The sequence below is a fragment of the Salipiger pentaromativorans genome, assembly GCF_024721115.1.
Lineage (GTDB): Bacteria > Pseudomonadota > Alphaproteobacteria > Rhodobacterales > Rhodobacteraceae > Salipiger > Salipiger pentaromativorans.
The window spans coordinates 299,842-352,405 of the sequence record NZ_JAMDHK010000003.1; the positions used below are offsets into that span (position 1 = coordinate 299,842).

General features: G+C 66.1%; 47 protein-coding genes and 2 pseudogenes. 27 read left to right on the forward strand and 22 right to left on the reverse strand.

From position 1 onward, the window contains the following. The coding region (locus M4578_RS07315) for a SulP family inorganic anion transporter (RefSeq protein WP_258092806.1) at positions 1 to 1,578 on the reverse strand (1,578 nt) is incomplete at its 3' end. A 274-nt stretch (positions 1,579 to 1,852) separates the two neighbouring features. Here M4578_RS07315 and M4578_RS07320 point away from each other — a divergent pair. Next, positions 1,853 to 2,734, forward strand: a complete 882-nt coding sequence (locus M4578_RS07320) for an S-methyl-5'-thioadenosine phosphorylase (RefSeq protein ID WP_258092807.1) — start codon at positions 1,853 to 1,855, stop codon at positions 2,732 to 2,734. Here the strand turns inward: M4578_RS07320 and M4578_RS07325 are convergent. Further along, entirely contained in the window at positions 2,731 to 3,477 is a 747-nt protein-coding gene (locus M4578_RS07325) for a hypothetical protein (RefSeq protein WP_258092808.1), read from the reverse strand. The two genes, M4578_RS07320 and M4578_RS07325, sit on opposite strands and share 4 nt — an antisense overlap. Positions 3,478 to 3,829: 352 nt before the next feature. Between M4578_RS07325 and M4578_RS07330 the strand changes: the two genes are divergently transcribed. After that, positions 3,830 to 4,453 (forward strand): LysE family translocator, encoded by a 624-nt coding sequence (locus M4578_RS07330; RefSeq protein ID WP_258092809.1) that lies wholly within the window; start codon positions 3,830 to 3,832, stop codon positions 4,451 to 4,453. A 12-nt stretch (positions 4,454 to 4,465) separates the two neighbouring features. Further along, entirely contained in the window at positions 4,466 to 5,002 is a 537-nt protein-coding gene (locus M4578_RS07335) for an adenine phosphoribosyltransferase (RefSeq protein WP_258092971.1), read from the forward strand. Between the two features lie 227 nt (positions 5,003 to 5,229). Here M4578_RS07335 and phaZ read toward each other — a convergent pair whose 3' ends face one another. Further along, positions 5,230 to 6,489 (reverse strand): polyhydroxyalkanoate depolymerase, encoded by a 1,260-nt coding sequence (gene phaZ, locus M4578_RS07340; RefSeq protein ID WP_258092810.1) that lies wholly within the window; start codon positions 6,487 to 6,489, stop codon positions 5,230 to 5,232. Between the two features lie 163 nt (positions 6,490 to 6,652). On the opposite strand from phaZ, the gene M4578_RS07345 reads away from it, so the two are divergent. From M4578_RS07345 to M4578_RS07355, 3 genes are all read left to right on the forward strand, one after another. Next, positions 6,653 to 8,446: a PHA/PHB synthase family protein gene (locus tag M4578_RS07345; protein ID WP_258092811.1), complete on the forward strand. Its 1,794-nt coding sequence runs from the start codon at positions 6,653 to 6,655 to the stop codon at positions 8,444 to 8,446. A 131-nt stretch (positions 8,447 to 8,577) separates the two neighbouring features. Beyond that, on the forward strand, positions 8,578 to 9,024 hold the full coding sequence (locus tag M4578_RS07350) for a phasin family protein (RefSeq protein ID WP_258092812.1): 447 nt from the start codon (positions 8,578 to 8,580) through the stop codon (positions 9,022 to 9,024). 286 nt (positions 9,025 to 9,310) lie between these two features. Beyond that, positions 9,311 to 9,844: a phasin gene (locus M4578_RS07355; RefSeq protein WP_258092813.1), complete on the forward strand. Its 534-nt coding sequence runs from the start codon at positions 9,311 to 9,313 to the stop codon at positions 9,842 to 9,844. Between the two features lie 75 nt (positions 9,845 to 9,919). Here M4578_RS07355 and M4578_RS07360 read toward each other — a convergent pair whose 3' ends face one another. The 6 genes from M4578_RS07360 to tldD form a co-directional block, all read right to left on the reverse strand. After that, positions 9,920 to 10,546 (reverse strand): 3-oxoacid CoA-transferase subunit B, encoded by a 627-nt coding sequence (locus tag M4578_RS07360; RefSeq protein ID WP_258092814.1) that lies wholly within the window; start codon positions 10,544 to 10,546, stop codon positions 9,920 to 9,922. Beyond that, positions 10,546 to 11,250, reverse strand: a complete 705-nt coding sequence (locus M4578_RS07365) for a CoA transferase subunit A (protein WP_258092815.1) — start codon at positions 11,248 to 11,250, stop codon at positions 10,546 to 10,548. The genes M4578_RS07360 and M4578_RS07365 overlap by 1 nt, the downstream gene beginning before the upstream one ends. A gap of 113 nt (positions 11,251 to 11,363) precedes the next feature. Beyond that, positions 11,364 to 11,924 carry a L,D-transpeptidase gene (locus M4578_RS07370; protein ID WP_258092816.1) on the reverse strand — a complete coding sequence of 187 codons (561 nt, stop codon included), beginning with the start codon at positions 11,922 to 11,924 and terminating at the stop codon, positions 11,364 to 11,366. 204 nt (positions 11,925 to 12,128) lie between these two features. Continuing rightward, entirely contained in the window at positions 12,129 to 14,825 is a 2,697-nt protein-coding gene (topA, locus tag M4578_RS07375) for a type I DNA topoisomerase (RefSeq protein WP_258092817.1), read from the reverse strand. 156 nt (positions 14,826 to 14,981) lie between these two features. Then, positions 14,982 to 16,151, reverse strand: coding sequence for a DNA-processing protein DprA (gene dprA / locus M4578_RS07380; protein WP_258092818.1), 1,170 nt, complete (start codon positions 16,149 to 16,151; stop codon positions 14,982 to 14,984). Positions 16,152 to 16,264: 113 nt separating this feature from the next. Next, entirely contained in the window at positions 16,265 to 17,686 is a 1,422-nt protein-coding gene (gene tldD / locus M4578_RS07385) for a metalloprotease TldD (protein WP_258092819.1), read from the reverse strand. 191 nt (positions 17,687 to 17,877) lie between these two features. Between tldD and coxB the strand changes: the two genes are divergently transcribed. From coxB to M4578_RS07410, 5 genes are all read left to right on the forward strand, one after another. Beyond that, positions 17,878 to 18,783 carry a cytochrome c oxidase subunit II gene (gene coxB, locus M4578_RS07390; protein ID WP_258092820.1) on the forward strand — a complete coding sequence of 302 codons (906 nt, stop codon included), beginning with the start codon at positions 17,878 to 17,880 and terminating at the stop codon, positions 18,781 to 18,783. 64 nt (positions 18,784 to 18,847) lie between these two features. Continuing rightward, complete coding sequence (gene cyoE / locus M4578_RS07395; protein WP_258092821.1) at positions 18,848 to 19,798, forward strand: heme o synthase; 951 nt, start codon at positions 18,848 to 18,850, stop codon at positions 19,796 to 19,798. Then, entirely contained in the window at positions 19,795 to 19,971 is a 177-nt protein-coding gene (locus tag M4578_RS07400) for a hypothetical protein (protein WP_258092822.1), read from the forward strand. Before cyoE ends, M4578_RS07400 begins: the two co-directional genes overlap by 4 nt. Continuing rightward, positions 19,961 to 20,545: a cytochrome c oxidase assembly protein gene (locus M4578_RS07405; RefSeq protein ID WP_258092823.1), complete on the forward strand. Its 585-nt coding sequence runs from the start codon at positions 19,961 to 19,963 to the stop codon at positions 20,543 to 20,545. Before M4578_RS07400 ends, M4578_RS07405 begins: the two co-directional genes overlap by 11 nt. 25 nt (positions 20,546 to 20,570) lie before the next feature. After that, positions 20,571 to 21,371: a cytochrome c oxidase subunit 3 gene (locus M4578_RS07410; RefSeq protein ID WP_258092824.1), complete on the forward strand. Its 801-nt coding sequence runs from the start codon at positions 20,571 to 20,573 to the stop codon at positions 21,369 to 21,371. 544 nt (positions 21,372 to 21,915) lie between these two features. Here the strand turns inward: M4578_RS07410 and M4578_RS07415 are convergent. From M4578_RS07415 to ubiA, 6 genes are all read right to left on the reverse strand, one after another. After that, positions 21,916 to 23,040, reverse strand: coding sequence for a saccharopine dehydrogenase C-terminal domain-containing protein (locus M4578_RS07415; RefSeq protein ID WP_258092825.1), 1,125 nt, complete (start codon positions 23,038 to 23,040; stop codon positions 21,916 to 21,918). After that, positions 23,037 to 24,101 carry a saccharopine dehydrogenase gene (locus M4578_RS07420; protein WP_258092826.1) on the reverse strand — a complete coding sequence of 355 codons (1,065 nt, stop codon included), beginning with the start codon at positions 24,099 to 24,101 and terminating at the stop codon, positions 23,037 to 23,039. The genes M4578_RS07415 and M4578_RS07420 overlap by 4 nt, the downstream gene beginning before the upstream one ends. Positions 24,102 to 24,163: 62 nt before the next feature. After that, the gene (locus M4578_RS07425) at positions 24,164 to 24,817 is read right to left on the reverse strand and encodes a histidine phosphatase family protein (protein ID WP_258092827.1); all 654 of its coding nucleotides are present in this window, start codon (positions 24,815 to 24,817) and stop codon (positions 24,164 to 24,166) included. A gap of 214 nt (positions 24,818 to 25,031) precedes the next feature. Continuing rightward, entirely contained in the window at positions 25,032 to 25,364 is a 333-nt protein-coding gene (locus M4578_RS07430) for a hypothetical protein (RefSeq protein WP_258092828.1), read from the reverse strand. After that, on the reverse strand, positions 25,361 to 27,271 hold the full coding sequence (locus tag M4578_RS07435; protein WP_258092829.1) for an OmpA family protein: 1,911 nt from the start codon (positions 27,269 to 27,271) through the stop codon (positions 25,361 to 25,363). Before M4578_RS07435 ends, M4578_RS07430 begins: the two co-directional genes overlap by 4 nt. A 60-nt stretch (positions 27,272 to 27,331) precedes the next feature. Next, on the reverse strand, positions 27,332 to 28,300 hold the full coding sequence (ubiA, locus tag M4578_RS07440) for a 4-hydroxybenzoate octaprenyltransferase (protein ID WP_258092830.1): 969 nt from the start codon (positions 28,298 to 28,300) through the stop codon (positions 27,332 to 27,334). A gap of 12 nt (positions 28,301 to 28,312) precedes the next feature. Here ubiA and M4578_RS07445 point away from each other — a divergent pair, with 12 nt between their 5' ends. The 4 genes from M4578_RS07445 to M4578_RS07460 all read left to right on the forward strand — a co-directional run bounded on the left by M4578_RS07445 (position 28,313) and on the right by M4578_RS07460 (position 31,850). Then, complete coding sequence (locus M4578_RS07445; RefSeq protein WP_258092831.1) at positions 28,313 to 29,035, forward strand: 16S rRNA (uracil(1498)-N(3))-methyltransferase; 723 nt, start codon at positions 28,313 to 28,315, stop codon at positions 29,033 to 29,035. Next, positions 29,032 to 29,892, forward strand: a complete 861-nt coding sequence (locus tag M4578_RS07450; RefSeq protein WP_258092832.1) for a GNAT family N-acetyltransferase — start codon at positions 29,032 to 29,034, stop codon at positions 29,890 to 29,892. Before M4578_RS07445 ends, M4578_RS07450 begins: the two co-directional genes overlap by 4 nt. Continuing rightward, a complete protein-coding gene (locus M4578_RS07455) occupies positions 29,889 to 30,413 on the forward strand; it encodes a hypothetical protein (RefSeq protein WP_258092833.1) in 525 nt (174 codons plus the stop codon). The genes M4578_RS07450 and M4578_RS07455 overlap by 4 nt, the downstream gene beginning before the upstream one ends. A 66-nt stretch (positions 30,414 to 30,479) precedes the next feature. Beyond that, a complete protein-coding gene (locus M4578_RS07460) occupies positions 30,480 to 31,850 on the forward strand; it encodes a glutamate--cysteine ligase (protein ID WP_258092834.1) in 1,371 nt (456 codons plus the stop codon). Positions 31,851 to 31,937: 87 nt separating this feature from the next. Here the strand turns inward: M4578_RS07460 and M4578_RS07465 are convergent, their stop codons facing one another. The 3 genes from M4578_RS07465 to M4578_RS07475 form a co-directional block, all read right to left on the reverse strand. Further along, on the reverse strand, positions 31,938 to 32,543 hold the full coding sequence (locus M4578_RS07465) for a DUF805 domain-containing protein (protein WP_258092835.1): 606 nt from the start codon (positions 32,541 to 32,543) through the stop codon (positions 31,938 to 31,940). 543 nt (positions 32,544 to 33,086) lie between these two features. Further along, positions 33,087 to 33,566, reverse strand: a complete 480-nt coding sequence (locus M4578_RS07470) for an ATP-binding protein (RefSeq protein ID WP_258092836.1) — start codon at positions 33,564 to 33,566, stop codon at positions 33,087 to 33,089. A gap of 29 nt (positions 33,567 to 33,595) precedes the next feature. Next, positions 33,596 to 33,934 (reverse strand): STAS domain-containing protein, encoded by a 339-nt coding sequence (locus M4578_RS07475; RefSeq protein WP_258092837.1) that lies wholly within the window; start codon positions 33,932 to 33,934, stop codon positions 33,596 to 33,598. A gap of 93 nt (positions 33,935 to 34,027) precedes the next feature. Here M4578_RS07475 and M4578_RS07480 point away from each other — a divergent pair. The 4 genes and pseudogenes from M4578_RS07480 (at position 34,028) to M4578_RS07495 (ending at position 37,053) form a co-directional block, all read left to right on the forward strand. Next, positions 34,028 to 35,208: pseudogene (locus tag M4578_RS07480) on the forward strand (thiolase family protein). Positions 35,209 to 35,307: 99 nt separating this feature from the next. Next, positions 35,308 to 35,757, forward strand: a complete 450-nt coding sequence (locus tag M4578_RS07485; RefSeq protein WP_258092838.1) for a GAF domain-containing protein — start codon at positions 35,308 to 35,310, stop codon at positions 35,755 to 35,757. Further along, positions 35,754 to 36,366 (forward strand): annotated as a pseudogene (locus M4578_RS07490) (LysE family translocator). Before M4578_RS07485 ends, M4578_RS07490 begins: the two are co-directional and overlap by 4 nt. Positions 36,367 to 36,405: 39 nt before the next feature. Next, positions 36,406 to 37,053 (forward strand): RluA family pseudouridine synthase, encoded by a 648-nt coding sequence (locus M4578_RS07495; RefSeq protein ID WP_258092839.1) that lies wholly within the window; start codon positions 36,406 to 36,408, stop codon positions 37,051 to 37,053. 434 nt (positions 37,054 to 37,487) lie between these two features. Here M4578_RS07495 and M4578_RS07500 read toward each other — a convergent pair whose 3' ends face one another. Beyond that, positions 37,488 to 38,927, reverse strand: coding sequence for an aldehyde dehydrogenase family protein (locus M4578_RS07500; RefSeq protein ID WP_258092840.1), 1,440 nt, complete (start codon positions 38,925 to 38,927; stop codon positions 37,488 to 37,490). Positions 38,928 to 39,087: 160 nt separating this feature from the next. Here M4578_RS07500 and M4578_RS07505 point away from each other — a divergent pair, with 160 nt between their 5' ends. Further along, positions 39,088 to 39,741 carry a peroxiredoxin gene (locus M4578_RS07505; RefSeq protein ID WP_258092841.1) on the forward strand — a complete coding sequence of 218 codons (654 nt, stop codon included), beginning with the start codon at positions 39,088 to 39,090 and terminating at the stop codon, positions 39,739 to 39,741. A gap of 138 nt (positions 39,742 to 39,879) precedes the next feature. Here the strand turns inward: M4578_RS07505 and M4578_RS07510 are convergent, their stop codons facing one another. Then, positions 39,880 to 41,502, reverse strand: a complete 1,623-nt coding sequence (locus tag M4578_RS07510; protein WP_258092842.1) for an MFS transporter — start codon at positions 41,500 to 41,502, stop codon at positions 39,880 to 39,882. 280 nt (positions 41,503 to 41,782) lie between these two features. Between M4578_RS07510 and M4578_RS07515 the strand changes: the two genes are divergently transcribed. Together M4578_RS07515 and M4578_RS07520 are read left to right on the forward strand one after the other, a co-directional pair. After that, entirely contained in the window at positions 41,783 to 43,663 is a 1,881-nt protein-coding gene (locus M4578_RS07515; RefSeq protein WP_258092843.1) for a PhoX family protein, read from the forward strand. Between the two features lie 230 nt (positions 43,664 to 43,893). After that, a complete protein-coding gene (locus M4578_RS07520; RefSeq protein ID WP_258092844.1) occupies positions 43,894 to 44,298 on the forward strand; it encodes a hypothetical protein in 405 nt (134 codons plus the stop codon). 215 nt (positions 44,299 to 44,513) lie between these two features. On the opposite strand, the gene glyA is transcribed toward M4578_RS07520, so the two are convergent. Continuing rightward, the gene (gene glyA, locus M4578_RS07525; protein WP_258092845.1) at positions 44,514 to 45,809 is read right to left on the reverse strand and encodes a serine hydroxymethyltransferase; all 1,296 of its coding nucleotides are present in this window, start codon (positions 45,807 to 45,809) and stop codon (positions 44,514 to 44,516) included. Between the two features lie 179 nt (positions 45,810 to 45,988). Here glyA and M4578_RS07530 point away from each other — a divergent pair, with 179 nt between their 5' ends. The 4 genes from M4578_RS07530 to M4578_RS07545 all read left to right on the forward strand — a co-directional run bounded on the left by M4578_RS07530 (position 45,989) and on the right by M4578_RS07545 (position 48,486). Further along, positions 45,989 to 46,750 (forward strand): NAD kinase, encoded by a 762-nt coding sequence (locus M4578_RS07530; RefSeq protein ID WP_258092846.1) that lies wholly within the window; start codon positions 45,989 to 45,991, stop codon positions 46,748 to 46,750. A gap of 86 nt (positions 46,751 to 46,836) precedes the next feature. Next, positions 46,837 to 47,040 carry a CsbD family protein gene (locus tag M4578_RS07535; protein ID WP_258092847.1) on the forward strand — a complete coding sequence of 68 codons (204 nt, stop codon included), beginning with the start codon at positions 46,837 to 46,839 and terminating at the stop codon, positions 47,038 to 47,040. Between the two features lie 146 nt (positions 47,041 to 47,186). Continuing rightward, positions 47,187 to 47,573 carry an SMU1112c/YaeR family gloxylase I-like metalloprotein gene (gene gloA2, locus M4578_RS07540; protein WP_258092848.1) on the forward strand — a complete coding sequence of 129 codons (387 nt, stop codon included), beginning with the start codon at positions 47,187 to 47,189 and terminating at the stop codon, positions 47,571 to 47,573. A 64-nt stretch (positions 47,574 to 47,637) separates the two neighbouring features. Continuing rightward, a complete protein-coding gene (locus M4578_RS07545; protein WP_258092849.1) occupies positions 47,638 to 48,486 on the forward strand; it encodes a 2-keto-4-pentenoate hydratase in 849 nt (282 codons plus the stop codon). A gap of 85 nt (positions 48,487 to 48,571) precedes the next feature. Here the strand turns inward: M4578_RS07545 and M4578_RS07550 are convergent, their stop codons facing one another. Continuing rightward, complete coding sequence (locus tag M4578_RS07550) at positions 48,572 to 50,473, reverse strand: propionyl-CoA synthetase (RefSeq protein ID WP_258092850.1); 1,902 nt, start codon at positions 50,471 to 50,473, stop codon at positions 48,572 to 48,574. A gap of 727 nt (positions 50,474 to 51,200) precedes the next feature. Here M4578_RS07550 and M4578_RS07555 point away from each other — a divergent pair. Further along, positions 51,201 to 52,487, forward strand: a complete 1,287-nt coding sequence (locus tag M4578_RS07555; protein ID WP_258092851.1) for a Hint domain-containing protein — start codon at positions 51,201 to 51,203, stop codon at positions 52,485 to 52,487. The last annotated feature ends 77 nt before the right edge of the window (positions 52,488 to 52,564 follow it).

A 52,564-nucleotide genomic window follows, 5' to 3' on the forward strand; every position in this document is an offset into this window, starting at 1 on the left:
CACATGGTAGTCGACCGCCAGCGCGTAATCGGGGTCGTCATCGCTATCGACCATCAGATGCCCGGCCTTGGTGAGCAGCTTGTGGCAGTCGCGCGACAGGTGCCGCAGTTGCAGGCGCTTGCCCGCCGCGGCGTATTTCGCCGCCACCGCCTCGATCGCCTGAAGCGCAGACTGATCGACAACGCGGCTGTCGGCGAAATCGACGATCACCGACGACGGGTCGCCCGCGACGTCGAAGAGCTCAGTGAACCCGTCCGACGACCCGAAGAACAGCGGCCCCTGCACCTGATAGACCTTGGCCCCTTCCGGCGTCACATAGCTGCGCGCATGGATGCGGCGGGCGTTGTTCCAGGCATAGGCCAGTGCCGAGACGATCACGCCCACGACCACAGCCACCGCCAGATCCTCATAGACCGTCACCACGGTCACCAGCACGATCACGAAGGCATCGGTCAGCGGCACCCGGAAGAGGATGCGCAGCGAGTTCCAGGCGAAAGTGCCGATCACCACCATGAACATCACCCCCACCAGCGCCGCCAGCGGGATCATCTCGATCAGCGGCGAGGCGAAGAGGATGAAGCTCAGCAGGAACAGCGCCGCGACGATCCCGGCGATGCGGGTCCGGCCACCGGATTTCACGTTGATCATCGACTGGCCGATCATGGCGCAGCCGCCCATGCCGCCGAAGAAGCCGGTCACCGTATTGGCGGCGCCCTGGGCGATGCATTCCTGGCTGGCGCCGCCGCGCTGGCCGGTCATCTCGCCCACAAGGTTCAGCGTCAGCAGGCTTTCGATCAGCCCGATAGCTGCGAGGATCACCGCGTAAGGGGCGATAATCTCGAAGGTTTCCCAGCTCAGCGGCACCGCGGGAATATGGAAGGTCGGGAACCCGCCCTCGATCGAGGCCATGTCGCCGACGCGCGGCGTGTCCAGCCCCAGCGCGATCACCAGAACGGCGGTGACCACGATGCCCGCCAGCGGCGCGGGCACCACGCGGGTCAGCTTGGGCAGGCCCCAGATCACCGCCATGGTCAGCCCCACCAGCCCCAGCATCAGGAAAAGCGGCATGCCGCTCAGCCATTCGCTGCCGCCCGATCCGGGCACCTTGAACTGCGTGAGCTGCGCGAGGAAGATCACGATGGCAAGCCCGTTGACGAAGCCGAGCATCACCGGATGCGGCACCAGCCGGATGAACTTGCCCCAATGCAGCGCACCGGCGATCATCTGAAGGATCCCCATCAGCACCACCGTGGCAAAGAGATACTCCACCCCGTGTTCGGCCACCAGCGCCACCATGACCACCGCCAGCGCCCCCGTCGCCCCCGAGATCATCCCGGGCCTTCCGCCGAAGACCGCCGTGATCAGCCCCACCATAAAGGCCGCATACAGCCCCACCAGCGGGTGCACCCCTGCGACGAAGGCAAAGGCCACCGCCTCGGGCACCAGCGCCAGCGCCACGGTCAGGCCCGACAGCACATCGGTCTTGATCTGGCCGGGGGTCAGGCGGCCGGTCGGGTGAATGCTCAGGTCGGGCATGGAAATGCGGCTGGCGTAGCGAGCCAGTAGGGCCTTGGCCATCGGGTCTGTCCTGTTCGTTGCTTGCGCGCGGGGCCGGGGTACTGCACCACGGTGAAAAACACCACCCGCTTGCTCGAAATTCCCGTTCGGCCGGGCCTCCGCCGGGCCCTGCGGGCGATCCGGCCTCTCGTTCCCGGCGCGTGCCGGCCGGTGTGCCCCCCTCCGCCGCATCCCTGCGCCCGGGCGCAAGGTTTTTCCCTCTTTGCGGGTGCGGCCCCTTTCCTTCTCCCGCCGGCCATTGCAGGCTGCCGCCGAACCGCACGGAGCAGCTCGCATGACAGAGACCATGATCGGCGTGATCGGAGGATCGGGCGTCTACGACCTCGATACGCTGGAGGACAAGCGCTGGACGGCGGTTGCCTCGCCCTGGGGCACGCCTTCGGACGAGATCCTGACGGGCACGCTCGACGGGGTGAAGATGGCCTTCCTGCCGCGCCACGGGCGCGGCCATGTGCATTCCCCCTCCTCCGTCCCCTACCGCGCCAATATCGACGCGCTGAAACGGCTGGGCGTCACCGACGTGATCTCGGTCTCCGCCTGCGGCTCGTTCCGCGAAGAGATGGCGCCGGGCGATTTCGTCATCGTCGATCAGTTCATCGACCGCACCTTCGCCCGCGAAAAGAGCTTTTTCGGCACCGGCTGCGTCGCGCATGTCTCGGTGGCCCATCCCACCTGTCCCCGGCTCGGCGCCGCCTGCCTGACGGCGGCGCGGGACGCGGGCATCACGGTGCATGACGGCGGCACCTATCTGGCCATGGAGGGCCCGCAGTTCTCCACCCTGGCGGAATCGCGGATGTACCGCGAAAGCTGGGGCGCGGATGTGATCGGCATGACCAATATGCCCGAGGCCAAGCTCGCCCGCGAGGCCGAGCTCTGCTACGCCTCCGTCGCCATGGTCACCGATTACGACAGTTGGCACCCCGATCACGGCGCGGTGGACATTTCGGACATCGTCAAGGTGCTGCTGGGCAATGCCGACAAGGCGCGCAGCATGGTGCGCCGGCTGCCCGCCCTGCTCGGCACCGAGCGCGCGCCCTGCCCGCATGGCTGCGACCGCGCGCTCGATCACGCCCTGCTCACCGCGCCCGACAAGCGCGACCCGGCGTTGCTGGCCCGGCTCGATGCGGTCGCCGGGCGGGTGCTCGACGGCGCCTAATTGCCCGGGATCGGCGCCTCGCGGATCAGCCCCACCTTGGCGCGCGCGACCACATCGAAGGTGAATCCGCTGGTGCCGCCGCAATCCTGATCTTTCGGCGCCACCGCCCGGGTGTTCAGCGTCGGGCACATCGCGGCCAGCGCGCTCGGATCGCTGACGAGGATCGGTTCCGGACGGAAGCTGATCCCCACGGTGGTGCGCAGCCTGTGGCCGTCCCCACCCGCTTCCAGCGTGGTTTCCACCAGCGATTTCTCGACGACGCAGGCCTTGTTCTTGCGCTCCACCACCGCCCGGGCGACGTTGCACCAGCAGTCCACGGGCATGCGCTCCTCGATCTGGCCGACCACCCGGCTGACCTCGCCGGTAAAGGTCAGGCCACGCCCGAAGAGCGCATTGTCGGCGGGCGCCCCGTCTTCGGCGGGCAGACCGAACAGCGCCTTCGCCGCGCGCACGTAGCGGAAAAACCGCTCCTGCGTGTCATCGACCATATTGTAATAGCGTGCGCGGATTTCGCTGTCGCGCCGTGCCGGCGAGCGCAGATCCAGCGAACAGAGCAGCCCCTCGAGCCGCTGCCCGTCGGGCGAGAGCGCCACGATATCGCCGGCCTCGAACGGCTCGGCCACCACATGGCGCTGCATCTCGTGCTTGATGGAGACATCCATCTTGCTGATCCCCATGAGGAAGGAGAACCCCACCAGCATCGCCGTCGTCAGCCCGACGGCGGAAAGAACGATCCGGAACATCGGTGCCTCCTATTTCGGGCAGCAGATGCCGGGGCCGCATTGGTAATGCGTCTCCGGACAGGTCGGGACCGGGGGCGTTTGCGGCTGCGCCTGAGCGACCGTGGCGAGCACCACGGCACAGACGGCCGCTGAAAACAAAACTTGGGTCATCTCAATCTCCGAAAAAGGTCAAATGAATCTGCTCGAATGGCGGGATCATGCCGGAAAAGACGACCAAAAACAATCTATGGGTGTTTTCCACACCAAAAACACCCGCAGCAAGGCCCGGTTTTTCATCGCCGGCTCGCGCGACGGATTGCACCGCCGGCACGCGGGCGCCACAGTACCGGAAACGATTTCAGGACTCCCGCCCATGCCCCTCGATCTCTGGCTGACCTTCGTCGCCGCCTCCACCGCGCTGCTGCTGATCCCCGGCCCCACCGTGCTTCTGGTGCTGTCCTATGCGCTCTCCAAGGGCCGCTCGGTCGCCGTCGCCTCCGCCGCTGGCGTGGCACTCGGCGATCTCACCGCCATGTCGCTCTCGCTGGCCGGGCTCGGCGCGCTGGTGCTGACCTCGGCGCTGCTCTTCACCGTGCTGAAATGGGCCGGGGCCGCCTATCTCGTCTGGCTCGGCATCAGGTTGCTCCGCTCCGCGCCGAAAGAGGGGCTGGCCCTGCCCAGCACCGAGGTCACCCCCAGGGGCGTCTTCGCCCATGCCGCCGCGGTGACCGCGCTCAACCCCAAAAGCATCGCCTTCTTCATCGCCTTCGTGCCGCAGTTCCTCGACGCCAGCCGCCCGCTGCTGCCGCAATTCGCGATCCTGGTCGCCACCTTCGTGGGGCTCGCCGCGCTCAACGCGCTGGTCTATGCGCTGGCCGCCGACCGTCTGCGCAGCGCCATCGCGCGGCCCCGCGTCATCGCCTGGCTGACCCGCGCCGGCGGCACCGCGCTGATCGGCATGGGGCTGCTGACCGCCACCCTGCGCCGCGCCGCCTGAGCCCCGCCGATGATCCAGCAGAAACAGGTCCGCGACTATATTCGCGCCATCGTCGATTTCCCGCATGAGGGGATCGTCTTCCGCGACGTGACCACGCTTTTCGCCGATGCCCGCGGCTTCCGCATGGCCATCGACCAACTCCTGCACCCCTATGCCGGGGTGCATTTCGACAAGGTGTTGGGGCTCGAGGCGCGCGGCTTCATCCTCGGCGGCGCGGTGGCGCATCAGCTCTCGGCGGGCTTCGTGCCGATCCGCAAGAAGGGCAAGCTGCCCGGCGCGGTGATCTCGGAAAGCTATACGCTGGAATATGGCGAGGCGGTGGTCGAGGTCCACGACGACGCCATCGCACCCGGCGAACGTATCCTGCTGGTCGATGACCTGCTCGCCACCGGAGGCACCGCCGAGGCGGGCATCAAGCTGGTGGAACGGCTGGGCGGCGAGATCATCGGCTGCGCCTTCATCGTCGATCTGCCGGATCTGGGCGGGCGCCAGAAGCTCGAGGCGATGGGCATGGATGTGCACGCGCTCTGCGCCTTCGAGGGTCTCTGACCCACGCGCCTCGCGCCCGGCCCGACGCACCGATATTTGCGTATTTGGAAAGAGAAGAAGGGCAAAAGCACCGCCCCTGGCCTTCTTCTCTTTTTAAAATACGCAAAATCCAAACCCCGCCGGAATCGCAACGCCCCGGACAAGGCGTCACCCCCGCCAGAGCCCCCCGAGGCCCCCGGCAAGGACGGGGGCCGAGACACCCTGCGCGCCGCAGGCGCCCCACCGGATCAGGCGGCGTTGGCCGCCTTGCGGGTCTTGCCGGCATTTGCGTCGATGAACTCCAGCACCAGCGGCCGGATATTGTTGCGCCAGCTCTTACCCGCGAAGATGCCGTAATGGCCCGCGCCCGGCTCAAGATGGCTCGCCTTCTTGCTCTCGGGCAGCCCGGTGCACAGCTCCAGCGCCGCGATACATTGCCCGGGCGCCGAAATGTCGTCCTCGGCCCCTTCGACGGTCTTCACCGCGACATCGGTGATCTTGCCGATATCCACCTTGTGCCCCGCGACCACAAAGCTGTTCTTGGCGATCTCGCCGTTCTTGAAGATCCGTTCGACGGTCGAGAGGTAGAACTCGGCGGTCATGTCCATCACCGCCAGATATTCGTCGTAGAACCGGTTATGCGCATCGTGATCCGAGGCCTCGCCGCGCGTCACCCGCAGGATCTGCTCGGAAAACGCCTTGGAATGGCGGTCGGCGTTCATCGACACGAAGGAGGTGAGCTGCAACAGGCCCGGATAGACCAGCCGCCCCACGCCCTTGTACTTGAACCCCACGCGCTGGATCATCGATTCCTCGAGCTGCCCCATGGTCACGCGATTGCCGAAATCGGTCACGTCGGTGGGGGTGGCGTCGGGGTCGATGGGCCCGCCGATCAGGGTCAGCGTGCGCGGCTGCGCATCCGGGTCGAGCTCGGCCAGATAGGCGGTGGCCGCCAGCGTCAGCGGCGCCGGCTGGCAGACCGCGATCACATTGGTCTCGGGGCCCAGCTCGCGCATGAAATCCATGAGATAAAGCGTGTAATCCTCGACATCGAACTTGCCGCAGCTCACCGGGATGTCGCGGGCGTTCTTCCAGTCGGTCACATAGACCTCGGCATCGGGGATGAGCGAGATCACCGTCGAGCGCAGCAGCGTCGCGTAATGGCCCGACATCGGCGCCACCAGCAGGATCTTGCGCGGCTTGGTCTCGCGCCCGACCACGTTGAAATGGATGAGATCGGCAAAGGATTTCTCCACCACGGTCTCGATCTCGACCAGGTGGTCGCGGCCGTCGGCGCAGGTGATCGACCGGATCCCCCAGCTCGGCTTGACGACCATGCGCTGAAAGCTGCGCTCGGTCACCTCGCCCCAGGCGGCAAGCCAGCTGATCATCGGGTTCGGCATCACTGCCAGCGCCGGATAGGACGCCATCGACTTCGCCGTTGCACCGAGCCACTGGTTGGTGTTGCGCAGCGTCTCCATCAGATCGTAGGTCGCCATGTACCGCATGAGCGGGTCTCCTGTTCCGTGACATAGCCAGGCACCCGGCCCCGGTCTGCATTTCTCCCCTCTGCACCCAAGACTTGCCCGAACTCGAACCGATTCACCGCTTTGCCCGCGGCTTTGGCATCGTTATTCTAAGTATGGGAGAAGATAGGGGGGATTCGCGCTTATGACAACAAAAGGTGGCGTCATCAGCCCTGAACGCGAAAAATTGGACGACAATCTTGCCAAGGTAGAGGAATTGACCCAGCGGCTGATGGATGCGCTTGCGCATCGCAAGCCGTCCAATCCCGCCCTGCAAGGCCCCGAGCCGACGCTCTACTCCAAGGCCGCCCAGGCCTATTGGCAGGAATGGCTGAACAACCCGTCCAAGGTGTTCGAGCAGCAGGTGGAATACTGGGGCAAATCCCTGCACCATTTCATCGAGGCCCAGCAGGCGCTGGCCGAGGGCAAGCTCGCCCCGCCCGAGGATACCGGCCCGAAGGATCGCCGCTTCAAGAACCCGCTCTGGGACAGCAATCCCTATTTCAACTACATCAAGCAGCAATATCTCATCAGTTCCGAGGCGATCCGCGACGCGGTCGGCAAGATCGAGGATCTCGACGAGACCGAAAAGCGCCGCCTGCGCTATTTCGCGCAGCAGATCACCGACATGATGGCGCCGACGAATTTCTTCGCCACCAATCCCGACGCGCTGCAAAAGGCGCTGGAAACCGAGGGGGCGAGCCTCGTGCGGGGGCTGGAGAACCTTGTCGCGGATCTCGAGGCCAATAATGGCGAGCTGGTGGTCCGTCTGGTGGACGAGAACGCCTTCGAGGTCGGCGGCAACATCGCCACCGCCAAGGGCGAGGTGGTGTGGCGCAACCGCATGATGGAGCTGATCCAATATGCGCCGACCACCGACAAGGTCCGCGAAACGCCGCTGCTGATCTTCCCGCCCTGGATCAACAAATACTACATTCTCGACCTCAAACCCGAGAACAGCCTGATCCGCTGGATCACCGATCAGGGCTATACGCTCTTTGTGGTGAGCTGGGTCAATGCGGATGAGAGCTATCGCGATGTCGGGCTCGAGGATTACGTCGAGGACGGGTTCCTGACGGCAATGCGCATCGTCCGGGAAATCTGCGGCGTCGAGCAGCTCAATGTGATCGGCTACTGCATCGCCGGCACCACACTGGCGCTCACCCTGTCGCTGCTCAAGAAACGCGGCGACAAGCAGGTGAAATCCGCCACCTTCTTCACCGCGCTCACCGACTTCAGCGATCAGGGCGAGTTCACCCCCTTCCTGCAAAACGATTTCATCGACGGGATCGAACAGGAGGTGAAGGCGAGCGGCATCCTCAAGAGCTTCATCATGGCGCGCACCTTCTCCTTCCTGCGCTCCACCGATCTCATCTACACGCCGGCCATCCGCTCCTACATGATGGGCGAGACGCCGCCGGCCTTCGATCTGCTTTACTGGAACGGCGACGGCGCCAACCTGCCCGGGCGCATGGCGATGCAGTATCTGCGCGGGCTGTGCCAGGACAACAAGTTCTCGGAAGGCCGGTTCGAGCTGATGGGCGAGACGCTGGACCTGCACGATGTGGATGTGCCGCTGATGTCGGTCACCGCCGAGACCGACCACATTGCCGCGTGGAAGGATTGCTACCGCGGCGTACAGAAGATGGGATCGCGCTCCAAGAACTTCATCCTCGGGCAGTCCGGCCATATCGCCGGCATTGTCAACCCGCCGAGCAAGAAGAAATACGGCCACTACCTGAACCCCGACCTGAGCCTGAGCGCGGAGGAGTGGCTGGACACCGCCAGCTTCCACGAAGGCAGCTGGTGGCCGGTCTGGGAGGCCTGGCTGCGCAAGCGCTCGGGCAAGCTGGTGCCCGCACGTCAACCGGGTGATTCGGCCCATCCGCCGCTCTGCCCCGCCCCCGGCACCTATGTGCGCGTGAAAGCCAACCAGTAAAATCAACCATTTGCAGAATTATGCTGCGTTGCAGAAATTTCACTTGAAATGCTGCACCGCAGCATTCATATTCTTGTCAGCCGATGAATACGGGGGGTGGGCCCCCGGGGCAGACAGACAGGAATTTTGCAATGGCCGCCAAGACGCAAGACTTCACCGCCATGATGAAAGACATGATGGGCTCCTTCCCCGTGGACACCAAAGCCATGGACGAAGCCTTCAAGACCACCGCGACGCTGAACGAAAAGCTGTCGTCCGTTGCTCTGGAAGCCGCCGAGAAGTCGACCGAGATCTCCGCCAAGTGGACCAAGGACACCCTGGCCAAGCTCACGGATATGTCGAAGGTCAAGAAAGAGCCGGCCGATTACGCCAAGGCGATGACCGATTTCGCCTCCGCCCAGGCTGAAGTCGCCGCCGAGAACATGGCCGCCTTCGCCGAGATCGCGAAGAAGGTCCAGATGGACACCGTGGAACTGATGATGGCCGCCGGCAAGGACTTCACCGAAGACGCCACCGCCGCCGTTAAGAAGGCCACCGACGACATGACCGCCGCCGCCAAGAAAGCGACCGCGAAGTAATCGCATTCCCGGCCCCTCCTCCCTTGGGCCGGGCACAGACATTGCGCCCCTCTCCTCCCAATCCGGCGCAATGACGTGGGGCGGGTTCTATTTTGAGCCCGCCCTTTTTTATTTAAATTCATATAGTTAAGAAGACACCCCCATCTGGGCGGAGAGCCGCTCATTTCATGAAACTTTCCTGAAATTCACGCTCCGGGGCTTGCAATGCTGCACTGCGGCGTCAACATTACCCTAGCGTAAGCCAAGGCGGAGCATCCGCCGCAATTCCGCAAGGAGGAACCGACACATGGCACTGACGCAAGATTTCACCGACACCCTGAAAGACATGATGGGCAGCTGGCCGATGGACACCGCGGCGATGGAAGACGCCTGGAAGACCTCGGCCGGTTTCAGCGAGAAAGCCTCGGCCATCGCGCTCGACGCCGCCGGCAAGACCACCGAGATTTCGGTGGGCTGGACCATGGAGACGCTGGACCGCATGGGCGATCTGTCCAAGGCCAAGCCCGCGCCCGTGGATTATGCGCAGGCCATGGCCGATTTCGCGTCCTCGCAGGTGCAGAGCCTGTCCGACCATATGGCGGCCTATGGCGATGTCGCCAAGAGCGTCCAGACCTCGGCTTTCGAGCTGCTGATGGCCGTCGGCAAGGATATGGCCGATGATGTGACAGCCACCGCCGCCGCCAGCGTCAAGGCCACCGAGAAGGCCGCGGAAAAGGCGACGACGACCGCCACCACCGCCGCCAAGCGCCCCACCGCCGCCGCCAAGAAGGCCGCCGCAGAGCCCGCCACCCCGCCGGCCCCTGCCGCCCCCGAAAGCTGACCCCAAAGCACGGCTGAAAACGAAAAACGCGGCCCCAGGGCCGCGTTTTCTTTGTTCAGAGACGAACAGACAAGGTCAGTCGACGATCGTCGCCTGGGTTGCGGCGCGCAGCTCTTCCTCGCTGACGCCATCGGCCAGTTGGACGATCTTCAATCCGCCCTCGACCACATCCAGCACACCGAGATTGGTGATGATCCGGTCGACCACCCCCTTGCCGGTCAGCGGCAGGGTGCATTCCTTCAGCACCTTGCTGTCGCCATGCTTGTTGGTGTGATCCATCACCACGATAACCTTGCCGACACCGGCCACCAGATCCATCGCGCCGCCCATGCCCTTCACGAGCTTGCCGGGGATCATCCAGTTCGCCAGATCGCCCTTTTCATCGACCTCCATGGCGCCCAGGATCGCCGCCGCGATCTTGCCGCCCCGGATCATGCCGAAGCTGGTGGCGCTGTCGAAATAGGCGGTGCGCGGCAGTTCGGTGATGGTCTGCTTGCCGGCGTTGATCAGGTCGGGATCCTCGTCGCCCTCGAAGGGGAACGGGCCCATGCCCAGCATGCCGTTTTCCGATTGCAGCGTGATGTCCTTGTCGCCCACGTAGTTGGCGACCAGCGTCGGGATGCCGATCCCGAGATTCACATACATGCCGTCTTCGAGTTCCTCGGCCGCCCGCGCGGCCATCTGGTTGCGATCCCAGGGCATTACGCTTCCTCCCGCTTGCGCACGGTGCGCTGTTCGATCCGCTTCTCGTGCTCGCCCTTGATGATGCGGTGCACGTAGATGCCGGGAAGGTGGATGTGATCGGGGTCCAGTTCGCCGGGTTCGACGATCTCTTCCACTTCCATCACGCAGACCTTGCCGCACATGGCCGCCGGCGGGTTGAAGTTACGCGCGGTCTTGCGGAAGATGCAGTTGCCGGTGGTGTCCGCCTTCCACGCCTTGACGATGGAGAGATCGGCGAAGATGCCTTCTTCCAGAATGTAATCCTGGCCCCCCCAGTTCTTCACTTCCTTGCCCTCGGCGATCACAGTGCCCACACCCGTCTTGGTGTAGAAGCCCGGAATGCCGCAGCCGCCGGCGCGCATACGCTCGGCCAGCGTGCCTTGCGGGTTGAACTCGAGCTCCAGCTCGCCCGACAGGTACTGGCGCATGAACTCGGCGTTCTCGCCCACGTAAGACGACATCATCTTCTTGATCTGCTTGGTATCCAGCAGCTTGCCGAGGCCGAACCCATCGACCCCGCAGTTGTTGGACGCAATGGTCAGATCCTTCACACCGCTCTCGACGATGGCGTCGATCAGCAGTTCAGGAATGCCGCACAGGCCAAAGCCCCCCGCCGCAATCAAAATTCCGCCCTGCAAAAGCCCATCGAGCGCTTCCGCCGCCGAGCCGTAGACCTTCTTCATGGAAAACTCCCCTCCTGAAGCAATTGCAGGATGTTGTGCCGCGATGCCGTTGCAAAGTCAACGAATGCGGCGCCTTTCGCGCCACCTCTGCAAAGCTCTCGGGGAAGGGAGGGTCAGATGACCCGCACCTGCGTGCCGATCGGGCAGAGTTGATACAGCTCTGCGATCTTCTCGTTGTAAAGTCCGATACACCCATCCGAGCTGCGGCGCCCGATCTTGCGGGTGTCGTGGGTGCCGTGGATGATGTAGGCGGGCCAGCCCAGATACATCGCATGGGTGCCAAGCGGGTTGTCGGGCCCCGGAGGGATCGGTTTCCAGTCCGGATAACGTTCGAGCTGCGAGGGAGTCGGTGTCCAGGACGGGCCCACCACCTTGCGCACGATCTCGGTATAGCCGCGCTTGGTCAGCTCATCGGTCTTCGGCACCGAGGTCGGATAGACCCGATAGCCGGTGCCGTCGGCATTCCAGAAATGCAGCGCGCGCGAAGCGGTGTCGGCAACGATGCTCGCCACGCCCGGCGTCTCGAAATGGTCGCGCCAGTCCTGCATGGCAAAGCTCGAGATATTGTGGCGCACCAAACTCTTCGCCCGCGCTTGCGCCGGAACGACCGGGAGCAGCGCCGCCGCACCGGCGGCACCCATGAGAGCACGGCGGGAATACAGCTTGTCAGCCATGGCTTTGCCTTTGTTTCCTTCGTTTCAAGAAATATACGCTTAAAAATGGGGCTTCGACGCACCATTTTCCAATCACATCTTCTTGCAGACTCGCCACGATGCGAAAAAATCACGAAAAACCGGGAAAATTCGCGAATCAGGCGAATATCCCGTTACTTTTTCGCTCAAAAGCAGTGCAAATCCCCGTTCCGGAGCGCCGAAGCGTCAGGATTTCTTCGCCGCCGCCTTCTTCGGAGCCTTCTTCGCCGTGGCCGTCTTCTTGGCAGCGGGCTTTTTCTTACCGCCCTTTTTCGCCTGTTTCTCGGCGATCAGCGCAAGCGCCGCCTCAAGCGTCACGTCGCCCGGCTCGGTCTCCTTGGGAAGCGTCGCGTTGACCTTTTCCCATTTCACATACGGCCCGTAGCGCCCCTCGTAGACGGCGATCTTGCCACCGTCCGGATGCTCGCCCAGCTCCTTCAGCGCCTTGGCAGCCCCACCGCGTCCCCGACCCGGATTGGCCCGCTTCTCGGCCAGAAGCTCGACCGCATGGTTCATCCCGATCTCGAAAACCTCCTGGAACTCCTTGAGGTTCACATAGACCGGCTTCGCCTCGTCGGGCAGCTGGTGCATGATATAGGGGCCGAAGCGGCCGAGGTTGGCCTTGATCACCCCGCCATCGGGATGCATCCCGATCTCGCGCGGGAGCGTCAGCAGCGTCACCGCCTTTTCCAGCGTCATGTCGTCGGGCGACCAGCCGGGCAGGAAATTCGCGCCCTTCTTGGGCAGCGAGGCGCGCGGCGGCTTCTTGTTCTCGGGCGTCGGCTCGCCGCGCTGCACGTAGGGCCCGAAACGGCCCGCCTTGAGCCAGATCTCGTCCTCCTGGTCGATGCCCAGCAGACGCTCCTCGCCATCGGCGCCCTCGCCCGCGATGGGGCGGGTGTAGGTGCATTCGGGATAATTGCCGCAGCCGACGAACCCGCCGGTGCGCGAGGTCTTGAGATGCAGCCGCCCCTGCCCGCATTTCGGACAGATGCGCGGATCGGAGCCGTCGTCGCGCGGCGGGTAAAGCTGCGGCGCCAGCGCCTCGTCCAGCACGTCGAGCACTTCGGAGATGCGCAACTCCGAGGTCTCGGCGATGGCCGCCGAGAAATCGCGCCAGAACTTGGCGAGCAGCTGCTTGTAATCCATCTCGCCCGCCGAGACCTCGTCGAGCTCGTTTTCCAGCTCGGCGGTGAACTCGTAGCCCACATAGGTGCGGAAGAAGTTCAGCAGGAAGATCGTGACGATCCGGCCCTTGTCCTCGGGGATCAGGCGGTTCTGTTCCTTGCGGACGTATTCGCGGTCCTGGATGGTGCCGATCACGCTGGCATAGGTCGAAGGGCGGCCGATGCCCAGCTCTTCCATCTTCTTGACCAGCGTCGCCTCGGTGTAGCGCGGCGGCGGCTGGGTAAAGCTCTGCGTGGCCAGCACCGCACCGTTCTGCGACAGCACGGCGGCGGCGCTTTTCTGCATGCCCGCCGAAGCGCTTTCGACCACATCGGCGGCGCTGTCGCTGGCCTTGTCGAACTGCGCCTGAAGGCTCGATTTGGCAAAGGCGGCGGGTTCGCCCGTCATGATCTGCGGCAGGCGCTTGTCGTCGTCGCTCTCGACGTCGTCGCGCCCTTCTTCATAGACCTTGAGGAACCCGTCGAAGAGCACCACCTGCCCCGTCGCGCGCAGCCCGACCTGACCGTCCTCGCTGGCGATCTCGACCGTGGTGCGTTCCAGCCGCGCGGCTTCCATCTGGCAGGCGAGCGTCCGTTTCCAGATCAGATCGTAAAGCTTGCGCTGATCGTCCTCGCGCAGCTTCAGGCTCGCGGCATCCTTGGTCATATCCGTGGGGCGGATACATTCATGCGCTTCCTGCGCGTTCTTGGCCTTGTTCTTGTAGATGCGCGGACTGCCCGGCACGTATTCCTTGCCGTAGCGGTCGGCGATGGCGTCGCGGCAGGCGCTGACCGCCTCGGGCGCCATGTCGATGCCGTCGGTTCGCATATAGGTGATGTGCCCCGCCTCATAGAGCCGCTGCGCCGCGTTCATGCAGACCCGCGCGCCCATGCCGAACTTGCGGCTGGCTTCCTGCTGCAGCGTCGAAGTCATGAACGGCGCCGAGGGGTTGCGGGTCGAGGGTTTCGCCTCGACGCTGGCGATCTTGAGCGCGCGCGAGGTGATCGCCTGCACCGCCAGCTCCGCCTGGGTGGCGTTTTCGATGTCGAAACGGTCGAGCTTCTTGCCCGCCAGCACGGTCAGCCGCGCCTCGTATTCCTGCCCGCGCGGCGTGGTGAGCAGCGCCTTGACCTGCCAGTATTCGCGTGGCTTGAAGGCTTCGATCTCCATCTCACGCTCGACGATGAGCCGCAGGCAGACCGACTGCACACGCCCGGCCGATCGGGCGCCCGGCAGTTTGCGCCAGAGCACCGGGCTCAGGTTGAAGCCCACGAGGTAGTCCAGCGCGCGGCGGGCCAGATAGGCCTCGACCAGCGGCGCGTCGATCTCGCGCGGGTTCTTCATCGCCTCGGTGACGGCGGATTTGGTGATGGCGTTGAAGGTCACGCGGCTGACGGCGGTGTCCTTCTTGATCGAGCGGCGCTTGGTCAGCGCTTCTTTCAGGTGCCAGGAAATCGCCTCGCCCTCGCGATCGGGGTCGGTTGCGAGGATCAGGGCGTTGTCGGATTTCAGCGCCTCGGCAATGGCCGCGACATGCTTGCGCGAGTCGCTGCCGATCTCCCAGGTCATCGAAAAATCATGCTCAGGATCGACCGAGCCGTCTTTCGGAGGCAGGTCGCGGACGTGGCCGTAGGACGCCAGAACGGTGTAATCGGATCCCAGATACTTGTTGATTGTCTTGGCCTTGGCCGGGGATTCGACGACGACAACGGGCATGAAATGACCACCTTTCCTGGAAATACGACCACAGGCTGAGCGCGAGGCGCGTATGGCGGCGGAACATGTGGGGCGCAAGGGGGAAATGTCAATCCGAGGCCGGATGCCGCGCCTGCAACACGGGTTTGCGCCGGCGTCTGCCGCTTAAATCAGCCGCTATGTCACCCGGCAGAGCAGCCCGCCGGGCTGCCGCAGGATCCGCCCCTCGAGCTCCAGATCGGTGAGCGCGGGGGCCACGCTGTCGGAGGGTTCGGCCAGATCGCGGATGAGCTGATCCTCGGCCAGCGGCGCGGGGCCGAGCCGCGCGAGGATCTCGCGGTGCAATGCGGCGGTGTCGCGCAGCGAGCGCGTTTCCGGTGCTGCCGGCGGCAGCGGCGGCGGGGCGTCGAGCGGCAGTTCGGCTTGCACCGCGGCGGTGCGGGGCAGCGGCCCCAGGAGTTCGGTCACATCCTCGCTGTGGCGGATGAGCCGCGCGCCGTCGCGGATGAGGATATTGCAGCCCCCTGCCCGCGCGTCCAGCGGATGGCCCGGAACCGCCAGCACCTCGCGCCCCTGATCGAGCGCGCAGCGCGCGGTGATGAGCGAGCCGGATTTCGCCGCCGCTTCCACCACCACCGTGGCCCGCGCCATGCCCGAAACGATCCGGTTGCGCGCCGGGAAATGCCGGGCCTGCGGTTGCAGCCCCATCGGCTGCTCCGAGACCAGCGCGCCGCCGCGCGCCCGGATCTCTTCGGCGAGCCGGGTGTTTTCCGAGGGGTAGAGCACATCCACGCCCCCGGCCATCACCGCCACCGTGCCGCTGTCGAGCGCCGCGTGATGCGCCGCCGCGTCGATGCCGCGCGCCAGCCCCGAGACCACGGTCAGCCCGGCATCGCCCAGCCCCCGCGCCAGCACCCTGGCCATGCGCGTTCCCAGAGACGAGGCGTTGCGCGCGCCCACCAGCGCCACCATCGGCCGCGACAGGCAGGCCGGATCGCCGGAGACCCAGAGCAGCGGCGGCGGATCGGAAATCTCCGCCAGAAGCGACGGATATTCCGGCGCGCCGCGCGGCACCATGCGCGCTCCAAAGGTCCGGGCGGCCTTGATCTCGGCCAGAACCACGCCCTCGGGACAGATCCGGTACTCCGCGACCCCCGCCGCGGCGGCCACCTCGGGCAGCGCCGCCAGCGCCGCCTGCGCCGTGCCATGTTCGGAAAGAAGCCGCCAGAAGGTCGTCACGCCGACCCGGCGAGAGCGCAAGAGACGGAGCCAGGAAAGCCGATCGTCTTCCGTGGTGGGTGGGAGTGGGGGGTGAGTGGAAGAAGAGCTGCTGCTGTCCTCGGTCATCCCTGTGCCCCATCTGCTTGCAGGACCAGATCTACCGCAGACATCCTTAACCGGCGGTAAACGGCACCGAGAAATCGTAGGGTGGGCAATTTGCCCACCGCGCCCGCGCGGGATCAGGCCTGTGCGCCGCCCACGGTCAGCCCGCCGATCATCACCGTCGGCTGGCCCACGCCCACCGGCACCCACTGCCCCTGCTTGCCGCAATTTCCCATGCCCGGATCGAGCGCCATGTCGTTGCCGAGCACGCGGATCTGCTGCAACGCCGTGGCACCGTCGCCGATCAGCGTCGCCCCCTTGACCGGCGCGCCGACCTTGCCGTTCTTCACCCGGTAGGCCTCGGTGCAGGAGAACACGAATTTGCCGTTGGTGATGTCCACCTGACCGCCGCCGAAACCGACCGCCCAGATCCCGTCTTTCAGATCGGCCACGATGTCCTGCGGATCGGCCTCGCCGCCCAACATATAGGTGTTGGTCATGCGCGGCATCGGCGCATGGGCATAGCTCTCGCGGCGCCCGTTGCCGGTGGGTGCCACGCCCATCAGGCGCGCGTTCTGCCGGTCCTGCATATACCCCACAAGGATGCCATCCTCGATCAGCACGTTCTTGCCCGAGGGCGTGCCCTCGTCATCGACGGTGATCGAGCCGCGCCGGTCGGGGATCGTGCCGTCGTCGAGCACCGTGACCCCCGGCGCCGCGATGCGCTGGCCCATGAGCCCGGCAAAGGCCGAGGAGCCCTTGCGGTTGAAATCGCCCTCCAGCCCGTGGCCGATGGCCTCGTGCAGCAGGATGCCCGGCCAGCCCGGCCCCAGCACGATGTCCATCACGCCCGCGGGCGCCGCCTCGGCGCGCAGGTTGACCAGCGCCACGCGCAGCGCCTCGCGCGCCTTTTCCTGCCAGTCGGGCGCCTCCAGCAGCCCGTCGAGGACAAAGCGCCCGCCACCGGAGGCACTGCCGGCCTCGCGGCGGCCGTTCTCCTCCACGATCACGCTCACGGTGACGCGGGTCATCGGACGGATGTCGGTCACCAGCGTGCCCTCGGGGCGCAGGATCGCCACCTCCTGACAGCTCGCCGCGATGGTGGCGGTCACCTGCACCACCCGCTTGTCCAGCGCGCGTGCATAGGCGTCGATCTCGCGCAGCGTCTCGACCTTGACCGGAAAGGCCTGCCCGGCGATCGGGTCGGCATCGGTATAGAGCTTGCGGTTGGTGCCCGGCGGCGGCGGCGCCAGCACGCCCCCGCCGTCACCCACCGCCAGCCGCGCGGTCTCGGACGCGCGGGCGATCGCCGACTCCGACAGCTCGGTCGCATGCGCATAGCCCGCCACCTCGCCCTTCACCGCGCGCAGGCCGAATCCCTCCGACGCATCGTAGCTCGCGGTCTTGATTCGCCCGTCATCGAGCACCAGCGCCTCGGATCGCCGCCGTTCGAGGAACAATTCCCCGTCCTCGGCGCCCGCCAGCGCCGCACGCAGCTGCGCCAGTGTCCGGTCGGGGTCCAGCGCTGTTTCAAAGGGGCGAAAGGGGGCTTCGGCCATGGGGTTACCTCGATTTATTTGATCCAGATCAAAAAAAGCGCCTTTTTGACGCGCCAGACCTGCTTTATTTGATGCACGGATTGTGCTTTTTAAAGAGCGGAACTTTGAGGGGAGGAGGTCTCGCCCGGGCGCACCGCCCGGTTCGTATCCTCCTGCGAACGAACAAGAACGACAACCGGATCAGGTGACACATGCGTAAGATTTCGATGCTGACCGGGCTCATGACCAGCTTTCTGGCCGCGCCCGCCATCGCTCAGGACCTGGAGGTGGTGGGACGCCCGCACATGGGGGGGGTCGGCTTCCAGCCCGCCGCCACCGAGCTGGCGCGCGACCTTCAATGGCTGGACGGAATGCTGCTGATCATCATCACGGCGATCACGCTGTTTGTGGTGGCGCTGCTGGTCTTTGCGTTCATCCGCTTCAACCGCCGCAGCAACCCGACCCCCGCCAGCTTCACCCACAACACCCCCATCGAGGTGGCCTGGACCATCGCGCCGATCATCATTCTCGTGGTCATCGGGGCGTTTTCGCTGCCGGTGCTGTTCAAGCAGCAGGAGATCCCCGAGGGCGACATCGTCATCAAGGTCACCGGCTACCAGTGGTACTGGGGCTATGAATATATCGGCACCGATCTGGCCTATGAAAGCTACATGATCGGCCAGCCCGCAACGCTGGAAGCCGAGGACGAAGAGGCCGGCGCCCGCGCCTATGTGCTCGATTCGGCGATGGAAGCGAAACTGGTGAAGGCCGGCTACGCCAAGGAAGACTGGCTGCTGGCCACCGACACCTCGGTCGTCGTGCCCGTGGGCGCCACCGTTGTGATGCAGGTCACCGGCGCCGACGTGATCCACTCCTGGACCATCCCCGCCTTCGGCGTGAAGCAGGACGCGGTGCCGGGCCGGATCGCCGAGCTGTGGTTCGCCGCCGAGCGCGAAGGCGTCTATTTCGGCCAGTGCTCGGAGCTGTGCGGCATCTCGCACGCCTATATGCCGATCACCGTGAAAGTGGTCAGCCAGGAAGCCTATGACGCCTGGCTCGCCGCCTCGGAAGAGGAAGGCGGCTATGTGGATGTGCGCCAGTTCCTGGCCAATTCCTGAGCCCTCCCGGCGCGCCCTTCGCCGGGCGCGCCCCTGACGACCTGAAAGAGCCCCAGATCTTCGCATGACCGATCTCAGCACCAACACCACCGTAAGCGCAGCCCAGCCCGGAGAGGCACGGTTCGGCGATTACTTCGCCCTTCTCAAGCCCCGGGTGATGACGCTGGTGGTGTTCACGGCGCTGGTCGGCCTGCTGGCCGCTCCGGTGCCGGTGCACCCGTTCATCGGCTTCTGCGCGATCCTGTTCATCGCCGTGGGCGGCGGCGCCTCGGGCGCGCTGAACATGTGGTGGGACGCCGATATCGACGCGGTGATGAAGCGCACCGTCAAGCGCCCGATCCCCGCAGGCCGGGTGGAGCCGGGCGAGGCACTGGCCATCGGTCTGGCGCTTTCGGCTTTCTCCTGCGTCTTCCTGGGCCTCGCCACCAACTGGCTTGCGGGCGGGCTGCTGGCCTTCACCATCTTCTTCTACGTCGTGATCTACACCATGTGGCTGAAGCGCTCGACGCCGCAGAACATCGTGATCGGCGGCGCCGCGGGTGCCTTCCCTCCGATGATCGGCTGGGCCGCGGCCACCGGCTCGGTGAGCGTCGAGGCGGTGCTGATGTTCTGCCTCACCTTCATGTGGACGCCGCCGCATTTCTGGGCGCTGGCGCTCTTCATGCGCTCCGATTACGACGATGCGGGCGTGCCGATGCTGACCGTGACCCACGGCCGCCGCGCCACCCGCGTGCATATCCTCGTCTACACCGTGCTGCTGGCGGCGCTCGCCATCGGCACCGGGTTCACCGCCGTCGGCGGGCCGGTCTATCTGGCCGTGGCGCTGGTGCTGAACGCGCTCTTCCTCAAGGGCGCCTGGGAGATCTTCCGCCGCGACGAAGCGGAGTCGGAAGCGGACAATTTCAAAACCGAGAAGCGCTTCTTCAAGCTCTCACTGCTCTACCTCTTCGCGCATTTCGGCGCGATTCTGGCAGAGGCCGGGCTGGCGCAATTCGGGCTGGGAGGCTGGGCATGAGCATCGCCAAGCAACACGAACTGCACAAGCGCCGCTTCGGACGCAATCTCGGCGTCGGGCTGGTGCTGGCGGCCTTCATCGCCATCGTCTTCGGCATGACGGTGGTCAAGGTGACCAGCGGCAACTTCTCTGCCGCGCTCCAGGGCAACGCACAGGTGCAGAATGGCAACTGACGGCAAGAACAAGACGCTTCTCCAGCTCGTCGGCGTGGTGGTCTTCATGGGCGCCATGGCCTGGGCGGCGGTGCCCTTCTACAACTGGTTCTGCCGGGTGACCGGCTTTGGCGGCACCACCAATGTCGCCGAGGGCCCGGCGGGCGAGATCCTCGACCGGACCATCAAGATCCGCTTCGACGGGTCCAAGGCGCGCGGCTTCCCCTGGGAATTCAAGCCGGTCCAGACCGAGATGACCCTGCGCATCGGCGAAGAGGGGCTGGCCTTTTACGAGGCATACAACCCCACCGACCACCCGGTCGCGGGCCAGGCGAGCTACAACGTCTACCCCTACGAGGCCGGGGCCTATTTCGACAAGATCGAGTGCTTCTGCTTCACCGAGCAGGTGCTCCAGCCGGGCGAGCGCGTGCAGATGCCGGTGAGCTTCTTCGTCGATCCCGAGATCGTCAACGACCGGGACGCGAAATACACCAAGCACATCACGCTCAGCTACACATTCTACGAGATCGACCTGCCCGAAGAGACGCAGGCCGCGCTCGATACGAAGACTGCGGACGAAAGCTCCGTGAACTGAACGCCTATCCAACGAGGGAAACGAGATGGCGCACGCTAAGAACCACGACTACCACATTCTGAACCCCTCTATCTGGCCCTTCATGGGCTCGGTTTCGGCGTTCGTCATGCTGTTCGGGGCCGTTCTGTGGTTCCACGACCATGGCCCCTGGATCTTCCTCGCGGGGTTCGTCGCCGTGCTCTACGTGATGTTCGGCTGGTGGTCGGACGTGATCGCCGAAAGCCGTGTGGGCGACCACACGCCGGTGGTGCAGATCGGGCTGAAATACGGCTTCATCCTCTTCATCATGTCCGAGGTGATGTTCTTCTTCGCCTGGTTCTGGTCGTTCTTCAAACACGCGCTCTACCCGATGGGCCCGAACTCGCCCGCGGTCGATGGCCCCTGGCCGCCGGTGGGCATCGAGACCTTCGATCCCTGGCACCTGCCGCTGATCAACACGCTGATCCTGCTCTGCTCGGGCGCGGCGGCCACCTGGGCGCACCACGCGCTGGTGCATGAGAACAACCGCGAAGACATGAAATGGGGCCTGATCATCGCCATCGTGCTCGGCATGATCTTCACCGTGTTCCAGGCCTATGAGTACAGCCACGCGGCCTTTGGCTTCTCGGGCAACATCTACGGCGCCAACTTCTTCATGGCGACGGGCTTCCACGGCGTGCACGTGATCATCGGGACGATCTTCCTTTTCGTCTGCCTTCTGCGGCTGCTGAAGGGCGATTTCACCCAGACCAAGCATATCGGCTTCGAAGCCGCCGCCTGGTACTGGCACTTCGTCGATGTAGTGTGGCTGTTCCTCTTCGCCGCAGTCTACGTCTGGGGCGGCTGAGCCTCTCACGACAATGCAAAAAGAAAAGCGGGCCTTCTGGGGCCCGCTTTTTTGTTGGGTGGAGGCTCTGGTGCGGTGGGCAGATTGCCCACCCTACGACGTTTGCGCGGTGCCCTGATGTGGGGCAATGCGAAGCGGTCATTTCATCATCGGCCTGCACGGCGCGTGTAGGGTGGGCAATCCTGCCCACCGCACCCGGCGGACCTGAGCCCCACGCGACAGGACGAAAACGGAAAAGCGGGCCTCCGCGGCCCGCATTTTTTGGGGTGCGTATATGAGCGGTTGGCAGGATTGCAGCCGGATCAGACGCTCGGGTTTGCCGCGTCAGCGCCGGCCCGTGGGGTGGCGATCTGCCCGTCGAACCTCTTACTTTATCCCGGCCATATCCGAAGGACCTCGACACGCATCGCAAGCGTCACCAGATCGCCAGCCCGCCCGAACGGGCCGGCGATGGCGCGGCGGCCTGCGGCCTTGTTCCGCGCCCGGACACCGCCTGGATGTAGGGTGGGCAATCTGCCCACCAAACCGAACGGACGCCCTCCTCTCAGCCCTCGTCCACCAGCATCAGCCGCTGCGCCAGCCCCTGCACCTCACCCAGCCAGCGCGTCACCAGCTTCGGATCTGATGGCGCCGCCGACACGCCCGGCGCGATCTCGCGGTTCAGCACCGCCTCGATGGCCAGCGACACCGGCACCGAGACCAGCCGCGCCATCGCCGTGCCGCGCGCGTCGCCCCAGGCATCCATCACCCAGGTCTTGTGCCAGACCGTCGCGCCCGCCTTCTCGGCCTTCAGCGAGACGCAAAGCACCACACGGTCGGGCTCGCCCTCCTCATAGGCGTTCTTCTCCAGAAGCTCCGCCGCGAGATCCGCCAGCGCCGCGTCATCCGCCGTCTCGACCGCGGCAAAGATCTCCTTCCAGGCCTCGGCCCAGCCGTTCAGCCGCAGCGTCCCGCGCACGAAATCCTTCACCGTCCAGTCCGGCCCGAACTCATACTGCGCGATGAAGGGCAGCGAGTCGCGGTTGGGGTAGACCTCGAAGCTCTCGGGCGGATCGAGCGGCGCATCGTAGCGCCCCAGCGCATCCCAGGGCCGCGCCACGTTCAGCTCGGTGAAATGCCGGATCGAGCGCGAGGGCGAGCGCAGCGCCTTCAGCACGCCCACCGGCGCCCAGGAGAACTTGTAGCGGAAGGCGTTGGCCTGTTTCGGCACGCCGCCGCAATAGCTCACGAAGCTCAGGGCGTTTTCGGCGTCGAAGGCATCGGAGGCGCGGTAGGCCCGCACCAGATCATGCGCCATCAGATGGTCGATCCCCGGATCGAGCCCCACCTCATTGACCAGCGCCACGCCCGCCGCCCTGGCCTTGCTGTCGAGCGCGCGCATCTCCGGCGCGATATAGCTCGACGAGACGAAATGCGCGCCCTTCGAGATCGCCAGCTCCGCCAGCGGCACATGCCAGTCGGCGGGCAGCATCGAGACCACCACATCGCCGGGCGCCAGCGCCGCCTCCAGCGCGGGCAGGTCGAAGACCCGGATCGCGTCGGTCAGATCGCCCACGGCCGCGCGCGCCTTCTCAGGCGTGCGGTTCCATGCCGTCACCTCATGGCCGTCCGCGATCAGCCGCCGCAGCCCCGGCACCGACGAAAGCCCCGTTCCGCACCAGTGAATCATGCCCCTGCCTCCGGTTTGAATTCCAGAAAAGTCTCATGGGCCCGGCCCCAGACGCCCTCGTCCAGCGCATCGAGCCCCTTCAGCCAGGGCAGCAACTGCCCGGCGAAATCCCGACTGCTCTCCAGCGGCAGCAGCGAGGGCAGATTGTCGATCGCCATCACGTCGAGCGGCGGATCCTCATGCACCCGCAGCACCGGCGCCTCCCAGCTGGTGGCGCGGTCATAGACCTTCACGGGCGAGAAATCGCTGTCAGGATCGCAGGCGATGTCGCCGATCACCGTCAGCCGGCGCGGATCGCCCGGCGCCGAGGCCGGCACAAAGACCGGCGTGCCCGGCCGTGCCAGGATGCAGTTGAGAAACAGCTCATGCGCCAGCACCTCGGGGAACGGTCCGCCATGGGCGGTCTCGGCCATGTCCCATTGCGTGACCTCCACCCCCATCTTGGCGCAAAGATCGCTCGCGCCCCGTCCCACGCGCCCCAGCGCGCCGATCACGATGGCACGCGGCCGCGCGGGCCCGGCGGCGGCATTCAGCGCCGAGGTCAGATCGCCCTCCATCTCCGGCGAATTGGGCCAGACCGAAACCGGATCGCAGATCCCGCCCGCCTGCTGCGCCGCCCAGGCAAAAAGCGACACCGCCGCCCCGGCATAGCCCGCCCAGTAGCCAAACGCCGCCACCCGGCGCCCCTCGGCATCCACCAGATATTCCAGATCGTAAAGCGCGCCACCGCCCGCCGCGAAACGCCTGAGCAGCACCTGCCCCGCGGGCTGCCCCTTATAGGCATGGCCGAACATGATGTGCCGGTGCACCAGCGGCGTGCCATCCTCCGGCAGCTCCTTGAGACCGAAGATCAGCGCCTCGCGCGGCGCCTCCGGCCAACTGCCCTCGACGGCGATCTCCGCCCCGGCGTCGCGATAGCCGTCGATGCCGATCACCCGGCTGCGACTCTGCTCCACCGTCACGCGCATCCCCTGCGCCACCAGCGCCGCCACCCCCTCGGGGGTGATCCCCACCCGGTCCTCGTTCGGGCGCTGTTCGGCGCGCACCCAGAGATGTGTCATGCTCTCACTCCGTTCGTTTCGCGCCACGCTATCGCAGCCGGTGCCACGGGAAAACCCGCGGCTCAAAGATGCGTCCGGGCATGCGCCCGCCCGGCCCCGTCCAGATGCGGCACCGCGTTGAACTGGGTCAGCGCCAGCCCGGTGGCCAGCGGCTGGAAGCGGCTCAGCGAGCTGTTCTCGATGGCGAGGCAGGCATGGGCCAGCGCGCCCATACCCAGCCCCATCGTGGCCCGCATCGCAAAGCCGATCACCCCGCCCGAGGTCACCACCACCGCGCGTCCCTCACCCGCCGCAACCTCCCGCAGCGCCTCCGACACCCGCGCCTCGAAATCCGCAAAGCTCTCGGGTGCTCCTTCCAGGCCACCTTCCCGCCAGACGGTGAAAAGCCGCGGCATATGCAGGATGAAGCCCTCGCGATTCACCGGGATCGCAACCCCGTGCTGCTCGGCGAAAAGCGTCGCCATGGTGAAATACTCAAGCTCGTTGAACCGCGCATCGCGCACCACCTCGAGCCCCAGATCCATCTCTTCGGCGGTCTGGCAATGCCGGGTCAGCGTGCCGCTATAGGCCCGCGCAAAGCGCTCGCCGGTGCCGCGCAGATGCGCCCCCAGCCAGCGCGCCTGCTGCCGCCCCAGATCGCTCAGCCGGTCATAAGAGATCTCGTCGCGCGCCTTGGTATTGGCCTGACCGTGACGCACCAGCGTGACATGGGACATGAAGCACCTTCCTTTCCCCCGCCTCTTACGAGCCGGCAGGGGAAATGAAAACCCAAGGCCCCGGTGCTTCTTCTCTTTGCAAATACGCACGGCCCGACCGCGCCACGGGCACGCCATCGCAACAGACCCGCCGCGCCCGCCAGAGGGCCCCGCCGCCTTGCGACGCCGGAGGCGTCTCAAGGCTCCCCTGCGCCGCGTCAGCGGCTCCGCGGGATCAGGCCGCGCCGCCCTGGTTGCGCTCGATCCAGACGCGCAGCTCCTCGGCCTCGCGCCGCGCCTCGCGCAGCCCGTCCATCGCCGCCGACAGTTCCGCCTCGGTCTGGGCAAGCTGGTTGGTCAGCTCCGCCTCGCGCTGCTGCAGATAGGTGATCGCCTGGTCGCGGGTCTCTTCGGCCTCGTGCAGCTCCTGGCTCATGCGTTCGAGCTGATCCACATCCGCCTGGCTCACCCGCTTGAAACGATGCACCAGCCAGTTCGCGAACCAGCCCATGCAGAAGGCCACAAAGAGAATGATCGCGGTGGCGATCACGAATTCGGTCCTGTTCATTCTCCTGCCCCTTCTTCCGCGCCGGCGGCCTCCGTATCGCCTTCTGCGGCGCCTTCTTCAAGCTCTTCCAGCGTGGTCTGTTCTTCCGCAACCGGATCGGGGCGGATCAGCCGGAATTCGATCCGGCGGTTCGCCTCGCGCCCCTCCTCGGTGCCGTTATCGGCGATGGGCAGCTCCTCGCCATAGCCTTTCACCCGGTAGGCCGAGGTCAGCACCCGGCGGTTGCGCAGCGCGTCCAGCACCGCCTGCGCGCGGTCCTGGCTGAGCTGCTGGTTCATCGACTCGCGGCCCTGGCTGTCGGTATGGCCCTGGATCTCCAGCGGGATGTCGCCGCAGAGCTTCAGCAGCTCGGCGATGTCGTCCATCACATCCTTGGCCGAGGCATCGAGATTGGCCGAGCCCGGCTCGAAGGTGATCTTGCGGTCGCCGATGATCTCGACGATCTGCGCCTCGCATTGCTCGGGCGTGGGAATCCCCAGCGACGGATCGAGCTTTTCCTGATAGGTCACGTCGATCTCGAACTCCGCCGCCTCGCCCAGCTTGTCCGCCAGCAGCCCGGAAATCTCGTCATTGGCCTCCGGATTGCCGGTATTGCCCGCCACGCTCACCAGATCGGGCGTCACCCGCACCACGCCGTTGGAGAGCTCGCCCAGCGCCTCGATCCCCGCCAGCACCCGCGCCGCCCAGCCCGAGGGCAGATCCTCATCGACCCGCGCGGCGGTATAGACCGCCTCCGAGCCGAAGCGCGCGCGTGCAAAGCTGTCGGCGGTCTGGCGGGCGATTTCGGAATTGAGCCGGCCGCGCAGTTGCACCGAGCCCTCGGGGCTCAGCGTCGCGGTGAATTCCGGCGGCCCCTGGTCCTGTGCGTCAGGCGTCTCGGGCAGCACCGCCTTCAGCGCAAAGACCTCGGGCAGCGCGTTTTCGAGCTCGCCCACGACACGGTCGAACAGGCCCTGATCGGTGCCCTCGGGCGCCAGCAGCGCCACATCGGCATTCGAGAAGGTCACCGAGCCGCCGCCCAGCTCCCGGACGGCACCGATGGCCAGCACCGCCGCATCCGCCCAGCGCCGCGTCGGCACCCCCAGCCCCAGCCGGCAGGTCGCGGTCTCGGCCACCCCCGCCTCACGCGCCGCCGCCAGGATGCGCGCGCGCGCATCCTCGGTATCGGCGGAACAGGCGTCGAAGCGCGCGCCCTCCTCGTCGATGAGAAAGCGCAGCGTGAAGGGGGTGATCACCGGGCGCGGCGCCGACAGGTCGAGCGCCAGCTCCACCCCTTCGGGTGCGCGACGTTCGAAATCGGCCAGAAGCCGGCGCCGGACCTCCTCGCTGTCGGTCATCGCCTTGATGCCGACCTCGCCCGCCCGCACCGAAACCTTGGAGCGCGGCAGCTCCCGCAGCGCGCGGACCGCAAAGCGCAGCGCCGGGGCCCAGCCCTCGGGCGCAGGGAAATCCGCGACTTCCAGCAGGTCCGAAACCTCGCCGCCGCTGCCCGCCAGATCGGCAAAGCTCTCGATAAGATCGTCGCGGTCCATGGACGCGGGAATCAGGCCGATGACCGAGATCCCCTCGTCGTTGCGCAGGATCTCGACGGAAAAGCTCGGCGGCCGCAGATCGGCGGCCTCGGCCACCAGCATCTGGTCGATCACCCGCGCCGAATCCACAACCCGGCCCGCCACGGTCACCGCCTGGAAGCGCGCGGCCTCGTCCGGCGCCTCGCCGATCAGAAAGACCTGCAGCCCGTTCACATCGACCTCGGCCCAGTCCAACTCTTCCAGATCGAGCGCGGTCTCCACGCCGATGCGAGAGCTGTCTTCCACCAGGCGGACGGCAAAAAATGCAGCGATGACACAGATGAGAGCGGCGGCAAGCAGGGTCGCGGCGGGGATGGCGAACTTGGACAAGCGCATCGGCCTTGGCTTCCTTTTCTTGTTTTTTGCCCTGATACGCTCCGGGACCCCGGGGCGCAATCAGGCGAGCAGAGCGGCGGCGAAAAACAGCACAGGCAGCAGCCCGGCATCGCGATTGGACCGGAAGAGCATGAGCAGCCGGGCGCCGTCATTCACGTCGAGCCGGCGCATCTGCCACATCAGGTGCCAGCCCAGCGCCCAGGGCCCGGCGATCAGGATCACGAGTTGCAGGATCTCGCCGCGCGGCGCGGCGCCGATGATCGCCAGCCCCATGAGCGCCACCGTGGCGACCAGGAACCGCGCCAGCCATTTCGGCGTGGCATCGTCGCCAAAGAACCGGGCGGTGGATTTCACGCCGATCAGCGCGTCGTCCTCCTTGTCCTGATGGGCGTAGATCGTGTCGTAGAACAGCGTCCAGACCATGCCCGACAGATAGAGCAGCACCGCCGGCAGGCCGAGCGATCCGGTATGGGCCGTCCAGGCCAGAAGCGCGCCCCAGTTGAAGGCGATGCCCAGAAAGACCTGCGGCCACCAGGTGAAGCGCTTGGCAAAGGGATAGACCGCGACCGGCAGCAGCGAGATCACCCCCAGCAGGATCGCCATCGGCGGGAAGGTCAGCAGGATGCCGAAAGAGACCAGGGACTGCGCCCCGGCCCAGGCCAGCGCCTGTTTCACACTGACCTGCCCGGAGGGGATCGGCCGCGAGGTGGTGCGCGCCACCGAGCCGTCGATATGCCGGTCGGTGATGTCGTTCCAGGTGCAGCCCGCGCCGCGCATCAGGAAAGCGCCGATGCCGCAGCCCAGGAAGATCCAGAGATCGAACCAGGAGGCCCCGCCGTCGTGCACCATGGCCAGCAGCAACCCCCACCAGCAGGGCAGCAGCAAAAGCCAGGTGCCGATGGGACGGTCGGCGCGGGAGAGGCGCAGATAGGGGCGCGCCCAGGCGGGGGCCCAGTGATCGACCCAGTTGCCGCGGACCGCGTCCGAGACCTGTCCGTCTGCCTCTGGCGTTGTTCCGGGATGGCTCATATGGTGCGCCTCATGACTGCAAAGGTTCGCCTGTTTGTAGAGCACCCGCTGGGCGCGGGACAACCTGTCCCGCTGACGCGGGAGCAGGCGCATTATCTCTTTTCCGTGATGCGGCTGGGCGCCGGCGACGCGGTGGCGCTGTTCAATGGCGCCGATGGCGAGTGGCATGCCGAGATTTCCGAGGCCGGAAAGCGCGGTGGCATGGCACTTTGCGACACGCAGACGCGGGCCCAGACCATGCCGCCGGATCTCTGGCTGCTCTTCGCGCCGATCAAGAAGGCGCGCACCGATTTCATCGTGGAGAAGGCGGTGGAGCTGGGGGTGTCGCGCATCCTCCCGGTGCAGACGCAGTTCACCAATTCCGAGCGCATCCGGCAGGACCGGCTTCAGGCCCATGCTCTGGAGGCAGCCGAGCAATGCGGCGCCTGTTTCGTGCCCGAGGTGGCGGAGCTGGTGCGGCTCGACCGGCTGCTGGCGGAGTGGCCCGGCGAACGCGGGCTGTTGTTCTGCGACGAGGCGGAGGCGGGCAGCCGCTCCTCCGCCCTTGCGGGCGTCCTCGCCCCCGCGGCGATTCTGGTCGGCCCCGAGGGCGGGTTCTCCGATGCCGAGCGGACAAGGCTCAGGGCCATGGCGCAGACCCGGGTGATCGCGCTGGGGCCGCGCATCCTGCGCGCCGATACCGCGGCGGTGGCGGCGCTGGCGCTCTGGCAGGCGGAAAACGGAGACTGGACATGATCCGCAAGGCCACCCCGGCGGATGCCGGCCCGATGGCGCTGTTTCTGGAACGCCATATCGAAAGCTCGATGTTCCTGCTCGGCAATCTCGAGGCCCATGGCACCGAGGACACCGAACACCGCCACGGCACCGCGTTTTTCCTGCGCGAGACCGGCGAGGGCATCACGGGCATTTTCGGTTGCAGCAACAGCGGATTTGTCAACTGCCAGCTCCCCGGCCTGAGCCATACCGAGGCGCAGACCTATGCGCATCTGCTGCGCGGCTACTGGTTGCAGGGCGTGTCGGGGCCCGACGATCAGGTGCAGGTGCTGCTGGACGCCCTGCCCCTGCCGCCCGAGGCCTGGCATCTGAACCGGCTGGAGCCGCTCTTTCGCCTGACGCTGGACGCCCGCCTTGCCCGCGATCCGGGTCTGCGCGCGCCGACAGAGGCGGACCTGCGGTTGCTGCAAGACTGGTTCGCGCGCTATCTGACCGAAACCGGCTTTGCTGTGCCCGATAGCGGCCAGCACGCCGAGGCCGTGCTGGCGCGCGCGCGCATCGCCATCAACGGCGGCCGCACCCGGATTCTGGAACGCGACGGCGTGCCCGTGGCCATGTGCGCGGTGAACGCCCGCGCAGGCGACGCGGTGCAGATGGGCGGCGTCTTTGTGCCCCCCGAGCGGCGCGGCGCGGGGCTCGCCGGAATCGCCACGGCGGCCTATCTGGCCGAGCTGCGCGACGGCGGCGCCCGGCTGGGCGTGCTGTTCGCCGCCTCCGACGCGGCGGCACGCGCCTATACGCGCATCGGGTTCGAACGGGTCGGCGGCTATCGCATCGCGATGTTGCCCGAGGCCATGCAACTGGACCCCGGCGCATGATCCGGCCCGAAGCGCAGGCGGCGCTATCACAATGGCGCGAGGCGCTGTTCGGTGCGGGGGTGCTGGCGCTGGGGCTCTACTGGGCCTTCTTCACCGGCGGGGGGCTGCTGCACTGGATCGGCTATGTGGTGGCAATCGCAGGTATTTTGCTGCTCATCGCGGGCATCCAGCGCGGGCGGTTCCGGGTCGGCAGCGGCGGGCCCGGCATCGTGCAGGTGGTCGAGGGCCGCATCACTTATTTCGGTCCGCTCTCCGGCGGTGTCGCCGATCTCGACGGGCTCACGGCGCTGACCCTCGATCCCGGCGGCAAACCGGCGCATTGGCTGCTGCACCAGACCGGCCAGCCGCCGCTGGCCATCCCGCTCACCGCCGAGGGCGCGGACGCGCTTTTCGACGCCTTCGCCACCCTGCCCGGCCTGCAGACCGAGCGCATGCTGGCCGAGATGCGCCGCGCGTCAAAGCGCCCGGTGACCATCTGGCAGGCCGCTTCGTGCAATTCCACACACCTCCGTCTGCATTGACAAGGTAGGTCATTCCGCCCATGCCTGACCTTCAAAGCGACAGGCCAAGACAATCGGAGCGCCCATATGTCCATCCCTCAATCCGGCGGCGGCCTGATCGAAGATCACGCCCAGCTCGCAGAATATCTGGCCGCCGGCTGCAAACCGAAATCCGACTGGCGCATCGGCACCGAGCACGAGAAATTCGGCTATCTCACCGACACCCACGCGCCGCTGCCCTATGACGGGCCGCGCTCGATCCGGGCGGTTCTGGAAGGGCTGCGCGACCGCTATGGCTGGTCGCCGGTCAGCGAGGGCGGCCATCTCATCGGTCTGGAAAAGGATGGCGCCAACGTGTCGCTGGAGCCCGGCGGCGCGCTGGAGCTCTCGGGCGCCCCGCTGGAAACCATCCACCAGACCTGCGACGAGGTGAACGAGCATCTGCGCGAGGTGAAATGCGTCGCCGACGAGATCGGCGTGGGCTTTATCGGGCTCGGCGCCGCGCCGGAATGGTCGCATGACGAGATGCCGCTCATGCCCAAGGGCCGCTACAAGCTGATGGATGCCTATATGGGCCGCGTCGGCACCACCGGCACCACGATGATGCGGCGGACCTGCACCGTGCAGGTGAATCTCGATTTCGGCTCCGAGGCCGATATGGTGAAAAAGATGCGCGTCGCGCTGGCGCTGCAGCCCGTGGCCACCGCGCTTTTCGCCAACTCGCCCTTCTTCGAGGGCAAGCCCAACGGGCTGAAAAGCTACCGCTCCTATGTCTGGCGCAATCTCGACGCGGCGCGCACCGGCATGCTGCCCTTCGTCTTCGAGGACGGGTTCGGCTTTGAGCGCTATGTGGATTACGCGCTCGATGTGCCGATGTATTTCGTCTACCGCGACGGCAAATATATCGACGCGCTGGGGATGTCCTTCCGCGATTTCCTCAAGGGCGAGCTGCCCGCCCTGCCCGGCGAGAAACCGACGCTGTCGGACTGGGCCGACCACCTGACGACGATCTTCCCCGAGGCGCGGCTGAAGAAATTCATCGAGATGCGCGGCGCCGATGGCGGCACCTGGCGGCGGCTTTGCGCGCTGCCGGCCTTCTGGGTCGGGCTGACCTACGACCAGGGCGCGCTGGACGCGGCCTGGGATCTGGTCAAGGGCTGGGACGCCGAGACCCGCCAGGGGCTGCGCGTCGCCGCCTCGGTCGAGGCGCTGCAGGCCGAGGTCAACGGCATCAACATGCACGATCTCGCCAAGCAGACGCTGGAGATTGCCGAGGCCGGGCTCAAGGCGCGCGGCTGCAAGGGCGCGGGCGGGATGCTGCCCGACGAGACGCATTTCCTCAATGCGCTCAAGGAAAGCGTGGACACCGGGAAGGTGCCCGCCGACGAGCTTCTCGACCATTACAACGGCGACTGGAACGGCGATCTGAGCCGGATCTACAGCCAGTTCAGCTATTGATCCGGCCTGTCTGACGCGCCCGGTCGTCTACCGCCGGGCGCCGCCGCCGCAAAGCGCCGCCCGCCCTGCGGGAGGGTGCAGGTGCGGTCAGGCCGAAGCCCGGCGCGAGACATTGCGCATGAAATACTCGTGGACCTCTTGCCGGCGGCGGGCGATTTCCTCGGGCGAGGGCTCGGCCTCGCTTTGCAGCAGCACCGCATAGGAATCGATGGCGCTGGGGGTATGGCCGCGCTTGCCCCGCGCCTTGCTCGCCGGCGTGTCGCCCGTGTCGCGGGCACTGCGTGGCCCGAAGGCATTCGGCCCGACGCGCGGCTGCCCCCAATCGTTCGCGCGCGCTTCCGACGGCAGCGCCAGCAGCACCATATAGATCAGCCAGCCGACCATCGGGATCACCACCACCAGCGCCCAGAAGCCCGAGCGCCCGGTGTCGTGCAGCCGCCGGATCGCCGAGGTAAAGCCCGGCACGACGGTGAGCAGCGACACGAGCGGCGACCAGTAGGACAACAGGCTGGTGGAGATCGCCCCGCTCCCGTTCATCGCACGGAAGACCGTGACCGCATCGGCGACCCCTGCGGCCAGGGTCAGCACGCCCACGAAAAGCGTCGGCCACCAGTATTCCGAGCGCGAGGCGCGCCCGGCGAGCGTGAACGCGTTGAAGACATAGGATTCGCAGGCAGCGATGGGTCCGTACATGGAGGCACTCCGCAAGGGGGAATAATCTGGTCAAATCAGATCCTTGCGGGCCGAATGGGCCGAATTGCGGCGCAACCGGGGTCTTTCGAAGGACGACCGTCGCATGGTCCCGGGGATCGCGCAGCGCGGCACTGGACTGCGGGGCGATCATCGGTTTGATTTGTCGGAGGGGAGTACCTCGGCGCCACACACTGGGTGGGGGCTGAAACGGCGTGGCGCCGAGGGAAGCTATATGCAGCTACCCTCTCTGTATCGCGCTGCATTCGGGCGAAAATGTGATCCGTTGAAGGTTTTCCCACGGCACCCGCCCTGCGCCGCAGGACGGCGCCAAAACGCAAAAACGCCCCGCCGCAAGATCGGCCGGGCCTCGGGTCTTTGGAAGGGGTTGGGGGAAGTACCTCGGCGCCACGCACTGGGTGGGGGCTGAAACGGCGCGGCGCCGAGGGAAGCCATATGCAGCTACCCTCTCTGTATCGCCTTGCATTCGGGCGGCATTGCGATGGGATTGCGGCAGTTTCAGGGAATTCCGCGAGAAATCGCATTTCAGGCCGGATCGTCCGCGCTGCCCCGGGCGACGGCGTTGCGGATGCGGATCTCCAGCCGGTTGTGACCGCCGCAGCGGCGATAGACAAGCCGGTCCGCCAGGCGGCGAATCAGATACCAGCCGAATCCCCCCTCGGGCAGATCGTGCAGCCCCATCTCGAGATCCACCGGCTCCCCGGGCGGCAGCCGCCCGTCCGGCATCGCGCCGCCGCAGTCGCATACCACCAGATCCGCCTGCACCGCCGTCGCCGTCAGTGCGACGTGGATGCGCCCCTCGGGGGACTCGCCATAGGCATGTTCCACGATATTGTTGAGCGCCTCGGCAAGAACCAGCTCGGCCGCCCTGCGCGGCTCCTCGCACCAACCGAACCGCCCCAGCGCCCGCTGCGCCCGGTCGACCGCACGGCGCACCTCTGCCGGCGTACTGTCGAGCGTCATCTCGAACGCCAGCCGCGCGCCCTCTTCAGACCTGTCCGGCATCGGGTTTCGGTTCCTTCCCCAGCGCCTCCTCAGTTGCCGCTGCCGCCCTGCGCCGCCTCAACCGTGTCGTGAATGACAAAGATCGTATCCATCCGCGTCATCCGGAACACCTTGTCGACCATCGGACGCAGCGCGGCGAGGTCGAGCCGCTGGCCCTGCGACAGCCCTTTCATCGCGGCGACAATCGCGCCGAGCCCGCTGGAATCGATGAACTCCACATGGCCCAGGTCCAGCACCACCCGCGTCGCGCTGGCCGAGACGGCCTCGCGCACCGCATCCTTGAACTGGATCGCCACGGCGGAATCGATCCGCCCGTCCTCGACACGGATGATCTGCGGATCGCCCGCTTCGGTAATGGTGAGCTGCATGGTCGCGCCCCGCGTTGCTTCGCCGAACGGCAGGCTAGACGGCAAACCTTACCATTCGGTATTCAGGGTTTCTACGAACCGGGAGGAAACGGCATGGCGGATATTGTGATCACCGGCGCGGCGCGCAGCGCCATCGGCGGCTTTCAGGGCATGTTCTCGGATCTCAGCGCCGCCGATCTGGGCGGCGCGGCGATCCGGGCGGCGCGGGCCGAGGCCGGCGGCCCGGCGGCCCGGCGGTGGACGAGCTGCTGATGGGCTGCGTGCTGCCCGCCGGACAGGGCCAGGCGCCGGCCCGGCAGGCCGGGTTCAAGGCGGGGCTCGGCGCGGAGGTGCCCGCCACCACGCTCAACAAGATGTGCGGCTCGGGGATGAAGGCGGCGATGATGGCCTGGGACCGGATCGCGCTCGGCCATGCCACCACCATCGTCGCCGGTGGCATGGAGAGCATGACCAATGCGCCCTACCTTCTGCCGAAGATGCGCGGCGGCGCCCGCATCGGCCATGACCGGGTGATCGACCATATGTTCCTCGACGGGCTCGAGGATGCCTATGACACGGGCCGCCTCATGGGCAGCTTCGCCGAGGACTGCGCCGAGACCTTCCAGTTCACCCGCGAGATGCAGGACCAATATGCCATCGCCTCGCTCGACAATGCGCGGGATGCCGAGCGCAGCGGCGCCTTCGACACGGAAATCACCCCGGTCACGGTGCATGCCCGCACCGGCGAAGAGATCATCACCCGCGACGAACAGCCCGCCCGCGCCCGGCCCGAGAAGATCCCGCATCTGAAGCCCGCCTTCCGTGAGCACGGGACGGTCACCGCGGCCAATGCCTCGTCGATCTCCGACGGGGCGGCGGCGCTGGTGCTGAGCACGCTCGACGCGGCAGTGCGGAGCGGCGCCCTGCCCCGCGCCCGCATCCTCGGCCACGCGAGCCACGCCCAGGCGCCGAACCTCTTTCCAACCGCCCCGATTCCCGCAGCGCAGAAGCTGCTCGACCGCATCGGCTGGAAAAAGACCGATGTCGATCTCTGGGAGGTGAACGAGGCCTTTGCCGTTGTCCCGATGGCCTTCATGACCGAGATGGGCCTGCCGCGCGATGTCGTGAACGTGCATGGCGGCGCCTGCGCGCTTGGCCATCCGATTGGTGCCAGCGGCGCGCGCATCCTCGTCACCCTGCTGAACGCGCTGGAAAGGCGCGGGCTGAGACGCGGGGTCGCGGCGATCTGCATCGGCGGCGGCGAAGGCACCGCGATGGCCATCGAGCGGCTGTGACCCCTCCCCGCCCTCCGAGCCCAGGGGGGGGGAACCGCCCGACGGGCGGGGGGGCTTTGCCCCCCTCTCCCCCCTCCCCGATCCGATAAAGGCACCGTCATGGCCGATTACCCCAGCCTCGCCCGCACCGTCGCCGCCCTCACCGAGACCGAGGACGATCCGATCGCGCTCATGGCGACACTCGCCTGCGAGCTCCACCATGCGGACGACCGGTTCGACTGGACCGGGTTTTACCGGGTCACCGCGCCCGGGCTTCTGAAGATCGGCCCCTATCAGGGCGGCCACGGCTGCCTGACCATCCCGTTTACGCGCGGGGTCTGCGGCGCCTGTGCCCGCACGGGCACGGCGCAGCTCGTGCCCGATGTCGATGCCTTCCCCGGGCACATCGCCTGCGCCAGCTCCACCCGGTCGGAGCTGGTGCTGCCGGTGCGCGACCGGAGCGGGCGCCTCATCGCCGTGCTGGACATCGACAGCGACCGCCCCGATGCCTTCACCCCCGCCGATGCCGAGGCGCTGCAGGCGATTCTCGACGCCACCTTCGCGCGATGAGCTGGGAGGCCTGGGGCGTCTTCGCGCTGTTCTGGGCGGTCTTCGTGACCTCGCCCGGCCCCAATGCGGTGAATTGCATCCAGACCGGAATGAGCGCGGGCTTTGTCCGCGCGCTCTGGGGCGTTCTGGGAATCCTCACCCAGGCGCTGCTGTTCCTGCTGCTGTCGGCCGCGGGGGTGACCGCGCTCATCGCCCATTCGCCCACAGGGTTTCTGCTGGCCAAGATCGCCGGGGGCCTGCGTGCTGCTCTGGCTCGGGATCCGCAACTGGCGCGCCGCCGCCCGGCCCCTGGCGATGGGGCATGCGGCCTCGGGCTCGCTCTATCTCCGCGCCTTTCTGATCGCGACGATCAACCCCAAATCCGTCGCGGGCTATCTGGCAGCGTTTTCGCAATTCGTGATGCCGGAGGTTCCGATCTGGGAGCAGATGCGGGTGATCCTGCCCACCGCGCTGACCCTCACCGCCGCGAGCTATGTCACCTATACCGCGCTTGGCGCGGGGCTGGGGCGTGCGGCGCTGGGGGCGGTGGCCAATCTCTGGCTGCGGCGGGGGCTGGCGCTGTGTTTTATGGCCTATGGGGTGGCGCTGGCGGCGACCGCGCTGCCCTGAGGCTTGCAGCCGCGTCCCGGCTTTGCCACATGAAGCGCCATGAGCGACAGCTATTCCCCGCCCTCGGGCGACATCCCCGTCCTGCATGCCGATCACGAGATCCTCGTGGTCAATAAACCCGCGGGCCTGCTTTCGGTGCCTGGCAAGGGCGCGCATCTGGCCGATTGCCTGATCGCCCGGCTCGAGCGCGCCTTTCCCACCGTGCGGCTGGTGCACCGGCTCGACCGCGACACCTCGGGCGTGATGGTCTTTGCGCTGACCGCCCATGCGCAGAAACGTCTCGGCCAGCAATTCGAGGCGCGGAAGACGAAAAAGACCTATATCGCCCGCGTCGCGGGGCGGCTGGAGCCGAAGACAGGCACCGTGGATCTGCCGCTGATCGTGGATTGGCCGAACCGGCCCTTGCAGAAGGTCGATCACGAGACCGGCAAGCCGGCGCTGACCGAGTATCGGGTGATGAAGGCCAGCGACGCCGAAAGCCGGGTGCGGCTGCACCCGCTGACCGGGCGCAGCCATCAGCTTCGGGTGCATATGCTGGCGCTGGGGCATCCGATCCTGGGCGATCCGCTCTATGCGCCCGGAACGGCGGCAGACTACCCGCGCATGATGCTGCATGCGGAGGAGCTGCGGCTGCATCACCCCGATGGCGGCGCGGGTGTGAAGTTCCGCGCGAAGGCGCCGTTTTAGGGCTGGAGACACACCGACCGGTGCCAAGCGCGATGCAGGTTCAGAATGGGCCCGACGGAAGCCGGGCCCAGCGGCTGCCTGCGGGCTGCCGAAACGACATGCTGGATCCCTTCCTTTGTCCCGGCCATATCGGAAGGACCTCTCAGCGAGGCGCTTACGTCACCAAAGCGGCTGCCCGCCCGAACGGGCAACCGCCGGGCGCGGCGGCGCTGCGCCCCTTGTTTCGCGCCAAGGACACAGGAATCGAAACCGGACAACAAGACTGCGTGGCGGATAAGTGGACGCGAAACCCTCGGACCGTCTTCATCAACGGATGATTTCAGCACGATCGCTGTATTCAACCGCACCGTTGCGCCGTGAGTATTTGCCGGAAAGATGAAAGGGCCGGAAAGGTGTGGGGAGGCGATGACGCGCACCGCCTCCCGCAGACGGTCTTATTCGGCGGCCCAGCCGCTCACCGCCTTGATCTCGAGGAAATCGTGGATGCCCAGAATACCGCCCTCGCGGCCGTTGCCCGATTGCTTCATGCCGCCGAAAGGCGCGCCGGGGGCGCGGCTCTTGCCGTTCATCTCGACCATGCCCGAACGGAGCTGGCGGGCGAGCCGGTGGCGGCGCCCGGTGTCCTGCGACTGCACATAGTTGGTCAGGCCATAGGGGGTATCGTTGGCCACCGCGACGGCCTCCTCCTCGCTTTCGAACTTCATGATCGAGAGAACCGGGCCGAAGATCTCTTCGCGCGCGATGGTCATGTCGGGCGTCACATCGGCAAAGACCGTGGGGCGCACGTAGAAGCCCTTGTTGAAGCCTTCCGGACGGCCCGGACCGCCGGCCACGAGACGGGCGCCCTCCTTGATGCCGGTCTCGATCAGCGCCTGGATCTTTTCGAACTGCGTGGCGTTCACCACCGGGCCGATATGCCTGCCCTCCTCGGAAGGCGCCCCGACCGTGACCTTGGCGGCGACCTCGGCGGCCTCTTCGACCACGCGGTCGTAGATCGGCGCCTCGACCATCATGCGCGAGGGCGCGTTGCAGCTTTGCCCGCTGTTCTGCATCATGTGCAGCACGCCGCGCTTGACCGCCGCCGCGTCCGCATCGGCGAAGATCAGGTTGGCGCCCTTGCCGCCCAGCTCCAGATGCACGCGCTTCAGCGTCTCGGCCGCGGCCTTGGAGATCGCCCGGCCGGCGCGGGTCGAGCCGGTGAAGCTCACCATGTCGATGTCCGGGTGCGAGGAGAGCTGCGTGCCAACGCCGGCACCATCGCCGTTCACCAGGTTGAAGACGCCCTTGGGGAAGCCCGCCGCATCCATGTATTCGGCAAAGAGCATCGCCGAGAGCGGGCTTTCCTCGGAGGGTTTCAGCACCATGGTGCAGCCCGCGATGGCCGCCGCGCCGACCTTGAGCGTGACCTGGTTCATCGGCCAGTTCCACGGCGTGATCAGCGCGCAGACGCCCACCGCCTCGTGGATCATATGCGTGTCGGGGAAGGCCTCGGAGAAGGGCTTTTCGAACTCAAAGCGCTTGGCCGCCTCGATGAAGTTCTTCAGATGGAAGCCGCCCGCCCCCACCTGGGCCACCCGCGACAGCGCGATGGGCGCGCCCATCTCCAGCGTCATCGCCTGGGCCATCTCCTCGGCGCGCGCCATATAGATCTCGAGCAGCTTTTCGACCAGCGCGATGCGCTCGGCCACCGGCGTGGCCATCCAGCCCGGCAGCGCGCGCTTGGCCGCCGCCACCGCCGCGTCGGTATCCGCCTGACCGCCCAGCGCGATCACCGCGCAGGGCTCTTCGGTGGCGGGGTCGATGACCGTATGGTCACGGCCCTCCCGCGCATCCCCCCAAGCCCCGTCGATATAGAACTGGCGCTTCTCGATCATGGTGTCTCTCCTCAGGCCCGATTTGATCAAATCCCTTGCTGAGCGACACTCTGTCACCCCGCCCCGGAAGCCGCAAGCAGGGGTCTTTACTTCGTATCCTTAGAATGTATCTAAAACGGGAAGACCAAAACCGACCAATTTGGACAGGAAAGGACTCCTCATGGCTCTCCGTATCAATGACACCCTCCCGAATCTCCACGTCGTCACCGACCTCGGCGAATACGACCTGCATGACTGGATCGGCGACAGCTGGGCGATCCTGTTCTCGCACCCCAAGGATTTCACCCCGGTCTGCACCACCGAATTCGGCGCCGTCGCGCAGCTTGCCGACGAATGGGCCAAGCGCGGCACCAAGGTGATGGGCATCTCGGTCGACGGGGTCGACGAGCACAAGCAGTGGAAGAGCGACATCGAAAAGACCGCCGGCGCGCCCGCGGGCTTCCCGATCATCGCCGACGAGGACATGGCCGTGTCGAAAGCGCTCGACATGCTGCCCGCCGACGCCTACCTGCCCGACGGCCGCACCGCCGCTGACAGCGCCTCGGTGCGCGTGGTCTTCATCGTGGCCCCGAACAAGAAGATCCAGCTCATGATGATCTATCCGATGTCGGTGGGCCGGAACTTTGCCGAGGTGCTGCGCGCGCTCGACGGGCTGCAGCGCACCTACGAACAGCCGCTGGCCACCCCGGCAAACTGGGAAACCGGCCAGGACGTGATCGTCGCGCTGTCGCTCACCGACGAGCAGGCGCAGGAGAAATACGGCGAGATCGACGTCAAGCTGCCCTATCTGCGCTACACCAAGAACCCCGCCTGATTTCGGGCCGGTTCAACCCGCCGCCGCCCCGCGCGGCGGCGGGTTTTCGTTTGTGAACCCGTTTCCCGCGCCGCGCAGGTCCGCGAACACCGGGTGGCCGGCGCGACGCTGCATCAAGCCGTGCCTGACGCGCGCCACTCAAACATCGAAACGATAGACCCCGCCCCGTCCCCGCGCGATGGCGTGACGCTCGATCATCCGGCGCGTGTGCGGCCGCTCGGGACCGCGATGCAGCGCCACCAGCCGTGCATAGGTGCCGTGATCGGCCTTCGTCCGGCGGGTGTTGTGGCGGATGTACTCGACCCAGGTCGGGACGTGATAGGTCTCTTCCCAGATCCGCGGGTTTTCGAGATCGCGCATCAGCACCCAGTTCTGCGCCCCGTCCCGGATCCGCACCCGGCGGCGCTCGGCCATGACCTCGAGGAATTCCGGCACGTCCTTGGGGTCGATCTCGAACCGGGTCATCGCGACGATGGGGCCGCTGCGCGGCTGCACGTCGAGCTGTAGCATCGGCTCGCGGAACAGATCCAGCGGCGACAGATCCAGCCCGCCATATTCCGGCAGCGGCCGTTTCAGCCCGACGGCGGCCGCGGCCGCAAGGACCAGCGCGGCCACGATCAGCGACACGGTCAGCCCCTGCCCGTCCGAAACCGCCCCCCAGAGCCAGCTTCCCCCTGCCATCCCGCCGAAGGCCGCGCTCTGATAAAGCGCGATGGCGCGGCCCACCACCCAGCGCGGCGTCGAAAGCTGCACCGTCACGTTGAAGAGCGACAGCGCCACCACCCAGGAGGCGCCGCTCAGCATGAGCGCGGGCAGCGCGATCCAGATCGTGGGCGCCACGCTCATCGCCAGCGCGCCCAGCATGGCCGCAAGCGCCGCGAAGCGGACGATATGCTCGTTGTCGTAGCGCTCGCGCAGCCAGCCGTTGCCGAAGGCGCCGCCGATGGCACCGACCCCGAAAAAACCCAGCATGATCCCATAGGTGACCGCGTCGCCGCCCAGCCGCTCATGCGCCACGACGGGCAGCAGCGACAGCACCGAAACCGATCCCAGCCCGAAGAGAAAGGCGCGGCCCATGACATTGGTCAGGTTCGGCGACATCGCCACATAGCGCAACCCGGACCCGACCGCGAGACGCAGCGGCTCGGGGGGCAGGCGGGTGTCGGCGGCGGGCGATTTCCAGCGCCAGAGCGTGACGATCATCGCCACATAGCTCACCGCGTTCAGCGCAAAGGCCGCCGACGCCCCGGCCAGCGCCACGATGATCCCGCCCACCGCCGGCCCCACCGAGCGCATGGCGTTGAACGCCATCGAGTTCAGCGCCACCGCCGACGGCAGGTCGTCTCGGGGCACGATGTCGCCCATCGAGGCCTGCCAGGACGGGTTGAAGAAGGTCGTGCCGGTGCCGATCAGGAAGGTCAGCAGGATCAGCAGCCAGGGCGTCATCAGCCCCAGCCAGGCCAGCACCGTCAGCAGCACCGCCGCGGCCATCATGAAAAGCTGCGCGCCGATCATCACCTTGCGGCGGTCGTGATTGTCCGCCAGCGTCCCGGCGAAAACCGCAAACAGCATCATCGGCACGGTCACGCTGGCCTGCACCAGCCCGACCATCGCATCGCTGTCGCTGATCTGGGTCATCATCCAGCCCGCGCCGACGGACTGCACCAGCGTGCCCAGATTGGAGACCAGCGAGGCCATCCACCGGTTGCGGAAGGCCGGGATGCGCAGGACGATGAGCGGAGAAGCGGAGCGTGACGGCATGCGGGCCCTTGGCGACTCCGGGAGGAGCCGGAAACCGCCTGTCGCAAGGCCGGTTTTCCGACGCCGCGCCACGGGCGCAGGCCTGTCGATTTGTCCTTTACTCCGGAGAAGAGGTCAAGCGGCTCTGCGGCAGATTGGCGCGGGCACGGGCCGACACAAAACCTTCATATGATTTACACCTTCCGGAAACAAAGCACTGGCAGCCAGCGCCAAGGTCCCTGCCGTGCGCGCGCACAGGCATATCCATCTCTCATAGCATTCAGCCAAAGGGTATCCCCTCATGGACATCAAGAAAACCGTCGATCTGTCGTGGGACGAGTTTGACGAACTGCGCGACCCGCGCCCTGCCGAAAACGGCTTCGACGCGGTTGTCGAGCGCGCGATCTCGCGCCGCGGCTTCCTGGGGGGCGCGCTGGCCTTCGGCTCCGGCGCCGCCGTCTTCGGCACGGGCGTCCTGAGCTCGGCCACCTCCGCGCAGGCCCAGGCCGCCGGCTTCGCCTTCACCCCGATCGGCATCGCCACCGACCACGACATCCATGTGCCCGCCGGCTATCGGTGGAAGCCGCTGGTGCGCTGGGGCGACGCGCTGTTCTCGGACGCCGAGGGCGCCTATTCGCCGGACACCGGCGTGCCCGTCGCCATGTCGGACAAGGTGTTCGGCGAGAACACCGACGGGATGGAGACCTTCACCCACGAGGGCCACACCCTGCTGGCGATCAACTCGGAATACGTGAACCCCAAGATCAACCTGCCCGCCGCCTCCGAAGGCATGCCGCAAAGCGCCGACGAGGTGACGATGCTGAAGAACATGCAGGGCGTCACGGTTCTGGAAATCGCCGAGGCCGATGCCGGTTATTCGGTCGTGATCGACAGCCCCTATAACCGCCGCATCACCCATGAGACGCAGATGACCATGGACGGCCCCGCCGCCGGCGCCGATCTGGTCAAGACCAAGGCCGACCCCGAAGGCATGAGCCCCAAGGGCACGATGAACAACTGCGGCTCGGGCAAGACGCTCTGGGGCACCTATCTGACCTGCGAAGAGAACTTCAACGGCTATTTCGGGGCGACCGGCGCCTATGACGAGACCGACGGCCTCAAGCGCTACGGCATCGGCGGCGAAGGCCGCTACGCCTACGAGAAATTCGACCCGCGCTACGATCTCAGCAACGAGCCGAACGAGCCCAACCGCCACGGCTGGGTGACCGAGATCGACCCGGCCGATCCGGCCAGCACCCCGGTCAAGCACACCGCTCTCGGCCGCTTCAAGCACGAGAACGCCGAGATGGTGCAGGCCGCCGATGGCCGCATCGTGGTCTACATGGGCGACGACGAGCGCGGCGAGTTCATGTATCGCTACGTCTCGAACGGCACCTGGGCCGAAGGCCAGCCGACCGACGGTCTGCTGTCGGACGGCACGCTCTATGTCGCCAGGTTCAACGACGACCTGAGCGGCGAATGGCTGGCCCTGACGCCCGAAACCACCGGCATGAGCCTCGAGGAGATCCTCGTCTTCTCGCGCATGGCGGGCTCCAAGGTCGGCGCCACCACGATGGACCGCCCGGAATGGATCGCCGCAAACCCGCTGCGCGCCGAGGCCTATTGCGCGCTGACCAACAACTCGCGCCGCGGCCTGAAGCCGAACGCGGGCGGTGACGAAACGCCGGTCGGCGGCCCGAACCCGCGCGAGGCCAACAAATACGGCCAGATCGTGCGCTGGCGCCCCGAAGGCGAAGACCACGGCGCCGACGACTTCACCTGGGATCTCTATGTGATGGCGGGCAACCCGTCGGTGCATGGCGATGCCTATGGCGGGTCGGAGAACGTCACCGAGGGCAATATGTTCAACTCGCCCGACGGCATGGCCTTCTCGTCGGACGGGATGCTCTGGATCCAGACCGATGGCGACGACAGCAACGAGGGCGAGTTCGCCGGTCAGGGCAACAACCAGATGCTGGTGGGCAACCCGGAAACCGGCGAGATCGCCCGTTTCCTCACCGCGCCCAACGGCGCCGAGGTGACCGGCCTGACCTGGTCGCCGGACGGCAAGGTGGCCTTTGTCGGCATCCAGCACCCGGGCGGTTCCTGGCCCGACGGCGCCGGCAAGCCGCGCTCGGCGGTCATCGCCGTGTGGCGCGAAGACGGCGCGGTCTTCGGCTGATCTTTCGGTCTTGGCTTATCGGAAAGGGCCGGTGCGGATGCGCCGGCCCTTTTTGTATGTCGATCAGGACTATCTGTGGGCGAGACCGCTTCGAAGGCGATGGCAGCTATGAGCCCAGTACGGTCGTTGGAACATGGCGGCATGGAAGCTATGGTAAACGGTATTCCGTTGGATGGCACCGAAGAGCAAGGTGTCGCAGGTTTCAGGAATTTTCGAAAGAGGAGAGCTATATGAAAACCGACTGGAATCTAATCCGGGAAATGATGAGCGCGGCGATTGATGCCTGTGAGCGGATTGAGGCGGCCGGCTATACTGAAAGCGATCGAGACGCGACCATTGATGTTGCAGGCCAGCAGGTCAGCGTTCACGACTTCCTTGTCAGTGCGTGGACTCTACCGGAGAACCTTCGCTATCAGATCATCCGCGAACGCCACGACCAAGCGGCAGACCTGCCTTATGTGCCGGAGGCGGCCCGCATTCTCGTTGCAATTTCGCAGGCAAGCGCGGAACTGATCGGCGCAGGTGATACAGCTCCGGCCGGGGACGGCATCCAGAAAATGATTCAGTGGTTTGGGGACCATGCCGCTCCTAGTGTTGAGCAGGCCATTGCAGATCGCCGGCGGGCCGTCGCGTAACTCCTGAAACCTGCGACAGATCGGTTTTTTTCGTGTCGCAAGTTTTTGTCGCAGGTGCCACACCGCCTGCCACATGATTGCAACGGCGGCAGCCTAGGGTGAACAACCGCTCCGTCCTGCACATCCGCCACCCCAAATAAAAACGCCCCCGCAGACATCTGCGAGGGCGTCGCGCCTTGATCTCCAAGGCTGAATAGATCTTTCTCAGCCCCTGCTCAGAGCGTCGGATAAAGCGGGAACTGCTTGCAGAGCGCTTCCACCTCGCCGCGCACCTTGGCCTCGACCTCGGCATTGCCCTCGTCGCCATTCGCCGCGAGCCCATCGACCACCTCGACGATCCAGTCGGCGATCTGGCGGAACTCGGCCTCACCGAAGCCGCGCGTGGTGCCGGCGGGAGAGCCGAGACGGATGCCGCTGGTCACAAAGGGTTTCTCCGGATCGAAGGGCACACCGTTCTTGTTGCAGGTGATATGCGCGCGCCCCAGCGCCGCCTCGGCGGCCTTGCCGGTCACGCCCTTGGGACGCAGGTCGGCGAGGCAGAGGTGGTTGTCGGTGCCGCCCGACACGATGTTGATCCCGCCCTTCATGAGCTGGTCGGCCATCGCCTGGGCGTTCTTGACCACCTGAGCGGCGTAATCCTTGAAGCCGGGGCGCAGCGCCTCGCCGAAGGCCACGGCCTTGGCGGCGATCACATGCATCAGCGGGCCGCCCTGAAGGCCGGGGAACACGGCCGAGTTCACCTTCTTGGCGATGTCGGCGTCATTGGTCAGGATCATGCCGCCGCGCGGGCCGCGCAGGGATTTGTGGGTGGTGGTGGTCACCACATGCGCATGCGGCAGCGGCGAGGGATGCATGCCCCCGGCCACGAGCCCCGCAATATGCGCCATGTCCACCATCAGATAGGCGCCGATCTCATCGGCGATGGCGCGGAAGGCGGCCCAGTCCCAGACGCGGGAATAGGCGGTGCCGCCGGCGACGATCAGCTTGGGCTTGTGCTCGAGCGCGGTCTCGCGGATCGCTTCCATGTCGAGCATCTCGTCCTGCTGGCGCACGCCGTAGGAGACGACGTTGAACCACTTGCCCGACATGTTCACCGGCGAGCCGTGGGTCAGGTGGCCGCCCGAGTTGAGGTCGAGCCCCATGAAGGTGTCGCCCGGCTTCAGCAGCGCCAGAAACACGGCTTGGTTCATCTGGCTGCCGGAGTTCGGCTGCACATTGGCGAACTCACAACCGAAGAGCTCCTTGGCGCGCTCGATGGCCAGGGTCTCGGCCACGTCCACATACTGGCAGCCGCCATAATAGCGCTTGCCCGGATAGCCTTCGGCGTATTTGTTCGTCATCACCGAGCCCTGCGCCTGCATCACGGCGTAGCTCACGATGTTCTCGGATGCGATCAGCTCGATCTCTTCGCGCTGACGACCGAGCTCGTTCCGGATGGAGCCAAAGACTTCGGGGTCGCGGGTCGAGAGATCTTCGGTGAAGAAGCCGGTGTCGCGGTGCGGGGCGTTCATGAGGCGGGTCTCCGATGTCATGGATTCGTCACGTGGCGCCTAGGTAAAGGAAAGCGGCGTCGCCGCAAAGGCGTCAAAGCGGCATATCGGAATTATCGCGCGGCATGGCTGGCGGCCCGGGAAAACTTGTGCTTGTTTCGGAACCGCGGGACGACCCGAGGAAACCCCAAAGGACAGTCATGTCGCTGAAAATCGCCTTCTGCGCCTCGAACGCGCCCATCGCGCAATCCGCGCTGGCCGGGCTGACGCGCCGCTACGGCAATCATGCGGAAGAGGGCTCGGACGTGATCGTGGCGCTTGGCGGCGACGGGTTCATGCTGCACACGCTGCACCGCACCCAGGAACTGGCGGTGCCGGTCTACGGTATGAACCGGGGCACCGTCGGCTTTCTGATGAACGAATATTCCGAGCATGGGCTGGAAGAGCGCCTCGCCGCCGCCGAGGAGGCGGTGATCAACCCGCTCTCGATGCGCGCCCACAAGCTCGACGGCACGCTACACGAGGCGCTGGCGATCAACGAGGTCTCGCTGTTGCGCGCGGGCCCGCAGGCGGCGCGGCTGGCCATCTATGTGGACGGCAAGCTGCGCATGCCCGAGCTGGTCTGCGATGGCGCGCTGCTCGCCACCCCTGCCGGATCGACGGCCTATAACTACTCCGCCCACGGGCCGATCCTGCCCATCGGCGCCGATGTGCTGGCGCTGACCGCCGTCGCCGCCTTCCGCCCCCGCCGCTGGCGCGGCGCACTGCTGCCCAAAACCGCCGAGGTCACCTTCGAGGTGCTCGAACACGAGAAGCGCCCGGTCATGGCCGAGGCCGACAGCCAGTCGGTGCGCGACGTGCTGCGGGTCGAGATTCGGTCCGAACCCTCGGTCATGCATCACGTGCTTTTCGACCCCGGCCACGGGCTCGAAGAGCGGCTGATCCGCGAACAGTTCGTCTGAACGGGTCGGAACCTTTCCCCGTCCGGCCTCGTTTTCCGTCTGAAGCCCGCAAGCAGGCGGGAAAACTCCAGAACGGGAGAGAAACGATGAACTGGGATATTGTTCAAGGCAAATGGAAGCAGCTCAAGGGCTCGGTACAAGAGCAGTGGGGCGAGTTGACCGACGACGATCTCGACAGGGCGGCGGGCAACCGCGAACAGCTCGTCGGGATCATCCAGGAGCGCTACGGTCTCGCCAAGGCCGAGGCCGAACGGAAGGTCGATGCGTTTTTCGCGGATATGGCCGCCTGACGCGCCTTTCATATCACTGCCCGAAGGCCCCGGCCCGTGCCGGGGCCTTTGCTTTGGACCCACACGGGGCTGGCCCCCTGCCCGACACCGGCCTACCCTGCCCCGCGACGGCGCCCTGCCCTCCGGGCGCCCCGTGGAGAGACCGGATGCAGCTCAAGGCCATTCACCATGTCGCGCTGATCTGCGGCGACTATGCCCGCAGCCGGGCGTTTTACGTCGATCTTCTGGGGCTGCGGGTGATCGCCGAAACGCTGCGCGATGAGCGGCAGAGCTGGAAGCTCGACCTCGCGCTGCCCGAGGGTGGGCAACTGGAGCTTTTCAGCTTCCCCACCCCGCCCGACCGCCCTTCTCATCCCGAGGCCAAGGGGCTGCGCCATCTGGCCTTTACCGTCGAAGATGTGGCCGCAGCCAAGGACTGGCTGGAAGCGCGGGGCGTCACGGTGGAACCCATTCGCACCGACGCGCTGACCGGCAGGCGATTTACCTTCTTCGCCGATCCCGACGGGCTGCCGCTGGAGCTTTACGAAGGCTGAGCGCGATTGCCAAACGCGAAACCGGCTGGCAGTCTCCTCGCGTTATCCGGGAGGAGGATCATTCATGTTTCGCGCATTCCTGGCCGCGCTGGCCATCATCCCGCTTGGCGGGGCGGCCCTTGCCGACTGCGCCAACGACGCAGAGATCGCGACCTTTGTGCAAAGCTACCTGTCCAGGACCCCGGCCAGGGCGCTTGGCGCCGGGGGCGATATGGACGATGCGCTCTGCACCCAGGGCAAGCTGGCGGCGGTGCTGGCAGAAAGCCTCGGGCCGGTGGTCGGCTACAAGGCCGGGCTGACGAGCAAACCGGCGCAGGACCGCTTTGGCGTGACCGAGCCCGTGCATGGCGTGCTCTACCGCGACATGCTCTTGCCGGCCGGTGCCGAGGTGCCCGCAGCCTTCGGCACCATCCCGATGCTGGAAGCCGATCTGCTGCTGGTGATCGGCGATGCGGCCATCAATCAGGCGACAACGCCCGAAGAGGCCATGGCCCATATTTCCGCCATCCGCCCGTTCATCGAACTGCCCGACATGACGCTGGCCAAGGGAGAGCCGATCACCGGCGAGACCCTGACCGCCATGGGCGTGGCCCCACGCCTTGGCGTCATGGGGCCCGAGATCGCGGTCAGCGATCCCGCCGCCATGCTGAACATGCTGGCGGGCATGACCGTGACGCTGATGGCGGCGGACGGCACCGTTCTGACCGAGGCGCCCGGCGCGGCGGTTCTGGGCAACCCGGTGAACTCGGTGCTGTGGCTGCTGTCGAAAGGCATCACCTTCCAGCCCGGCGATGTGGTGAGCGTCGGCTCCTTCGGCCCGCTGCTGCCCGTGGCCAAGGCCCCCGGCGGCGCGAATCTGCGCTATACCGGGCTGCCCGGCGATCCCGAGGTTTCGGTCACCTTCGTCGAGTGACCGCGCGGGCCCCCGCCCCCACGACATGAAAAAGCGCCGGTGAGCATCACCGGCGCTTTTGTCTTGTCACGGTTTCGCCGATGCGTCAGGCGGGCACCTTCTTGGCGTAGCCCAGCCCCTGCAGCGCGACCCGGATCTCGTCGAGGATCGCCGGATCGTCGATCGTGGCGGGCATCTTGAACGCCTCGCCATCGGCGATCTTGACCATGGTGCCGCGCAGGATCTTGCCCGAGCGCGTCTTGGGCAGGCGGTCCACCACGGTGCAGAGCTTGAAGGCCGCAACCGGGCCGATCTGGTCGCGCACCAGCTTGACGCATTCCTTGCAGACCTCGGCATGGTCGCGCGTCACCCCCGAGCTGAGGCAGATGAAGCCCAGCGGCATCTGGCCCTTCAGCTCGTCGCCGACCCCGATCACCGCGCATTCGGCCACATCCGGATGCGAGGCCAGAACCTCCTCCATCGCGCCGGTGGACAGGCGGTGGCCCGCGACGTTGATCACGTCATCGGTGCGCGACATGATGTAGAGATAGCCGTCCTCGTCCTTCATGCCCGCGTCGCCGGTCTCGTAATAGCCGGGGAACTGGGTGAGATAGCTTTTCTTGTAGCGCGCCTCGGCGTTCCACAGAGTTTGCAGCGTGCCCGGCGGCAGCGGCAGCTTGATTGCGATGGCGCCCAGCGTGTTCGGCGCGACCTCGTGACCGCCCTCGTCGAGAATGCGCACGTCGTAACCGGGCATCGGGACCGAGGGGCTGCCCAGCTTGACCGGCAGCTCCTCGATCCCGATGGGGTTCGCGGCGATGCCCCAGCCGGTCTCGGTCTGCCACCAATGGTCGATCACCGGCACGCCCAGATGTTTCTGCGCCCATTTGATCGTGTCGGGATCGGCACGTTCGCCCGCCAGGAACAGTGCCTGAAGGTCGTGCAGCTTGTAGCGCTTGATCCATTCCCCGTCCGGGTCCTCGCGGCGGATGGCCCGCAGGGCGGTGGGCGCGGTGAAGAAGCTCTTGATCCGCTGGTTCTGGATGATCCGCCAGAACACGCCCGCATGCGGGGTGCCGATGGGCTTGCCCTCGAACACCACGGTCTGGGCGCCGGTGATCAGCGGGCCGTAGCAGATATAGCTGTGCCCCACGACCCAGCCCACATCGGACGCCGCCCAGAACCGGTCGCCCGCCTCGATATTGTAGATGTTCTTCATCGTCCATTGCAGGGCGACAAGATGCCCGGCGGTGGAGCGCACCACCCCCTTGGGCTGGCCGGTGGTGCCGGAGGTATAGAGGATATAGGCCGGGTGATTGCCCTCGACCGGCACGCATTCGGCGGGCTTCACGCCATACTGGAACCCGTGCCAGGAGAAATCGCGCCCGTCGATCAGCTTGGCCACTTCCTGTTCGCGCTGGAAGATGACGCAGAATTCCGGCTTGTGCTCGGCGACCTCGATGGCTTCGTCCAGCAGCGGCTTGTAATGCACCACGCGGCCCGGCTCGAGCCCGCAGGAGGCGGCGATGATCGCCTTGGGGGTGCAGTCGTCGATCCGCACGGCCAGCTCATGCGCGGCAAAGCCGCCGAAGACCACCGAATGCACCGCGCCGATCCGGGCGCAGGCCAGCATCGCCTCGAGCGCCTCGGGGATCATCGGCATATAGATGATGACGCGGTCGCCCTTTTCCACACCGCGCATCTTGAGCGCACCGGCCAGCGAGGCGACGCGGGCCTGCAATTCGCTATAGGTGATGCCCTTGGTGGCATGGGTGATCGGGCTTTCGTGCATGATGGCGATTTCGGCGCCCCGGCCTGCCTCGACATGGCGGTCCACGGCGTTGTAGCAGGTGTTGACCAGGCCGTCCGAGAACCACTCGTACATGTCGTCGCCCTTGTCGAAGAGTGCCTTCGACGGCTCCTTGACCCAGTCGATCGCCTGCGCGGCCTGCATCCAGAACCCTTCGGGGTCGGATTTCCACGCGTCGTATACGTCCTTGTAGCCCATCGGAAGCTCCTCCTCTTCGACCTGTTCATTTGGGATAATTGCGCCACCGCCTCGGGAGCAAGCCTGTTACCGCCCCACAGGACAGAAAACCGCAGGAAATTTGCGTTTTCAGCGAAAATTTCCCTGCAAATTTTTGCAAATATTCCACCCAGAAGAGATATTCTGCGAATATTTCGCAGATTTGCAAAGTCATCAAATGATGAAATGCAAACCCCACAAGCAAGATCCTTACAGGGCGTAAATACGCCCTCCCCCTTCACACAGCGCAAATGAGGTGCTAAAATACCTCATTGGATCTGGAATTCACATCTTTTTTCAAGAAAATTCCTTTAAAATCAAAAAACTAGAAATAGCAAATCAAATAGATTCAACTTTACGTATACTTTTGAAAGATTGTAGGGTATACAACTTTTAAGGTTTTACGAAAAAGTAAATTCAATCCATGGGAGAGCTCTGCCGAGCGACTCGGCTGGCCAATAGCTCCGTTTCGTCCCGAGTTCCTTGGGTTTCCGGATAACAACAACACAGAGCGCAGTACGGAATGAATCTCACATCGTTGAATCGCGCGCCGTCGCCCCTTGTCCGGGCGGTGGACGCAGACCTTATGTCCTTTGCCACCGGCCAGAGCCGCGCGACCCCGCCCAGCCAGGTCAGGACGCTGACGGGGCCATCCGGCCCCTGGACAGAACCGCCCTGCTCCGCCCGCCCCCTGCGAAGGTGACAGGCAATGGCGATCCTCGAAATCGACCTGCTCGCAAATCCCGACTACGTCATCGACAGCGGCAACGCGAGCGACGGCGATGTCCTTCACATCACGGCGCTGGGAAACAGCTCCCTGACGGTGGACGGCGTCGATGTCACCATCGACTCCATCGTGGGCATCCAGGCGGCATCAAGCCCCACATTCGCGGTTCAGAACAGCGGCAACCTGACCATCGACAACGGGTTGCTCAACGCCTCGCTGCTCAGCAGCATGACGTTCGAGGTCTACGACACCTCCAGCATGTTCCTGGACGCCTCGACCCTCGATCTCGGCACGCTGAGCGGTCTGCTGACCAACTATTCGGTCGCCTATTCCGGACCGGCCGGCACCGGAACCTTCACCTACTCCCCCCCGACGCTTTCGGTTTTGGGCGGCCTCACACCGGTAACCTTCGATGTCACCGGGATGCAGGCGACCGATGAGTTCATCGTCCAGGGCCGAACCCTGGAACTGGACACCACCCTGCTCGGCCCACCCGAAAGCGCCTATTACGACGGTATCCTGCACCTGACATCCGATGGCGGCCTGCTGACCCAGTCCGTCAATGTCGAAGTCCCGATGACCGCGGATGAAGCGGCGGAGTTCTTTGCCAATCAGGCGACCTATCTGAGCGCCGACACCTTCATCTTTCCGGGCGCCGCCGTGGCCTGTTTCGTGGCCGGCACGCCGGTGGCCACCGTTTCGGGCGACGTTCCGGTAGAACGGCTCCGGGTCGGCAAGCTCGTGATGACCATGGACAACGGCTATCAGCCCATTCGCTGGATCGGTTGCCGCCAGCTCGACGCCGAGGCGCTCGACCTCAGGCCCGAGTTGCGGCCGATCCGCATCCGCGCCCATGCGCTGGGGCGCGGACGGCCGGACAGCGACATCCTGGTCTCTCCGCAGCACCGCGTGCTGATCAGCAATGCCGTCGCGATGCGGATGTTCAACGAGAAGGAGGTCTTGATCGCGGCCAAGCATCTTCTGGCCTCGGACGGCATCGAGATCGCGGAGGATGTCCGCAGCCTGACCTACTGGCATTTCTTCTTCGACCGCCACCAGATCGTGTTTTCCTGCGGCGCGGCGACGGAAAGCCTGTATCTGGGCCCCGAGGCCCTCAAGACGCTGCCGAGCGGTGCGCGCCGCGAGATCTTTGCGCTGTTCCCGGACATGTCGCAATACACCGCCGCCCGGCCGCTCATCGCCGGCAGGCGGGCCCGGCGGCTGTCCGAGCGCATCTCGAAGAACAGCAAGCATCTGGTCGATTTCTGAACCGGCCGATGAAGGTCCCCCGCTCGCCGCATCGGGCCGGTGGGGTGACTGGGAGGGGGGCTGGGGGAGGGCTGCGC

Bases quoted from the DNA above. Each gene is read 5' to 3' on its own strand.
- M4578_RS07320 (WP_258092807.1), top strand. From the start codon at position 1,853: ATGACAGAGACCATGATCGGCGTGATCGGAGGATCGGGCGTCTACGAC.
- M4578_RS07325 (WP_258092808.1), bottom strand. From the start codon at position 3,477: ATGTTCCGGATCGTTCTTTCCGCCGTCGGGCTGACGACGGCGATGCTG.
- M4578_RS07330 (WP_258092809.1), top strand. From the start codon at position 3,830: ATGCCCCTCGATCTCTGGCTGACCTTCGTCGCCGCCTCCACCGCGCTG.
- phaZ (WP_258092810.1), bottom strand. From the start codon at position 6,489: ATGCGGTACATGGCGACCTACGATCTGATGGAGACGCTGCGCAACACC.
- M4578_RS07345 (WP_258092811.1), top strand. From the start codon at position 6,653: ATGACAACAAAAGGTGGCGTCATCAGCCCTGAACGCGAAAAATTGGAC.
- M4578_RS07350 (WP_258092812.1), top strand. From the start codon at position 8,578: ATGGCCGCCAAGACGCAAGACTTCACCGCCATGATGAAAGACATGATG.
- M4578_RS07355 (WP_258092813.1), top strand. From the start codon at position 9,311: ATGGCACTGACGCAAGATTTCACCGACACCCTGAAAGACATGATGGGC.
- M4578_RS07360 (WP_258092814.1), bottom strand. From the start codon at position 10,546: ATGCCCTGGGATCGCAACCAGATGGCCGCGCGGGCGGCCGAGGAACTC.
- M4578_RS07365 (WP_258092815.1), bottom strand. From the start codon at position 11,250: ATGAAGAAGGTCTACGGCTCGGCGGCGGAAGCGCTCGATGGGCTTTTG.
- M4578_RS07370 (WP_258092816.1), bottom strand. From the start codon at position 11,924: ATGGCTGACAAGCTGTATTCCCGCCGTGCTCTCATGGGTGCCGCCGGT.
- topA (WP_258092817.1), bottom strand. From the start codon at position 14,825: ATGCCCGTTGTCGTCGTCGAATCCCCGGCCAAGGCCAAGACAATCAAC.
- dprA (WP_258092818.1), bottom strand. From the start codon at position 16,151: ATGACCGAGGACAGCAGCAGCTCTTCTTCCACTCACCCCCCACTCCCA.
- tldD (WP_258092819.1), bottom strand. From the start codon at position 17,686: ATGGCCGAAGCCCCCTTTCGCCCCTTTGAAACAGCGCTGGACCCCGAC.
- coxB (WP_258092820.1), top strand. From the start codon at position 17,878: ATGCGTAAGATTTCGATGCTGACCGGGCTCATGACCAGCTTTCTGGCC.
- cyoE (WP_258092821.1), top strand. From the start codon at position 18,848: ATGACCGATCTCAGCACCAACACCACCGTAAGCGCAGCCCAGCCCGGA.
- M4578_RS07400 (WP_258092822.1), top strand. From the start codon at position 19,795: ATGAGCATCGCCAAGCAACACGAACTGCACAAGCGCCGCTTCGGACGC.
- M4578_RS07405 (WP_258092823.1), top strand. From the start codon at position 19,961: ATGGCAACTGACGGCAAGAACAAGACGCTTCTCCAGCTCGTCGGCGTG.
- M4578_RS07410 (WP_258092824.1), top strand. From the start codon at position 20,571: ATGGCGCACGCTAAGAACCACGACTACCACATTCTGAACCCCTCTATC.
- M4578_RS07415 (WP_258092825.1), bottom strand. From the start codon at position 23,040: ATGATTCACTGGTGCGGAACGGGGCTTTCGTCGGTGCCGGGGCTGCGG.
- M4578_RS07420 (WP_258092826.1), bottom strand. From the start codon at position 24,101: ATGACACATCTCTGGGTGCGCGCCGAACAGCGCCCGAACGAGGACCGG.
- M4578_RS07425 (WP_258092827.1), bottom strand. From the start codon at position 24,817: ATGTCCCATGTCACGCTGGTGCGTCACGGTCAGGCCAATACCAAGGCG.
- M4578_RS07430 (WP_258092828.1), bottom strand. From the start codon at position 25,364: ATGAACAGGACCGAATTCGTGATCGCCACCGCGATCATTCTCTTTGTG.
- M4578_RS07435 (WP_258092829.1), bottom strand. From the start codon at position 27,271: ATGCGCTTGTCCAAGTTCGCCATCCCCGCCGCGACCCTGCTTGCCGCC.
- ubiA (WP_258092830.1), bottom strand. From the start codon at position 28,300: ATGAGCCATCCCGGAACAACGCCAGAGGCAGACGGACAGGTCTCGGAC.
- M4578_RS07445 (WP_258092831.1), top strand. From the start codon at position 28,313: ATGACTGCAAAGGTTCGCCTGTTTGTAGAGCACCCGCTGGGCGCGGGA.
- M4578_RS07450 (WP_258092832.1), top strand. From the start codon at position 29,032: ATGATCCGCAAGGCCACCCCGGCGGATGCCGGCCCGATGGCGCTGTTT.
- M4578_RS07455 (WP_258092833.1), top strand. From the start codon at position 29,889: ATGATCCGGCCCGAAGCGCAGGCGGCGCTATCACAATGGCGCGAGGCG.
- M4578_RS07460 (WP_258092834.1), top strand. From the start codon at position 30,480: ATGTCCATCCCTCAATCCGGCGGCGGCCTGATCGAAGATCACGCCCAG.
- M4578_RS07465 (WP_258092835.1), bottom strand. From the start codon at position 32,543: ATGTACGGACCCATCGCTGCCTGCGAATCCTATGTCTTCAACGCGTTC.
- M4578_RS07470 (WP_258092836.1), bottom strand. From the start codon at position 33,566: ATGCCGGACAGGTCTGAAGAGGGCGCGCGGCTGGCGTTCGAGATGACG.
- M4578_RS07475 (WP_258092837.1), bottom strand. From the start codon at position 33,934: ATGCAGCTCACCATTACCGAAGCGGGCGATCCGCAGATCATCCGTGTC.
- M4578_RS07485 (WP_258092838.1), top strand. From the start codon at position 35,308: ATGGCCGATTACCCCAGCCTCGCCCGCACCGTCGCCGCCCTCACCGAG.
- M4578_RS07495 (WP_258092839.1), top strand. From the start codon at position 36,406: ATGAGCGACAGCTATTCCCCGCCCTCGGGCGACATCCCCGTCCTGCAT.
- M4578_RS07500 (WP_258092840.1), bottom strand. From the start codon at position 38,927: ATGATCGAGAAGCGCCAGTTCTATATCGACGGGGCTTGGGGGGATGCG.
- M4578_RS07505 (WP_258092841.1), top strand. From the start codon at position 39,088: ATGGCTCTCCGTATCAATGACACCCTCCCGAATCTCCACGTCGTCACC.
- M4578_RS07510 (WP_258092842.1), bottom strand. From the start codon at position 41,502: ATGCCGTCACGCTCCGCTTCTCCGCTCATCGTCCTGCGCATCCCGGCC.
- M4578_RS07515 (WP_258092843.1), top strand. From the start codon at position 41,783: ATGGACATCAAGAAAACCGTCGATCTGTCGTGGGACGAGTTTGACGAA.
- M4578_RS07520 (WP_258092844.1), top strand. From the start codon at position 43,894: ATGAAAACCGACTGGAATCTAATCCGGGAAATGATGAGCGCGGCGATT.
- glyA (WP_258092845.1), bottom strand. From the start codon at position 45,809: ATGAACGCCCCGCACCGCGACACCGGCTTCTTCACCGAAGATCTCTCG.
- M4578_RS07530 (WP_258092846.1), top strand. From the start codon at position 45,989: ATGTCGCTGAAAATCGCCTTCTGCGCCTCGAACGCGCCCATCGCGCAA.
- M4578_RS07535 (WP_258092847.1), top strand. From the start codon at position 46,837: ATGAACTGGGATATTGTTCAAGGCAAATGGAAGCAGCTCAAGGGCTCG.
- gloA2 (WP_258092848.1), top strand. From the start codon at position 47,187: ATGCAGCTCAAGGCCATTCACCATGTCGCGCTGATCTGCGGCGACTAT.
- M4578_RS07545 (WP_258092849.1), top strand. From the start codon at position 47,638: ATGTTTCGCGCATTCCTGGCCGCGCTGGCCATCATCCCGCTTGGCGGG.
- M4578_RS07550 (WP_258092850.1), bottom strand. From the start codon at position 50,473: ATGGGCTACAAGGACGTATACGACGCGTGGAAATCCGACCCCGAAGGG.
- M4578_RS07555 (WP_258092851.1), top strand. From the start codon at position 51,201: ATGGCGATCCTCGAAATCGACCTGCTCGCAAATCCCGACTACGTCATC.